Source organism: Fibrobacter sp. UWEL, from assembly GCF_900142535.1.
In the GTDB taxonomy this organism is placed as follows: Bacteria; Fibrobacterota; Fibrobacteria; order Fibrobacterales; family Fibrobacteraceae; genus Fibrobacter.
Window position 1 is genome coordinate 115343 of sequence record NZ_FRBE01000007.1, and the last position, 44847, is coordinate 160189.

At 48.1% G+C, this 44847-nt stretch carries 45 protein-coding genes (1 of these 45 running past the window's edge); 12 read left to right on the top strand and 33 right to left on the bottom strand.

Annotated elements, in window-relative coordinates:
- The 3 genes in view from BUB59_RS06405 to bioD are tightly spaced (each overlapping or abutting the next) and all read left to right on the top strand, a layout consistent with a single transcriptional unit that may run on beyond the window.
- A protein-coding gene (locus BUB59_RS06405; RefSeq protein ID WP_200778805.1) for an ATP-binding protein crosses the window boundary here: on the top strand, nt 1–93 show its final stretch. 1332 nt of this gene lie to the left of the window's left edge; 93 of the gene's 1425 nt are visible here — the last part of the coding sequence; its start codon lies beyond the left edge, outside the window; its stop codon occupies nt 91–93.
- Nucleotides 80–1375: an aminotransferase class I/II-fold pyridoxal phosphate-dependent enzyme gene (locus tag BUB59_RS06410; RefSeq protein ID WP_073227279.1), complete on the top strand. Its 1296-nt coding sequence runs from the start codon at nt 80–82 to the stop codon at nt 1373–1375. Before BUB59_RS06405 ends, BUB59_RS06410 begins: the two co-directional genes overlap by 14 nt.
- The gene (bioD, locus tag BUB59_RS06415; RefSeq protein WP_073227284.1) at nt 1372–2082 is read left to right on the top strand and encodes a dethiobiotin synthase; all 711 of its coding nucleotides are present in this window, start codon (nt 1372–1374) and stop codon (nt 2080–2082) included. Before BUB59_RS06410 ends, bioD begins: the two co-directional genes overlap by 4 nt.
- A 44-nt stretch (nt 2083–2126) precedes the next feature.
- Here the strand turns inward: bioD and mnmA are convergent, their stop codons facing one another.
- The 4 genes from mnmA to pdxS all read right to left on the bottom strand — a co-directional run bounded on the left by mnmA (nt 2127) and on the right by pdxS (nt 5739).
- Complete coding sequence (gene mnmA / locus BUB59_RS06420; RefSeq protein ID WP_143160261.1) at nt 2127–3239, bottom strand: tRNA 2-thiouridine(34) synthase MnmA; 1113 nt, start codon at nt 3237–3239, stop codon at nt 2127–2129.
- 38 nt (nt 3240–3277) lie between these two features.
- A complete protein-coding gene (locus BUB59_RS06425; protein ID WP_073227287.1) occupies nt 3278–4030 on the bottom strand; it encodes a tRNA threonylcarbamoyladenosine dehydratase in 753 nt (250 codons plus the stop codon).
- A 204-nt stretch (nt 4031–4234) separates the two neighbouring features.
- Nucleotides 4235–4849: a pyridoxal 5'-phosphate synthase glutaminase subunit PdxT gene (gene pdxT / locus BUB59_RS06430; RefSeq protein ID WP_073227291.1), complete on the bottom strand. Its 615-nt coding sequence runs from the start codon at nt 4847–4849 to the stop codon at nt 4235–4237.
- Nucleotides 4849–5739 (bottom strand): pyridoxal 5'-phosphate synthase lyase subunit PdxS, encoded by an 891-nt coding sequence (pdxS, locus tag BUB59_RS06435; protein ID WP_073227294.1) that lies wholly within the window; start codon nt 5737–5739, stop codon nt 4849–4851. Before pdxS ends, pdxT begins: the two co-directional genes overlap by 1 nt.
- A 136-nt stretch (nt 5740–5875) precedes the next feature.
- Here pdxS and BUB59_RS06440 point away from each other — a divergent pair, with 136 nt between their 5' ends.
- Together BUB59_RS06440 and BUB59_RS06445 are read left to right on the top strand one after the other, a co-directional pair.
- Nucleotides 5876–7330 carry a MocR-like pyridoxine biosynthesis transcription factor PdxR gene (locus tag BUB59_RS06440; protein WP_073227298.1) on the top strand — a complete coding sequence of 485 codons (1455 nt, stop codon included), beginning with the start codon at nt 5876–5878 and terminating at the stop codon, nt 7328–7330.
- Nucleotides 7331–7389: 59 nt separating this feature from the next.
- Nucleotides 7390–8217: a tyrosine-protein phosphatase gene (locus BUB59_RS06445; RefSeq protein ID WP_073227301.1), complete on the top strand. Its 828-nt coding sequence runs from the start codon at nt 7390–7392 to the stop codon at nt 8215–8217.
- A gap of 33 nt (nt 8218–8250) precedes the next feature.
- Here BUB59_RS06445 and BUB59_RS06450 read toward each other — a convergent pair whose 3' ends face one another.
- Nucleotides 8251–11130, bottom strand: coding sequence for a hypothetical protein (locus BUB59_RS06450; protein ID WP_073227304.1), 2880 nt, complete (start codon nt 11128–11130; stop codon nt 8251–8253).
- 229 nt (nt 11131–11359) lie between these two features.
- Between BUB59_RS06450 and BUB59_RS06455 the strand changes: the two genes are divergently transcribed.
- Both BUB59_RS06455 and BUB59_RS15480 read left to right on the top strand, forming a co-directional pair.
- Nucleotides 11360–12949, top strand: coding sequence for a pectate lyase family protein (locus tag BUB59_RS06455; RefSeq protein WP_073227307.1), 1590 nt, complete (start codon nt 11360–11362; stop codon nt 12947–12949).
- 123 nt (nt 12950–13072) lie between these two features.
- Entirely contained in the window at nt 13073–14917 is a 1845-nt protein-coding gene (locus BUB59_RS15480) for an Ig-like domain-containing protein (RefSeq protein ID WP_234979975.1), read from the top strand.
- A 5-nt stretch (nt 14918–14922) separates the two neighbouring features.
- Here BUB59_RS15480 and BUB59_RS06465 read toward each other — a convergent pair whose 3' ends face one another.
- The 6 genes from BUB59_RS06465 to BUB59_RS06490 are packed head-to-tail and all read right to left on the bottom strand — an operon-like array spanning nt 14923 to nt 18091.
- A complete protein-coding gene (locus BUB59_RS06465; protein ID WP_073227311.1) occupies nt 14923–15516 on the bottom strand; it encodes a LysE family transporter in 594 nt (197 codons plus the stop codon).
- Between the two features lie 25 nt (nt 15517–15541).
- Nucleotides 15542–15952 (bottom strand): M67 family metallopeptidase, encoded by a 411-nt coding sequence (locus tag BUB59_RS06470; RefSeq protein ID WP_073227314.1) that lies wholly within the window; start codon nt 15950–15952, stop codon nt 15542–15544.
- A gap of 17 nt (nt 15953–15969) precedes the next feature.
- On the bottom strand, nt 15970–16779 hold the full coding sequence (gene thiF / locus BUB59_RS06475; protein ID WP_073227322.1) for a thiazole biosynthesis adenylyltransferase ThiF: 810 nt from the start codon (nt 16777–16779) through the stop codon (nt 15970–15972).
- Nucleotides 16779–16985 (bottom strand): sulfur carrier protein ThiS, encoded by a 207-nt coding sequence (gene thiS, locus BUB59_RS06480; RefSeq protein WP_073227326.1) that lies wholly within the window; start codon nt 16983–16985, stop codon nt 16779–16781. The genes thiF and thiS overlap by 1 nt, the downstream gene beginning before the upstream one ends.
- A gap of 1 nt (nt 16986) precedes the next feature.
- Nucleotides 16987–17238 (bottom strand): sulfurtransferase TusA family protein, encoded by a 252-nt coding sequence (locus tag BUB59_RS06485; RefSeq protein WP_073227329.1) that lies wholly within the window; start codon nt 17236–17238, stop codon nt 16987–16989.
- A complete protein-coding gene (locus tag BUB59_RS06490) occupies nt 17231–18091 on the bottom strand; it encodes a 4Fe-4S binding protein (RefSeq protein ID WP_073227332.1) in 861 nt (286 codons plus the stop codon). The genes BUB59_RS06485 and BUB59_RS06490 overlap by 8 nt, the downstream gene beginning before the upstream one ends.
- Before the next feature lie 285 nt (nt 18092–18376).
- Here BUB59_RS06490 and BUB59_RS06495 point away from each other — a divergent pair, with 285 nt between their 5' ends.
- The 5 genes from BUB59_RS06495 (at nt 18377) to epsC (ending at nt 23990) form a co-directional block, all read left to right on the top strand.
- Nucleotides 18377–18793, top strand: a complete 417-nt coding sequence (locus tag BUB59_RS06495; protein ID WP_073227335.1) for a M67 family metallopeptidase — start codon at nt 18377–18379, stop codon at nt 18791–18793.
- Between the two features lie 16 nt (nt 18794–18809).
- Entirely contained in the window at nt 18810–20264 is a 1455-nt protein-coding gene (locus BUB59_RS06500) for a ThiF family adenylyltransferase (protein ID WP_073227338.1), read from the top strand.
- A 55-nt stretch (nt 20265–20319) separates the two neighbouring features.
- The gene (locus tag BUB59_RS06505) at nt 20320–21279 is read left to right on the top strand and encodes a family 2A encapsulin nanocompartment shell protein (protein WP_073227342.1); all 960 of its coding nucleotides are present in this window, start codon (nt 20320–20322) and stop codon (nt 21277–21279) included.
- Nucleotides 21266–22942, top strand: coding sequence for a cysteine desulfurase (locus tag BUB59_RS06510; RefSeq protein WP_073227345.1), 1677 nt, complete (start codon nt 21266–21268; stop codon nt 22940–22942). The genes BUB59_RS06505 and BUB59_RS06510 overlap by 14 nt, the downstream gene beginning before the upstream one ends.
- A gap of 88 nt (nt 22943–23030) precedes the next feature.
- A complete protein-coding gene (epsC, locus tag BUB59_RS06515; protein WP_073227348.1) occupies nt 23031–23990 on the top strand; it encodes a serine O-acetyltransferase EpsC in 960 nt (319 codons plus the stop codon).
- Between the two features lie 6 nt (nt 23991–23996).
- On the opposite strand, the gene BUB59_RS06520 is transcribed toward epsC, so the two are convergent.
- The 22 genes from BUB59_RS06520 to BUB59_RS06630 form a co-directional block, all read right to left on the bottom strand.
- Entirely contained in the window at nt 23997–24620 is a 624-nt protein-coding gene (locus BUB59_RS06520; RefSeq protein ID WP_234979976.1) for a DUF6803 family protein, read from the bottom strand.
- Nucleotides 24621–24637: 17 nt separating this feature from the next.
- Nucleotides 24638–25207 (bottom strand): hydrolase, encoded by a 570-nt coding sequence (locus BUB59_RS06525; RefSeq protein ID WP_073227350.1) that lies wholly within the window; start codon nt 25205–25207, stop codon nt 24638–24640.
- 241 nt (nt 25208–25448) lie between these two features.
- Complete coding sequence (locus tag BUB59_RS06530) at nt 25449–26507, bottom strand: ABC transporter ATP-binding protein (protein WP_073227352.1); 1059 nt, start codon at nt 26505–26507, stop codon at nt 25449–25451.
- Nucleotides 26497–27327, bottom strand: a complete 831-nt coding sequence (cysW, locus tag BUB59_RS06535) for a sulfate ABC transporter permease subunit CysW (RefSeq protein ID WP_073227354.1) — start codon at nt 27325–27327, stop codon at nt 26497–26499. Before cysW ends, BUB59_RS06530 begins: the two co-directional genes overlap by 11 nt.
- On the bottom strand, nt 27327–28160 hold the full coding sequence (gene cysT, locus BUB59_RS06540) for a sulfate ABC transporter permease subunit CysT (RefSeq protein WP_073227357.1): 834 nt from the start codon (nt 28158–28160) through the stop codon (nt 27327–27329). Before cysT ends, cysW begins: the two co-directional genes overlap by 1 nt.
- Before the next feature lie 143 nt (nt 28161–28303).
- Nucleotides 28304–29347: a sulfate ABC transporter substrate-binding protein gene (locus BUB59_RS06545; protein WP_073227360.1), complete on the bottom strand. Its 1044-nt coding sequence runs from the start codon at nt 29345–29347 to the stop codon at nt 28304–28306.
- 123 nt (nt 29348–29470) lie between these two features.
- On the bottom strand, nt 29471–30715 hold the full coding sequence (locus BUB59_RS06550) for a hypothetical protein (RefSeq protein WP_083540203.1): 1245 nt from the start codon (nt 30713–30715) through the stop codon (nt 29471–29473).
- 275 nt (nt 30716–30990) lie between these two features.
- Nucleotides 30991–32676 (bottom strand): sulfate adenylyltransferase subunit 1, encoded by a 1686-nt coding sequence (locus tag BUB59_RS06560; protein ID WP_073227367.1) that lies wholly within the window; start codon nt 32674–32676, stop codon nt 30991–30993.
- Entirely contained in the window at nt 32676–33575 is a 900-nt protein-coding gene (gene cysD, locus BUB59_RS06565) for a sulfate adenylyltransferase subunit CysD (RefSeq protein WP_073227370.1), read from the bottom strand. The genes BUB59_RS06560 and cysD overlap by 1 nt, the downstream gene beginning before the upstream one ends.
- A 10-nt stretch (nt 33576–33585) precedes the next feature.
- Complete coding sequence (locus tag BUB59_RS06570; protein WP_073227373.1) at nt 33586–33900, bottom strand: 4Fe-4S dicluster domain-containing protein; 315 nt, start codon at nt 33898–33900, stop codon at nt 33586–33588.
- A complete protein-coding gene (locus BUB59_RS06575; RefSeq protein WP_073227430.1) occupies nt 33884–35587 on the bottom strand; it encodes an adenylyl-sulfate reductase subunit alpha in 1704 nt (567 codons plus the stop codon). Before BUB59_RS06575 ends, BUB59_RS06570 begins: the two co-directional genes overlap by 17 nt.
- A gap of 37 nt (nt 35588–35624) precedes the next feature.
- Nucleotides 35625–36827: a MalY/PatB family protein gene (locus BUB59_RS06580; protein WP_073227376.1), complete on the bottom strand. Its 1203-nt coding sequence runs from the start codon at nt 36825–36827 to the stop codon at nt 35625–35627.
- A 102-nt stretch (nt 36828–36929) separates the two neighbouring features.
- Nucleotides 36930–38105, bottom strand: a complete 1176-nt coding sequence (locus BUB59_RS06585) for a trans-sulfuration enzyme family protein (RefSeq protein ID WP_073227379.1) — start codon at nt 38103–38105, stop codon at nt 36930–36932.
- 195 nt (nt 38106–38300) lie between these two features.
- A complete protein-coding gene (locus BUB59_RS06590; protein WP_073227384.1) occupies nt 38301–38717 on the bottom strand; it encodes a DUF4418 family protein in 417 nt (138 codons plus the stop codon).
- Nucleotides 38718–38831: 114 nt separating this feature from the next.
- A complete protein-coding gene (locus tag BUB59_RS06595) occupies nt 38832–39476 on the bottom strand; it encodes an ABC transporter ATP-binding protein (protein WP_073227389.1) in 645 nt (214 codons plus the stop codon).
- Between the two features lie 185 nt (nt 39477–39661).
- Complete coding sequence (gene bioB, locus BUB59_RS06600; RefSeq protein WP_073227392.1) at nt 39662–40735, bottom strand: biotin synthase BioB; 1074 nt, start codon at nt 40733–40735, stop codon at nt 39662–39664.
- A gap of 102 nt (nt 40736–40837) precedes the next feature.
- Nucleotides 40838–41803, bottom strand: a complete 966-nt coding sequence (locus BUB59_RS06605; RefSeq protein ID WP_073227395.1) for a permease — start codon at nt 41801–41803, stop codon at nt 40838–40840.
- Between the two features lie 9 nt (nt 41804–41812).
- Nucleotides 41813–42046 carry a thioredoxin family protein gene (locus tag BUB59_RS06610; RefSeq protein WP_073227398.1) on the bottom strand — a complete coding sequence of 78 codons (234 nt, stop codon included), beginning with the start codon at nt 42044–42046 and terminating at the stop codon, nt 41813–41815.
- Nucleotides 42047–42178: 132 nt separating this feature from the next.
- Nucleotides 42179–42505 carry an ArsR/SmtB family transcription factor gene (locus BUB59_RS06615; RefSeq protein WP_073227401.1) on the bottom strand — a complete coding sequence of 109 codons (327 nt, stop codon included), beginning with the start codon at nt 42503–42505 and terminating at the stop codon, nt 42179–42181.
- 119 nt (nt 42506–42624) lie between these two features.
- Nucleotides 42625–43185, bottom strand: a complete 561-nt coding sequence (locus BUB59_RS06620) for a GNAT family protein (RefSeq protein ID WP_073227404.1) — start codon at nt 43183–43185, stop codon at nt 42625–42627.
- On the bottom strand, nt 43170–43364 hold the full coding sequence (locus BUB59_RS06625) for a hypothetical protein (protein WP_073227407.1): 195 nt from the start codon (nt 43362–43364) through the stop codon (nt 43170–43172). Before BUB59_RS06625 ends, BUB59_RS06620 begins: the two co-directional genes overlap by 16 nt.
- A gap of 204 nt (nt 43365–43568) precedes the next feature.
- A complete protein-coding gene (locus tag BUB59_RS06630; protein WP_083540205.1) occupies nt 43569–44816 on the bottom strand; it encodes a 5-methyltetrahydropteroyltriglutamate--homocysteine S-methyltransferase in 1248 nt (415 codons plus the stop codon).
- Nucleotides 44817–44847: the final 31 nt, after the last annotated feature.

The window sequence follows — 44847 nt, forward strand, 5'->3', positions numbered from 1 at the left end:
AACGAGACTATACGAAATGTATCCATCGTCCCTCTATATTCAATTTCGCAAATAAACAATTTTAATTTTGATAACGAACATGAAAACTTTTGACACATTCATCAAAACAACATTAGAAGAAGCGAAGGCAAACAGCACCTATCGCACTATGCGACTGTTGGAAAGTGCCGAAGCCAGCCGCGTTCAGATTGCAGGGCGCGACACCTTACTTTTGGCTTCCAATTCCTATCTGGACTTGTGCAACGAACCTGAATTGAAGCAGGCTGCGGCTGGCGCTGTTTTACAGTGGGGTACGGGAAGCGGTGGAGCTCGCCTGACCACCGGCAACAAGACTCCCCACGAAGAGCTGGAACGGACCATCGCAAACTTTAAAGGCGAGGAAGCGGCCATCACTTTCGGCACTGGCTACATGGCAAATGTAGGCGTCATTTCTGCATTGTGCAGCAAGCAAATTCGAGCAAACGGCGACGAAAGTTGGTGCTACGTCTTAAGCGATGAATTGAATCACGCCAGCATTATTGACGGCATTAGACTTTCCAAGGCTAGGTGCTTTGTATATAAGCATAATGATATGGCAGATTTGCAGCGCGCCATTGATGAAGCCCGCGCAGAGTTCGCCTATATGGCATCTGAATTTGAACAGACAAACAGCGTCAAATACTCTGCTCGTTATTTAATCGTCACAGACGCAGTCTTCAGCATGGATGGCGACTTGGCCAACTTGCCCGAACTGCAAAAGATCGCCAAGGCAAACAATTGCCTTCTCATGATTGACGAAGCCCACGCCACTGGCGTTATCGGCAAAACAGGCCGCGGTCTTGCAGAGCATTTTAACGACAAGGGTATTCCCTGCGAACACGCGGATGTTACTGTAGGAACCTTAAGCAAAGCTGTTGGCTGCGAGGGCGGTTTTGTGGCAGGCAAGCAACAGCTCATCGACTTCCTGCGAAACAAGGCCCGCAGTTTTATTTTCACCACGGCAATGTCTCCGGCTATGGCCCAGGTAGCCGCGAACAACCTGCGATTCATAGCAAATCATCCGGAACGTGTGCAGCAGCTGCAGGAAAATGTGAGAATTTTCTGCAAGGCTTTGAAGAACGCAGGAGTACGCCTCGGCGGCGACCAACAGGACGCTCACTTCGGCAAGCTCAGTGAACTTGAACCCACTTCCGCCATCGTTCCCATCATCATCGGTGACGAAGCCGCAGCACTCGCAGCATCCGCCGCACTGTTGGAACGAGGCATCCTGATTCCCGCCATCCGCTACCCCACCGTAGCGAAAGGCCAGGCAAGACTTCGCGCCAGTCTCATGGCCACACATACTAAAGAAGAACTGGAATCCGCCGCCAACGCGATTGCAGAGGTTTTGAAATGAAAGGTTATTTTGTAACAGCTACTGGAACTGATGTCGGTAAAACTTTTGTCACCGCGCTTCTCGTAAAAAAATGGCGCGATTCTGGAATTGATGCCGGTTATTACAAAGCAGCTCTCAGCGGAGCCGAATTGCGAAACGGCACATGGGTGGCCGGCGATGCCGACTACGTTAAAACCATAGCCAATCTCCCCGACACTCAAGAAGAACTTGTCAGCTACGTCTACAAGGAAGCCGTCTCCCCCCACCTGGCCGCCCGCAAGGAAGGCAACCCGGTGAAACTTTCCAAGGTCTGCGCAGATTTTGACGCAGCAATCTCCCGACACAAATTCATCTTCGTAGAAGGTAGCGGTGGCATCATTTGCCCCATCCGCTACGACGATCCCGCAGCAGCCCCCACCTGCGACAAGCCCGACGCAAAAGGCAATCCGCAAAAGCTGTTCCTAGCCGACATCATGCAGGAACTGAAACTTCCCCTCCTGATTGTCACTACAGCGGCTCTCGGCAGTATCAACGCCTGCGTTCTGACGGTAGAGTACGCCCGCGCTCGTGGCCTGGATATTCGCGGTATTATCGTGAACCGCTACGGCATGAGTGGCAACTTTCAGATGGAAGACGACAACATCCTCATGATGCAAGAGATGACAGGCCTTCCCATCTTGGCAAAAATTAAAGAAGGCGATACCGACCTCGGCACCGCCCCATTTTAACACCCGACGTCATCCTGAGCCCGCAGGGGCGAAGGATCTAGCATTTATTTCGTAATAATACCCGATGCCACAATGCCCTGGCCGGCGTACAGAACCAGAATCTGTCCCGGAGCAGAAGCAAACTGAGGTTCGTCAAAATGCACGCTGATCTTACCTGCGGACACATCCAATTCAGTAATGTGCGCGGTAGCGCCCTTGTGGCCTAAGCGAATGTGAGCTGTCAAGGGTTCCTTCAGCAGCGGGGAATCCTCGTCCACCATCAGGTTCAAATCCGTGGCAGAAACATCCACGCAGCTCATAACGCTACGGGGCCCAAGAATCACCTGGTTCTTCTTGACGTCAATACTTACAACAAAGTAAGGTTCTGGCAGACCGCCAATGTTCAGGCCCTTGCGCTGGCCGATGGTGTAATGAATAATGCCCTTGTGCTTACCCAGAACCTTGCCGTTCATGTCCACAAAGTCACCGGGAACGTTATCCGACTCATCAAAGAGAACCGTGTAGTCACCGCATTCCAAAAAATCCTGGCTTTCCTTCTTGGTGGCAAAATCCACCCAGCCGATTTCTGCAGCCAAGGCCTTCACATCGGTCTTTTTCATTCCGCCCAAAGGGAAGATCACCGTAGACAATTGTTCCGCACTCAGGCGAGAAAGGAAGTAGGTCTGGTCCTTGGAATCATCCAGAGCAGCGTAAAGGAAAGGCTTCTTGGGATCCGTAAATTCCACGCGGGCGTAATGACCGGTGGCAAAATAATCAAAGTCCACACCCATGCGGCGGGTTGCGGAATGGAGGGCGCCAAACTTGATATTCTGATTGCAACGGACGCAAGGATTGGGAGTGCGGCCGGCACGATATTCGGCACGGAAATAATCCAGAACCTGGCGCTTGTATTCTTCGGAAACGCTGACAGTGTAGTGCGGGATGCCGAGACGTTCTGCAACGGTCTTTGCCTGGGCGATATTCTCGTCTTCACCAGGGCCAAAGCAGCCTTCGCGACCTTCCACATGGGGCATGTTCTTGATGGAGCCATCCCAGGTGGCCATAGTAACGCCAATGACTTCGTAACCTTGCTGTTTCAAGAGATATGCAGCAAGAGCGGAATCAACACCACCAGAAAGGCCAACGGCCACACGCTTCTTAGAAGAATCCATATTCATACCTAAAATATAGGAATTTTCCTGCAGATCTAAAAGCCCTATTGTTGGGCCTTGTCGTAAATGTCTTTCATTACCAAGCCCGCAATAGTAAACCCGAAAATGGCTACGGCGTGGGCCATGGTTCCGTTGTAGGCCACCTTGCGAAATTCTGCAGGGCTTCCATCGTCGTTCGCTACAGGGCCCTTATTCACCAGCAGTTCTTCGCTGTACACCACCTTGATTTTCTTGGCGGGGCGCAGCTGCTTTTTCTTGAACTTGTCACGAAGAGCGCGGGCCAGCGGGCAACCCTTTGCATCCCAAAATTCCGCAACCTTGATTTTTGTGGGGTCTATTTTAAGTGCTGCGCCCATGGAGGCGAAAACCTTGGCCTTGGTGCGGGATGCATTCATCAGCAAATTCATCTTGGGGTCAAGACTGTCGATGGCGTCGATGATATAGTCATAATTACCCAGATGGAAACTAGCGCTAGTTTGTTCTGAATACAGCTCTGCGCGGGCTTCAATTTCCGCATCCGGATTTATCTCCAGCAATCGTTGCTTCAAAACATCTACTTTCACTTGGCCCACCGTCTTCGTTGTGGCCATCAGCTGTCGATTCACGTTGGTCACATTCACCACATCGGAATCTACGATAGTCAAGTATTTTATACCGGAGCGAACTAGACTTTCGGCACACCAGCTACCCACTCCCCCCACGCCAAAAATAATGACGCGTTTGGAGGAAATAACATCCATGGTTTCGTTACCCACGAGACGGATAGTACGATTAAAAATAGCTGGATTTGCAGACATGGTTCAAAAATAAAAAAAGGAGCTCCCAGGTGGATTTCGATTCCCCAGGAGCTCCCGGTTTGTACGGATCTCTAATGAAACGCAACAAGATTTCCTACAATTTCTATAGGATAATATAGGAATCCACCCGTCCCTTTCAAGGGGTTCTGATTATACTATTTTCCTAAAGTCAATCATAAGTTTTCGCTATAACAAAGAGCTGATTCACTTTTTGCCTAGGCAAATGTCCACGAAATATTGATGAATACGGGTATCATCATTGAGTTCCGGATGGAAGGACACGCCTAGCTGATTCTTGTAACGGACAGCATAAATCTGCTTGGTTTCAGAATTCTGAGCAAGAACATCCACACCTTCACCAGCGCTTTCGATCAGGGGCGCACGAATGAAAGTCATAGGAACCGTTTCGGGTTGATCCACCACGGAGTTATTGACCCCGCGGAAGGGCTGTTCAGTAAAGAAACTACCAAGCTGTCTTCCGTAAGCGTTGCGTTGCACCGTCACTGGCAAAGTACCAAAATAGGTGTTGCCATCGTTGCTCAATCGGGACGCCAGGAGAATCAAGCCCGCGCAAGTTCCAAATACCGGAAGGCCTTTCTGAATCTTTTCCAACAGCAAGTCAAAAAGATCCAGTTCCCTCAGGAGTTTTCCTTGCACCGTACTTTCGCCACCAGGGAGAATAAGTCCATCCAACGGATTATTCAGCAAGTCGGCCTTCTGTCGAATCTCGAAAGTCTCGACGCCAAGCTTTGCCAGAATCTGTCGGTGTTCAATGAATGCACCCTGTACGGCGAGAACGCCAATTACAGGTTTGTTCATTACTTACCTCTTTCAGCCATGAGCAGGGCGATTTCCTGTTCGTTAATACCCACCATGGCTTCGCCAAGGTCTTCGGAAAGTTCAGCAATGAGCTTTGCGTCGGTGTAGTTGGTTACAGCCTTTACGATTGCCTGAGCGCGCTTTTCAGGATTGCCGGACTTGAAGATACCGGAACCTACGAACACGCCTTCGGCACCCAGTTGCATCATGAGAGCTGCGTCGGCAGGCGTTGCCACGCCACCGGCAGCAAAGTTCACCACAGGCAGCTTGCCATTGTCATGGACGTAACGAACCAGAGCGTAAGAAACCTGGAGTTCCTTGGCGCGGTTGTACAGTTCGTCTTCACGCATGCTAGTGAGGCGAGCGATTTCCTGTTGCATCAAGCGCATGTGGCGAACAGCCTGCACCACGTCACCAGTACCCGGTTCGCCCTTGGTACGGATCATGGAAGCACCTTCTTCAATGCGGCGGAGGGCTTCGCCCAAATCCTTGGCACCGCAAACAAAAGGAACCTTGAAGTCACGCTTATTAATGTGGTAGATATCATCTGCAGGAGAAAGAACTTCACTTTCGTCGATGTAGTCAATTTCAATAGCCTGAAGAATCTGGGCTTCGGCAAAGTGACCGATACGGCACTTGGCCATGACCGGGATAGAAACTGCGTCCTGGATGCCCTTGATCATCTTGGGGTCGCTCATGCGGCTTACGCCACCAGCGGCACGGATGTCAGCAGGAATGCGTTCCAAAGCCATGACGGCGCAAGCACCGGCAGCTTCTGCAATCTTTGCCTGTTCCGGAGTGGTCACGTCCATAATCACGCCGCCCTTCAGCATCTGGGCAAGATTCTTGTTCAATTCGTAACGTTCAGCAATGTAATTCTGTTCAGACATTTTGATGCTCCTTTTCTTGATTGTCATCCCCGCGTAGGCGGGGATCTCGTTTTCGGTGTGTAAATTAGGTATTCAGCTGACTATTTAAAATGTTCAATTTTCTATTATTTTAATAAGTCCAGAATAAGGTCAGATTATGCTCAGTTACGACATCAAGCTAGCGGATTCCGATTCCCTCTACCACTTCATCTACAAGTGCATCAAGAAGGATATCCTGTCGGGAGCTCTTCCCGCCGATGAAAAGCTCCCTTCCAAGCGCCCTTTCGCTACCCAGCTTGGGGTCAGTGTCATTACAGTGGAAAACGCCTACGCCCAGCTTTTGACTGAGGGGTTTATCTACACCAAGCCTCGCATGGGATTTTTCGTATCTGCCATCGACACTAGCAAGGTTCCTGGCGCAAACGCAGGCCTAAACAATATCGCAAGTCAAAAACAATCCCGAGAAGCTCAAAAAAGCACGCCCGACGCCTTCAATCAAGAACCGCGCCGCGCTCCGAAAAAATATCTGGCAGACTTCATCAACAACCAAGCCAATCCGGAATCTTTCCCCTTTTCCACCTGGGCAAAAATCACCCGCAAGGTTCTCTGCGAAAATCAGAACGAACTTCTAGTTCGACCTCCTTATGGTGGCACCTTGGCGGTCCGCAAGTCCATCGCAAAACTGCTCCGCGAATTCCGCAATATGAACGTGGATCCAGACCAGATTATTATGGGCGCGGGAACAGAATACTTGTACGGCTTGATTGTGCAGCTTTTAGGATTTGACAAAAAGTACGGCGTAGAAGATCCAGGCTACAGCAACATCTCTAAAATCTATCGCAAGATGAATGTGGTCTGCAATTTCATCCCCATGGATGAAAGCGGCGTCATCGTAGACCAGCTGGAAGAAACCTGCACCGACGTGATCCACATTTCTCCCTCACACCATTTCCCCACAGGAATCGTGACTCCCGTAAGTCGCCGTTACGAACTTTTAAGCTGGGCGTCAAAATCCAGCAACCGCTTTATTGTAGAAGATGACTACGACAGCGAATTCCGCATGGTGGGCAGTCCCATTCCCGCCATGAAGAACATCGACGTTATGGACAAGGTTATTTACATCAACACCTTCTCCAAGACACTTACGTCTTCTGCCCGCTTCAGCTACATGGTTCTGCCCAAACCGCTGGCGAAAAGGTTTCGCGATGAATTTTCATTTTATGCCTGCACCATATCTACTCTGGAACAGCTGACCCTTTCAAGATTCATTGACGAAGGATCCTTCGAAAAGCACATCAATCGCATGCGCAATGCCTACCGCAGCCGCCGCGACGTACTGCTCCAAGCCATTAGCAAAAGCAAGTTAGGCAAGCTGGTAGAAATCCACGAAGAGAACGCCGGCCTCCACTTTATTATGGAAGTGCAGACAACCCTTACCGACGAAGAGTTCTGCAAGCGGGCCGAAGAAAAAGGCGTCCGCATCGGAGCCCTTTCGGATTACTACACCGAAGCCACCCCCAGCGAGCATCAGTTTATCATCAACTATTCAGGACTTTCTGAAAAGATATTAAGCAAGGCCCTGAGCATTCTGTACGAAGTAGCGGTTTCCTAAATCCGCCCGCTCAACCATTCCATAATTTTTATACATTGGACTTACCTGGAGGAATATGTATGAAACTTGAAGGCGTTGCAAACCTGCGAGACCTTGGCGGCATCAAGACCATGGACGGAAGGACCATTAAAAGCGATTTGCTTTTTCGTTCCGCAAACTTATCCAAAGCCACCGAAAAAGACATCCAGCAACTTCAAGGAAAGAACCTGAAATTGGTTTGCGATCTGCGTACAGAAACCGAGCGCAACAGCGCCCTGGACGTACAGATTCCCGGCGCAGAAAACATCTGGTTCAACGTTCTCGGCACTCTTCCCCAAAAATCAGACGGCTCCAGCAAGGCGGAAGTAGGCCTCAACATGGTGAAAGTCATGAGCCCCAACACCTTCAGCCCGGAAGTAGCCGCAAAGATGATCGAAGTGGTCAAGAGCGGAATCTTTGACGGTATGATGGAAAACGCCTACTTGGGCCTAGTGGCCAGAGAACATCCGCAGAATGAATATGCACGAATGTTTGAGGAAATCCTGAAAACTCAGGGCGGAACCATCCTTTGGCACTGTTCTCAGGGAAAGGACCGCGCAGGCCTCGCTGCAGCCTTTATCCTGGCAGCCCTGGGCGTTGACGAAGCCTCCATTATGGAAGACTTCAAAAAGTCCAATGAATCTTACCAGTCCATGATTGACGCAGGGTTGAAACTTGCAGCAGCCCACAACCTTTCCGAAAAGCACCAAGGCGTTATCAAGGCAATTCTGGGTGTGAATCCCGATTACCTAAAGAAGGCTCTGGACTTCATCAAGGGCAACTTCGGTTCCATTCAAAAATATCTGGAGCTGAAGTTAAACCTTACAGAAGACAGAATAAAAAAACTGCAGGCTTACTACCTGCAGTAACGTGACGCCGTTTTAGTCTCGTTTTGTAGAAAATTATCGATCCGTGCGGTTCACTTTCGCAGTCTTGTTCATCATTCGGCCATTGTTCATTCCGCGAACATTCACCAGATAAACGCCATTGCCGAAAGATTCAAGATTTACCATGGCGTTTCCGCTAGCAGAAACAACGGATTTCTGAGTCATCAAGTGTTTGCCGCTAAGATCTGTAACCGTAATAGTCGCGTTTTGCGGAATGCCCGCTAAATGTACCATATTGTTCTGGATGGAAATGCGGAAGTTTCCTACGGAGGGATGCTGAACAAAGCCCGCGGGAGTTTCCGGTTCAGGATTATCGTTTACTTCCTCAGAAGAACTTGAAGACACTTCGGCGGGCTCAGTGACCTGAGAAGATGTTGTGACGGCAAGGCCCTGAGTCACGCCGATCATGCGGCTGAAGGAATCTCCAGCATTGTCCTTCATAGTAAAGGTGATGTAGCCTGCGCCAGCAAAGTTGTCGGACAGCTTTACAGTCAGCTTGGAGCCGCTTACAGTTGCAGTGACGCCGCTGGGAACGTTAGAAACGCTGTAGGTTCCGTTGTCGTAGCCCTTGGTAAACTGAGAAAGATCGATGGTCTGGGTTTCGCCCTTTTCAAAAGTAAAGTGGGCACGGGCCATCCATTCCAAATAGCGTTCCAGTTCCGTCCAGCCGTCGCCAAGACGATCCTTGTTAGCGTCGCTAAAGTCACCGCTCTTGGATTTTGCGTTGTAGCCGTACATATTCTCCCACCAATCCGGAAGGCCATCCAAGTCAGAATCGTAATCATCCGCCCAGCTGGTAGAAGGATAATTCTCGTAGCCGCCCACATCAGATTCGCGGTCAGGAATTCCCGGCAGATTGCCCACGGAACCTGTATACTTGTAGGTACCGGTCTTTACTTCATTAATCACGCGAGCGTCATGATCATCCAGCACAGGCATGCGCTGGCCCACATCGCTAAGCACATCCTTATAGGCGGCCTTTGCACTCTGGATATTTGCGTAAGAAGCGAAGAAGGGCTTAGAATTCCAAACGTCCCAATCTAGGGTCTGGCCATTGCTCAATGTGTAGCGACGACCGCAGTTATCGTTGGTACCATCGCAGGTGAAAGAACCATTCTTTGCCTGAAGAATATTGTTGTGATAGTAATAAGCCTGAGAGCCTTTACCCGTGCCTTCCAAATCTGCGCTGAGGGTAATATCCGTAAGCTTTGTTGCAGGACCAATCTTATAGTAATTGCCGACGAAGTTCACTTCGTGAGCGCCGCCATCTGTAACGCGGGAATACCAGTTATAGACAACGTTGTTGAAAATGTCAAGGCGACCTGCGTAATAGCCATTGCCGTCAAGGCCACCGCCCATACTCCAGTTACGGCCAGCATTATGGGCCAGCAAGTTGTGGTGGAAGCTGCCAATGTCACCGCCGATAGTTGCAGCGTATCCATGGCCTGTACCAGTAGGATAATTCTGATGGTCGGCGATGTTCAATGCTTCAGAAATCAGGGCGCGTTGCAAAGTCAAATTCTTACCACCGCGGCTGCTGAAGGATTCATCGATAGTCCAGCTGATACTTGCATGATCAAGAATGCTGTGGTCACCGCCGGTTAGGCCCATGCCATCGTTGGTAGGTCCGTAACCCAAACGCAAACGCAGGAATCGAGCCACAAGATCATGGCCGGTAAAACCAATGGGGTATCCCTTGAAGGTAATGCCCTTGCCGGGAGCCGTCTGGCCCGCAATTGTGGTATAAGGATTATTGCAGAACAACTTTGATTTTAACGTAATAACGCCAGACACCTTAAACACGATTGTACGAGGGCCAATATCTGCAGTACATGCCTCACGGAAAGAGCCTGCACCGTCATCATTCAGGTTGGTCACATACACCACCTTGCCGCCGCGGCCACCAACAGCTGTACGGCCGTAGCCTTCAGCATCAGCAAAAGCCAGACGGCCAATACGGAATTTCCACACATCACCCTTGGTTACAGTACCATTGGCGTCCACTTCGTCAACGCGCCAGTAGTAGCTAGAAAGAGCGTAGGCATCCTTCAGGTTGTAAGTTGTTGCAGTCTGTTCGCCCTTGTATTCTGCGCTCTTAGACGTTGCAGAAAGAACGGATGCGGAATCCGTGCCCAAATAAACCTGATGTTTCTTGGCATTGCTGGCGGCCGTCCAGGAGAGAGTCAAGTTGCCGTTATCGTGTGCGGCATGATCATCCAAATCAGAGGGAGAAGGGCTAGATGCCTGCGCGGCGGAGTTTGCCACATTCAAGGCGAAGCCGTTCAGAGTCACATTGCGGAAAGTTGCAGAAGATGTGCTGGGCACGAACTTCACCGTAGCAGTACCTGCGCTGCCCACCGTGAAGGTCACATAAGCTGTAGTCGCAGCCTCTGTAGAAAGGGCACGATTAGAAGGCTTTACCGTGGTGACCTTGGTGCCATTTGCATAGACATCTACATCGCTGTAGGTGTAAGCTTCCGGGGCATCCACATTGTTCAAGTATGCGAGAAGAGAGTGAGTTCCTGCGGACAAGCCGGAGAAAGTCAAACTGATTTCGCCACCGGAATTGCCACCATCCACTATAATGCCATCGCCAACCAGCTTTGCATAGTTAGGCGACTGTACAGAAACCTTGTACCAGTTAGTTTTAAGTGCAGAACCAGCGCTGCCCTTTGCCACAGTAATCTTGACGCCACTTAAAGTGGTATCCTTGGAAGAAACACCCGTTACCACCCAAGGCACATAATTCGCTTCAGAAACTTCGGCGCTGCTTCGACCGCTCTGGTCAAAATCCACTTTAATTGTAGGCGATGCGGCAAAAGCGGAAATCGCCCCGCAAGCCAAAGCGGCAACCGCCAACTGAACCTTTTTATACTGACTTTCCAAACCATACATATCTCATTCCTTTGAACGATTCTTCACCAAACGAACCTTTCATCCATAAAGATATCTCCGATAGGGGCTTTATCGCACCCCTCACAGACACAAAGAGTTGTCCGCAGACTACGTTGTCCATAGACTACAAGGATTTATGGAGGATATGTGAAAAACGGGATTTTTCGCTTAAATTTTGGACATCAAACGGTTTGAGTACCGAAAAATGTTTGGATAAAAGGATTGGATTATGGATTTCAAAAAAATCATCTTCGTTTTGGGATGTACGGCAGCCGGCCTCTTCGCCGCCACAAACTACGACATCCACGGCACCGTAAAATCCGCTAAAGACAACAAGCCCATTCAAGGGGCCATCGCCACATTACTCCAGCACCATGTAGCCGACACCACCGATGCAGACGGCACTTTCCTTTTGCAAAGCCTTGATTTTGACCCCGCAGATTCAAGCGCTAGTGTTATAGACACAGCCAAGACAGACACGTCAACCGCAGTCGACACATCCACATCGGCGATCAGAACATCCCTAAACAATCAGTATTCTTATAAAAATGGCTTAGAAAATCCCAAATTTTTCAGCCTCAACGGACGTCAAATTTCTGGCAATCTTTTTACCCGAAATACAAACATTTATTACACCCGCAATTTCGGCGCAAGCGTTCAGTTGTCCGCAAAATCCACTCGCAGTTTGAAAAAGGAATCCGCTGAAATTTTCGACACCCTGCAAGTAGAAGCAGCCGGACACATCACCCAGAAAATTGCATTGTCCAGCAACACTCAAGAATTGAACATCAAGCTAGACACCATTCCCGCAGAACCTTCTAAGGAAACAAAGCCCGCGCTCATCGCCGATGGTTACGCCAGTCTTAACGGCGGCACCACAGGCGGTGCCGGGGGTGACACGGTCACCGTCACCACATACGCACAGTTCAAGGCAGCCATCCAGACAGACGATCCTAAAGTTGTAATTGTCAAAGGCACCATCAAGACTACCGACGGCGACGGCTACGGTTTACCCATCTACAGCAACACCACCATTATGGGGGCAGACAGTTCCGCCACTATTTACGGCGGCCTCGTTGTAAACGGCAAGAAGAACGTAATCATCTACAACATCAACATTCAGGGGACCTACCCCAATCCCGGTCCTAGCGACGGTATCGCCGTTAGCCACGGAGCCACCAACGTGTGGATCCATCACGTAAACATCTGGGACGCCGAAGACGGCAACCTGGACATTACCACCCAGGCAAGCTATGTGACCGTTAGCTATGTTCACTTCTGGTACACAGACCCCAATCACCCTCACCGTCTGAACGCTCTTATTGGCAGCGGCGCCAGCAACCATCCAGAAGACTTCAACACATTGAAAGTCACCTATCATCATTGCTGGTTCGGAACTCTTGTAAACGAAAGAATGCCCCGCGTCATGTACGGCAACGCCCACGTTTACAACAACTACTACACCGCTTCTGACAATCTCTATTGCGTGGGCGTAGGCTCTTACGGATCCGCCCTCATCGAGAATAATTACTTCTATAAGGTGAACAACCCCGTCATCTTCATGTACAATGTGTACGCTTATGTCAACACGAAAAACAACGTCTACGATAACGTAAAGACCAGCAGCAACAGCAGTACCACACCCATCGAAGCAAATAATGGCGGCAAGATTTACGGCGAACGTTACATCACCACGGATCCGTACACATTACTTGAAGACCCCGCCAAGCTGGACAAGGCCCCTTACGAATACACCACGGACAAGGCCGCAGACGTGCCTAACATCGTGAAAAAGCAAGCCGGCCCCCACAACTTGTAAAAATTCATGGGGTTATTAAGCCCGGAGTTGTCTATAGACTACGCTAACGACAATCCGGGCATTTCATTTTGAGTTATTTGAGTATATCTTTAAGATTGGGATAAAAAAAGGATGCATGGGATTATGAGAAAGTCTTTTCTTTCTGTATTTTGCGCAGGTCTGTGCAGTTTTGCAATGGCAGAACCGCTTGCATTTCCTGAAGCACTAGGTTTTGGAGCCAATGTTACAGGCGGCCGCGGCGGCACCGTCTATCACGTTACCAATCTGAACGATTCCGGTACAGGATCTTTCCGCGACGCAGTCAGTGCGTCCAACAGAATCGTGGTATTTGACGTTGGCGGCATCATCAATATTAAATCCGCAGTTTCCGTCAAGAGCAACATTACCATCGCAGGGCAGACAGCTCCCGGCGAAGGCATAGCCATTCACGGCGGAAAGGTTTCTACAGGCAAACAATCTAACATCATTATTCGTTACCTGCGAATCCGCCCCGGCGAAAACACAGCCTCGGAAAAAGATGACGCACTGAACCTTTACGATTCCAAGAACATTATCGTGGACCACTGTTCCATTGAACTTGCTCCTTGGAATAATTTCGGAGGATCTTCGGATAACGCTAGCTATCGCATTACCGGCGTTACCGTGCAGAATACCCTTGTGGCAAACCCCATCGGCCAGCAGTTCGGCGCACACATTGAATCGGTGGATGGAACCTGGGCTTGGTATTACAACGCCTTCATCAACACCCACAACAGAAACCCGCTGGACAAAATTAATGACGTTTTCGTAAACAACGTCCACTACAATTTCGAAGCGGGCTACACCACTCATACCAGCACCCACTTTAATCATGATATCGTGAACAACTATTTCGTTTACGGCCCAACAGGTAAGAACGAATGGTTCCAGGTGGATAAGAACCAGAGCATTTACGCCAGCGGAAACATGATTGACTCCAACCGCGACGGCGTTTTGAATGGCGGAGCTTCTAACATCTACTATTACCAGGGTGAAGGCGAAGTTTTGAGCAAGCCCTGGAGCGAAGAAACCACCAAGAATCCTATTTACAGCGCAGCTACCGCCTGGCGTTACGTCAACTCTCAAAGCGGCGTATTGCCTTACGACGACATCGATTCCCTCATTTGGTACCAGGCAAGCACCTTAGGGAAAGCAGGTGGATTAGTAAAAGCCGTAAGCGACATGAAGCTTTCCAAAAATGACGGCTGGGGCGAAGTATTGGCAGGCGAAGCTCCCAAGGATTCCGACAAGGACGGCATTCCCGATTACTTCGAAGAAGCCATGGGCTACAATCTCTCAAAGGATGACGCCACCACCAAAGCTAGCGATGGCTACCTGTACATCGAAAAGTATTTCAACTGGCTTGGCGCCATGCATTTGACCGCAACACAGAACAAGGCAGTGACCTACGATCTGAAAAAAATCACCTCGGGATTCCAGGACGTGTCCCCCACTTATACCGTGAAGGCTTTGGACGAAGGAACCGTCAGCGTTAACGGCAGCAAGGTCACTTACACTCCTGCCAAGAATTTCAAGGGGCTTACCGCATTCCAGTACACCGTCAAGGGAACCGACGGCACAGAATATACAGGCCGCGTAGAAGTTCTAGTGCTGAAAGGCGAAGAAGTGCAAGACGTGCCGGCAAGTTCTTCTTCATCAGAGACTGTTGCAGAATCATCGTCCAGCCAAGTCGCACCGGAATCTTCTTCTAGCGAAAGTACCGACGCAATCGCATACAACGCAAACTTTAGCACACCCTCCTCCTACGATTTCAACAGTGGCTACCTTTACGCAGCCCGCGCGGGCTTTGCAAGAATCGCCGTCTTTGACATCACAGGAAAGCTAGTTGCAAAATTTGCAGGCAATGTCCCCGCAGGATACACCCACCTGAATCTAAACAAGTGGAGCCTCCCTCAAGGACATTACAAGAGTGTCGTGGTAATCAAGTAAAAGCCTTACCCAATAGTCAAAATACTAACAGCGCACGCCACCAGAGAAATGGCCATGGCAATGCCGATGGGCTTCTGGTATTTGGAGAAAATGTCGCGGAGCTTAACGCCTGTCAAAAGCCACACCATATTGCAGCTGGGCCCCGTAACAGAAAGGGCCAAGGAAAACAACATTACCGCCACAATGCTGCGATTATAAGGCAGCATAAAGGTGGTCTGGGCCGTAATGCCAAAGATCATAATCTTTACGTTAGTAAGCTGAATGAACAGCCCCGAAACAAAACCCTTGAAAGGCCGGGATTCTACCGCATCGTCACAGGATTCACGGAGCATCTTATAGGCTAGCCAAAGAATGTAGGCCGCACCCACGAAAGAAAGCTTTGCAACATGTTCGTTCAAGGCCTGTCCCACAAAAAAGGCAAGCAATCCTGAACACAACATCACAATAGTATAGCCCACAAGAATGCCATACCATTGGCGAATGGCAGGAGACCTGCCGCGGCGTACAGCGGTGGCAAGGCTACTTAAATTTGCAGGTCCCGGGGTAATCCCCGAGACCAGGCAGTACAATAAAAAGGATGGAATAATTTCTACAGGCATTTACGTCCTGGAAAAAGCCAACTTTTTAAATAATAGTCAGACCTTCGTCTGTTGCAACATCACCTTCCACATGGAAGGAACGGAACACCGGATTCTCGCGATCCATCAAGGAAAGAATCAGATAGCTTGCCTTGCTGTCGTAAGCAAGGCGCTTATCTTCGTCAGAGGGGCGAGATGGTGTTTCCGGATGAGAATGCCAGTTTCCCAGAGGAGTAAGACCGTTTGCGCGCATATCCTTGATTGCACCCAAGTGTTCCTTAGGATCCAAGGAGAAATGTTCATTGGAATGATCGATATTGGTAAGCAAGTAAACCTTTTCGATATGCTTGTCATTACCTTCGATACGTCCGGCAATCAGTCCGCATGCTTCTTCGGGCAGATTCTTACGGGCGTGTTCCAGAACTTTCTCATATTCAGCGTTGGGCAAAGTAATCATTTCACCTCCAAGGGAAATTAGTGCTTCATGTCGCAGACAGCCTGTTCGTAGTCAATGAGCTGAGTAATGGTGGGATGTTCACCGCAAACAGCGCAGTTCTCGGTATGAGAAGGCAGCTTCACCTTGCGGAATTCCATGGTCAGCGCATTGTAGGTCAGCAAGTAACCGGTCAACAGGTTGCCAGTACCCAGAATGTACTTCACAGCTTCCATAGCCTGGAGGCTACCGATTACACCGCCCATAGCGCCGATCACGCCAGCCTGCTTACAGGTCGGCACAGCATCCTTCGGAGGGGGTTCCTTAAAGACGCAGCGGTAGCAAGGACCCTGGCCCGGCACATAAGTCATGAGCTGGCCCTGGAAGCGGATAATACCTGCATGGGAGAAAGGCTTCTTTGCCATGACGCAAGCATCGTTGATCAGGAACTTGGCAGGGAAATTGTCAGTACCGTCGATGATAAAATCGTAGTCCTTAATCAGGTCCATGATGTTATCGCTAGTCACGAAGGTGTGATAGGTAATGACGTTTACATCCGGGTTCATTTCCTGCATAGTTTCCTTAGCAGACTGAACCTTGGGCTTGCCCACATCCTTAGTGGCGTGAATAATCTGACGCTGCAGATTGGAAAGATCCACCACGTCGGCGTCAGCGATACCGATAGTACCCACGCCAGCGGCAGCAAGATACATAGCCACAGGAGCGCCAAGGCCGCCAGCACCGATCACCAGCACCTTTGCGTTCAGAAGTTTCTTCTGCCCCTTTGCGCCCACTTCCTTCAGGATAATGTGGCGAGAATAGCGTTCAAGTTGTTCGTTAGTAAAAGCCATTAGCAGCCACCGCCCATGAAGTAGAGGAATTCAACGGAGTCGCCATCCTTAAGGACGGTAGTATCGAAGTCAGCATTCTTGATGAATTCGTCGTTCAGAGAAACAGTCACGTAAAGCGGAGTTTCAACCTTTTCTGCTTCGATCAGCTGAGCGACGGTAAGGCCGTCATTATATTCTTTCTTGTTTCCTGCAATGGTAAGAATCATATTAGTCACCTACCTTTTTAACAATCAGGGTATAGGTTTTGTCTTCGTTATCAATCAAGTCCAGAATTTCGTGGCCTTCGTCCTTAATGCTGCGAGGCACATTCTGCACCGGTTCACCATCGTTCATGCGCACTGCGAGAATCTGACCTTCGTCAAGTTCTTCCAGGGCAACCTTTGCCTTCACAAAAGTCGTGGGGCACACAACGTCAGTGATATCAATTTCGTCATCAATCTTAAAATCTTCCTTAGCCATTCTTGTATGCCTCCAAAATCTTCAGTTTAAAGTCTTCGCGACCGATACGGTCAATTACGAACTTGAAACGTTCGCTGGGTTTTGCGTGTTCTGCAAAGAAATTGATTGCAGCGTCGCAAACTGCAAAGAGCTTCTTTTCGTCTTCAATGAAGGGGATAATGGTTTCGCCCTTGTTGATGGTGTTGCCGAAAAGGCCACCGAAGGAAACGGAATAACCGTGTTCGTGTTCCCAGGAATCCTTGGGGCAAGCCTTATAGCAACGACCGCAATAAGTACACTTATCAGCGTCAAAGACCACCTTCTTATTTTCCATATGGATAGCGCCGTGACGGCAGGACTTTGCGCAAAGACCGCAACCGATGCAGGAATCTTCGATCCACTTCACGCGAATTGCGCCCTTGATACCCACGTCGTTTTCTTCGGACTTCAAGCAGTTATTCTGACAGCCGGTAATACCGAACTTGAACTTATGGGGAAGTTCACGACCGAAATAACGTTCGTCAATCTTCTGAGCCAAACCGTAAGTATCGATACAGCCACTGGGGCAAACTTCGGAGCCCTGGCAAGCAGTAATTGTACGTACGCGAGGACCGCAAACGCCCGGATGAACGTCACCTGCAGCAAGTTCTGCAAGAACGGTATCAACATCATCCAGCTTGATGAACGGAATTTCAACGCTCTGACGGGAAGTCAAGTGAGCATAACCCTGGCCAAACTTTTCAGATACTTCTGCAATGCGAGCCAACTGCTTTGCAGTCAAATTTCCACCAACAACACGTACGCGCAGAGAGAAGTTATTCTTCTGCTTCTGGCGCATAAATCCGCCTTTCTTGAGGGTCGCGAGGTCTGCCATAAAATCGTCTCCTTGTGTAAAAGGTTGTGTTCTTTCTTAAGTCGACGCCAAATATAAAACCGCTTTTTCAACTTGTCCAATACTAAATAAGTATGGCGTTTTATAGAAATTTCCTATAGAAAAAGAGTCCCTTTTAATAAGCTAATTTGTACGTAATAGAAGAAATAATAAATTCCTACCATTGTTATAGGAAATAGTGATAACCGAGTATAAAAACATAGTATTGGACAAACAAAAAACGCCAATCTATCTTTTGCCCCGTAAAAAAGGAGCAAGATTTTTGTTATGGAAATTGACATCAAAGAAGAAATTTCAGAGCAAATCAATCTTGTTGCGGAGAGTGTCTATCCAAGCGAATGCTGCGGATTTCTGATCGGCACGAAAGATGAAAACGTCATAAAGGTTCTTGAAATTCGAGAAGCCCTGAATGAAACGAAAGGAGACTTAAAAGCAAGCCAATTCGAGATTGATCCCCTGACCCTCTATAAAGTAGAGCAGGAACTGGATGATAATGGACTAGAAATTGTCGGATTTTATCACTCTCACCCCGATTGCAAAGCAATTCCCTCAGATGATGATGCAGAAAATATGGTGCCAGGTTTAGCATACATTATTTTATCTGTAATTAAGGGTTGCGTTAAGGATACGAGATGCTATGTAAAGGATCCGGCGGAAACCCACGCCTTTGAAACCACTTTTTAAATGTACGGAGTTAAAAGTGAAAGTTTATATATCGGCAACACTGAGAAATTTCTTTGGGAAAAATGCCCAAATTGAATCCAACGCGGAAACAGTAAATCAGGCTTTGAAATCCCTGATTGAAACTTATCCTGACGCACAGAAAATCCTTTACGATGAAACAGGAAAAGTCAGAAGTTTCATTCGCATCTACGTCAATGGGGATAGCGAAACCATTAACGCCCTTTGGGATAGCCCCCTTCCTGCAGAAACAGAAATCTTGCTTTTGCCCGCCATTGCCGGCGGCGCACCTGTAGAAAGCCTGATTTCCGATGACAGAAGAAAAGCAGTTTCTCTGGACGATTCTGAAGTGGAACGTTTTGGCAAGCACTTGATGCTGCGCGAAATTAGCGTGAAGGGACAAAAGCGCATCAAGGCCGCCAAGGTTGTAGTGGCAGGTGCAGGTGCATTAGGTTCTCCCGTCATTCAGTACTTGGCTGCAGCAGGCGTAGGCACCATCAAGGTGGTGGATTTTGACGAAGTCAAGCTGGACAACTTGCAGAATCAGGTTCTCTACGGTCTTCGCGATTTGAAGCGCCCCAAGGTGGCCGCCGCAAAAGACAAGGTAAAGAGCCTGAACAGAAGCATTATCTTCGAAGATCTGAAAGTCAAATTGGATCCCGACACCATCGAAGAAGTGATTGAAGGTTACGATCTGGTGGTGGACTGCACCGATAATTTCAAGGCTCGCTATTTGATTAATGACGCTTGCGCCTTGCATGGGATTCCGGTTGTATTCGGCGCCATTTACCAGTACGAAGGTCAGGTTGGCATTTTCAATTTGGATGGCGGTCCCTGCCTCCGCTGCCAATACCCCTCCCCTCCTCCTTCCGGACTGATTCCCTCCTGCTCCGAAGGCGGAGCCATCAGCCCTCTTCCCGGCATTGTAGGAAGCATCCAGGCTAACGAAGCCTTGAAATTGATTTTGGGTATTGGAGAACATCTGAATGGAAAATTGCTCCATGTGGATAGCCTTTACCTGACTTCTAGAGTTTTGAAGGTGAACAAGAATCGCGCTTGCCCCATTTGCGGAGCCGTTCCCACCATCACCAAGATTGAAGAAATCGACTACGAAGATTTATGCGGGCTCAAGGTCAACGAGGAAGTTCCTGTGGAAGGATTCACTCCCGAAGAACTGGCCCAGAGAATTGAAAACGGGGAAGACATCACAGTCATCGACGTGCGTGAGCCCCATGAACGAGCCATCTTCCGCTTCCCCAATGCTGTGGCAATTCCCATTGGGCAGCTGGCAAGAAGACAAAAGGAACTGGACCCCAACAAGGATACGGTTATCATCTGTAAGGAAGGTAAGCGCAGTATCCTTGCCGTCAACACCTTGCGTGAAGCGGGTTACACGGGTCCGCTGTATAACCTGAAGGGCGGTCTGGACGCCATGAAGGGAATCATGTTCTCTCACGAGGGAGCATGGCTGTAAAATTTCAAATGAACAATTTGAATTAACGAAACAAACAAAACAAAGAGGTTCAATAATGGCCAATGATACCGAAAAGAATGGCATTAACGCACTTGGTGCGAAAGCCGCATACAATCTTGCTAACGTCACCAAGACCAAGCCGCAATATGGCGCACTGACTCCTAAGTGGGTGACCAAGTTCCTGGAATTCAAGGGCCTTGAATCCGGCATCTTCCGCGTCAACAAGGTCAAGGAAGGCGAAACTCCGCTGGACGTTCTTTGCAGCGCAACCAAGAAGTCCGATATTATCCCCGAAGGTTACGTTGAATACGAAACTGAACCTCGCGAATATCGTCTGAATTCTATTTCCACCATCATCAACGTCAACACCGCTATCGAAGACGTTTACAGCTCTCCCTACGATCAGGTTCAGGAACAGCTGGGTCTCGCCATCGAATCCCTCCGCGAACGTCAGGAAAGCCAGCTCATCAATAACGATGACTACGGTCTGTTGAAGAACATCGCCGACTCTCAGCGCATTCAGCCTCTCCGCGCTGACGGCCGCCCCACCCCGGACGATCTGGACGAATTGATTTCCAAGGTTTGGAAGGAACCTTCCTTCTTCCTGGCTCATCCTCGTGCAATCGCAGCTTTCGAACGTGAATGCACCCGCCGTGGCGTTCCTCCCGTTGTTGTAAACATCGCTGGTGGCAACTTCCTCACCTGGCGCGGCATTCCTCTGATCCCCACCGACAAGCTCCTTGTAGATGGCGTGAAGAATCCCCAGTCTCAGGGCGGCAAGACCAACATTCTCCTGGTCCGTACCGGCGAAGCAAAGCGCGGCGTTATCGGTCTGTTCCAGGCTGGCCTCAAGAACGAACACTCTCGTGGTCTCTCTGTTCGCTTCCGCGGCATTGACAACAAGGGTGTCGCATCTTACCTGCTCTCTCTGTACTGCTCTGCAGCAATTCTCGCAGACGACGCTATCGCCGTCTTAGAAGATGTTGAGGTTGGCGAATACTATGACTATAACTAATCCAGAAGCAAAAACGCTGGAGGAACTCGCAGGAGTCCCGAATGCGGCTGAGCTGGAGAGTTTGGCAAACGCTTACTTCCCGGACTTGACGGATAGCGCCTACGCAGCACCTGCTGCCGCACCCGCTCCCGCCGACGAGAAGCAGACTGCAGCACAGGGCCATGGCTACGTTCCTGCCCAGGGTTATGTCCCTGAGCCGTCCCATAGCTTTGACTGGGAACATCCCTTCGCCTACGGCGGAACCTCTACCGATACCTGGCTGAAGAACGTCGAAGAAGATGCGGCTCCCACTCCTACTGCAGCAAGCACTTCCTACGCTCCCGTAGTCCTGTCCAAGAATCAGGCTGCAGAAGGCTCCCGCAAGGTGGACGCTCCCACTTCTTTGGGCGGCGATTCTACAAGCAAGGCTTCTGCTTCCAGCAATTCCAACTCCAGGGATGAATCTATCCGTATCGGCAGCAAGACTCTTGCCCAGATCCGTGCAGATTTCCCCATTCTTTCAAAGAAGATCAACGGCAATCCCCTGGTCTGGCTGGACAATGGTGCCACCACCCAGAGACCTAAGCAGGTCATCGATCGTCTAAAGTACTACTACGAAAACGAAAACTCCAACGTCCATCGTGGCGCTCATACTCTTGCGGCCGCCTCTACCGACGCTTACGAGAACGCTCGCGGTATTGTACGTGACTTTATCGGCGCACCTTCTTCTGAAGAAATCGTCTTCGTTCGCGGTACTACCGAAGGTATCAACCTGGTAGCAAATGCTTACGTGAAGCCCACCCTGAAACCCGGTGACGAAATCATCGTCTCCATCCTGGAACACCACGCCAACATCGTTCCTTGGCAGCTCATCTGCGAAGAAACCGGTGCCGTGATCAAGGTGATTCCCTGCGATTCTACCGGTCAGCTGAAGCTCCACGACTACGAAGCACTCTTTACAAACCGCACCAAGTTCGTGGCATGTACCCACGTTTCTAACGTGCTGGGCACCGTGACCCCCATCGAAGAAATCATTGCCATCGCTCACCGTCATGGCGTACGCGTCTTGATGGATGCCGCTCAGTCCATCGCGCACATTCCTATTAACGTCTCCGCCCTGGATGCAGACTTTTTGGTGTTCTCCGGACACAAGATTTTTGCTCCCACAGGTATCGGCGCCGTTTACGGAAAGAAGGAACTGTTGGAAGCCGCAAGGCCTTACCACGGTGGCGGTAACATGATTGCCGACGTAACCTTCGAACGCACCATTTACAATGGCATTCCTAATAAGTTCGAAGCTGGTACCGGAAGCATCGCCGACGCTGTTGGCCTGGGTGCAGCACTGCAGTACCTTACCGAAATCGGCATGCCCTGCGTATTCCGTTGGGAACATGAACTGCTTCAGTACGCCCTCACCGAAATGAAGAAAATCAAGGGTCTCCATCTCGTAGGCACCGCACTGAACAAGGCTTCTGCATTGGCATTCAAGCTGGATGGCTATTCCGACGAAGAAGTTGGAAAGCGCCTGGACAGCTACGGAATCGCCGTGCGTACCGGTCATCATTGTGCTCAGCCTGTGCTGCGCCACTTCGGTTACGAAAGTACCGTGCGCCCCACCTTGGCTCTGTACAACTCTCCGGACGATATCGACGCACTCATCCGTGCATTGAGAACGTTCGCCTAAAAACTCGGGAAGGGGGCGGGATTTTCCCGTTCCCTTTTCCCTGTTTTTAATCATTAAAGTTTTTTTAAAGACACCCCCAAGAGCGATTATGAAAGGCTTAGTCAAACTGGAAGATATTGAAGCAATAGAAAAAGCCATTTTCGATTCCTACGAAGAAGGCAAGAAAATCGACACTATTGACATTTACAACAAGCCCGACCAGGCAGAAATTCACGAATTGCTGGATAACCTCATTCGCGTTTTCTACCCCACCTACTTTAGGGATCGCTCTTACAAGATTTACAGCCACAAACACAGCTTTGGCGTCATTATTGAAGACGTCTTTTTCCATTTGCACAAGCAGGTGGCATTGGCACTAGACTACGGTAAACTTCGCGGCACCATGAGTTCAGAAGTCCGCAAGATCCAAAGCTACATCATCTGTAAGGAATTCTTCTTCCAGGTTCCCTCTATTCGCGAATACCTAGAAACCGACTTGGAAGCAGCCTTTGACGGCGACCCTGCCGCCAGCTGCTACGAAGAAATCATCCTGGCTTATCCCGGACTTTGGGCCATTACCATTTACCGCATTGCTCACGAACTTTACAAGTTGCACGTTCCTGTTCTGCCTCGCCTCATGACGGAATACGCACACGCCAACACAGGAATCGACATTCACCCCGGCGCAACCATCGGCAAGAATTTCTTCATTGATCACGGCACCGGAATTGTCATTGGCGAAACCGCAGTTATCGGCGATAACGTAAAGATTTATCAGGGAGTTACCCTGGGCGCACTTTCTACAAGAGGGGGCCAGAAGCTCTCCGGCAAGAGACGCCACCCCACCATCGGAAACAACGTCACCATTTACGCAGGAGCCTCCATTCTAGGCGGCGATACTGTCATCGGTGAAAACGCCATTATCGGCGGCAACACGTTCATTACCAGCTCCGTGGAAGCCAATACACGCGTCAGCATGAAGAACCTGGAAATGGATTACCACACCACCGACAAAAAGCACATGACCGAAGATTTCAAGCAAAGCGAAGACTGGTATTACGAAATCTAAGGCATCTTACTGATGGTGATGACAATCTTCGGCAGCTTCATCCATTTGAAGAGGCTGCGCAGGAGTTTGTTGAATTTGTACAGAATGATGTTCAGCGGGTTGGTGTTCAGCGGGATGATTCTGGGTCGGCGGGACAGCGTGATGATGCATGCTTGCTGCCGCAGGGTCCTTAGGGACATATCCTGCGATGCCCGGATCCACCATGCCGAAAATCATGGCCACATGAGAAAGAGCCAAGAAGGATGCCAGCAGAATAATGGATGCAATAGCGGAGCTCTTACGGAACACAAGATTCAGATTTACCAGAGCAAGCAAAATCATGGGAATACCCGCCAGAACATAAGAGAAGATAGCTACAGCATCTACCCAAGTTCTAAATTCGCCAGCGGCAGCCAAAGGCACAATCACCTTGGGAATGAAGTAAGCGATGATGGCAACAAAAGCCAGACCCGCAAGAATTGCAGCAATGCGATTTACCTTCGCCAATGTGGGATGGGCGCCGGGAGATTTCAACAGAAACAAGTCTGTTACAGCAATAGTTTCCGCCAGGATAACTGGAATTGCCATGAAGACAATCAGATTCCAGGGAGAGTTCTGCATCAGCAGATCCATGTAGTGGGTTGAGAACATAGTGATTCCTTTTTGAGTTAAGAGTTAGAAAGTTGCGGTTCGATTTCGCGCATGGCAAGGATGGTTCTAGAAATCAGGTCATCCAATTCCCAGCCCAACATTTCTGCGCCACGCTCAATGACTTCGCGAGAACAGCCTGTAGCAAAGCCCTTGCTCTTGTACTTTTTCTTTACCGATTTCAGTTCCAAATCCTGAACACTTTTAGAAGGGCGCATCAACGCAACCGCACCAATCAAGCCCGAAAGTTCATCGGTTGCGAACAGAACTTTTTCCATTTCATGTTCCGGCTTAATATCTACGGTAATGCCATAGCCATGGCTTGCCACCGCATGAATCAAGGCTTCAGGGGCTCCGAAGTCTTTTAAAATCTGCTGTTCGCGAATGCAATGCTCTTCTGGATATTTTTCAAAATCCAGATCATGTAGCAAACCAACAAGTCCCCAGAATTCTTCTTCGGCACCATAGCCCAATTCGCGGGCGAAATATTTCATAATTCCTTCCACAACCTTTGCGTGGTATAGATGAAACTGATCCTGATTGTATTCAGTTAAAAGATTCCATGCCTGTTCTCTATTTAATTCCGACATAAACTCTCCTTGTTTTTCTGCGGCTAAAATACAAAACAAGAATGGCTTTGTGTCATACAAAATTTCAATCGTTCGTAATCAAGTTTTAGTATTGGACAGAGGCCCTTGAGGGTTCTATTTTTCATTTAAAACGATTCTTAACAAAAACCACTTCTTGCGAAAAGAAGTCTTTTTTAAGTCAAAAAATCCTCCTGTCGCTAGACAGGAGGATTCTTTCTCTCTCTTCTTGTATAAATTACAATTAAATCACAACCACAGGTTCGCGGAGGGACTGGTTTTCCAAGGGATAGACCTTGTCGCCAGCAGTCGCGAAGATGCGATAGATGAACACGTCCACCTTTTCACCCACTTCAATGGGTGCCTGGTCGAAGCGGCGGCGAGCGGTAATATTTTCACCATTCACCAAAATGGTAAGTTCCAGACCAGTGCCACGGAAAGCCACATCGGTAACCACGCCTTCTTCTGCAGAATTCTGGTACTTCTGAGTTTCGGTCTTCTTCGTGACCTTCACGAATTCCGGACGGACAATCACCTGATCCACTTCCCCAACGGGGTCGAAACGGCGGAACTTGTTGTAGTCCTTGAAGATGGAAGGCTGGCCAAAGAAGGAGGCCACGAAAGCAGTCTTGGGATTGCTATAGACTTCCAGAGGTTTGCCAATCTGGTCGATACCGCCCTTGTTCATGATGATAATCTCATCAGCCACTTCAATAGCTTCATCCTGATCATGAGTCACGAAAATGCTGGTAACGCCAAGCTTTGCAATCATCTCCTTAAGCCAATGGCGAAGTTCCTGACGGACCTTGGCATCGATGGCGGCAAAGGGTTCATCCAAAAGCAAAAGCTTAGGATTCGGGGCAAGTGCGCGGGCAAAAGCCACACGCTGGCGCTGACCACCAGAAAGCTGGCTGGGGTAACGGTTTTCAAGTCCAGAAAGACCTGTCAACTTCACCAGTTCCAAAACGCGTTCCTTGATTTCATTTTCAGGAACCTTCTGGATTTTAAGACCAAAGGCGATGTTGTCAAACACGGTCATGTAGCGGAACAGAGCATAGCTCTGGAACACGAAACCGATGCCGCGCTTGCTGGCGGGAACATTGTTCACCACCTTATCGTTCACAATAATATCGCCGCTATCAGGAGTTTCGAGGCCTGCAATCATGCGGAGAATTGTAGTCTTGCCGCTACCGCTGGGACCCAGAAGACCAATAAGCTTACCTTTCTCGATGCCGAAGGATACATCGTTAGAGGCCTTGAAATTTCCGAAACTTTTATTGATGTTTTTTAATTCAACGTACATTAGATTTCCTCATTCCGGTGTATTCGATGACACTGCGCAAAATCAAGATGATAATGGCCATCACCACCAATATGGACGCCACCGCAAAAGCGGGAACATACTGGAATTCGTTAAACAAGATTTCCACATGGAGGGGCAAGGTATTGGTCTTTCCGCGGAGATGTCCCGATAGAACAGACACGGCACCGAATTCGCCCATGGCGCGAGCTGTACAAAGAACGACGCCATAAAGGAATGCCCACTTAATGTGAGGGAAAGTGACTTTTCTAAAGATGGTGAATCCGCCAGCGCCCATGAGAGCCGCAGCCTCTTCTTCGTCGTTTCCGCGAGATTCCAGAACCGGGATCAGTTCACGAGAAATAAAGGGGAAAGTCACGAAGATTGTGGCAAGCACAATGCCAGGCACAGCAAACACAATCTTAATATCAAGATCTTGCAAAATGGGGAACAGCGGGCTCTGTCGACCAAAAGTCAGCAAGAAAATAAGACCAGCAATAATCGGAGAAACCGTAACCGGCAAGTCAATCAGAGTGGTCAGAATTTTCTTTCCTTTAAAATTAAACTTGGTCAAAGACCAAGCGGCGCTCAAGCCGAATACAGTATTGATGATCACCGCAAAAACGGTAGCTTCAACGGTCAGCAACACGGCATGCACGGTATAGTCATCAACAACAGCCTGCTTATAAACTTCCCAGCCCTGCTTGAACGCTTCAACAATCACCGTAATCAACGGCAGCAGAAGCATGAGAGCGATAAAGATAAAGCTAATGCTAATGAGAACCCATTTGGTCACTTTTGAAGACGTAGTTTCTTTATTCATTAAACGCCTCCCTTCAGGATTTTAGTATTTCTTGACTGCACGAGATTCACAAGGAACAACGTTACGAAGGATGCAATCAACATGACCAAGGCAATTGTTGTTGCGCTAGCATAATCGTATTCCTGCAATTCACTCATGATAATCAGCGGAGTAATTTCTGTTTCGAAAGGCTTGTTGCCCGCAATAAAGACAACGCTTCCGTATTCACCCAGGCAGCGACCGAATGCAAGGCCAAAGCCAGTCAATGCCGCAGGTACAATTTCCGGGAAAATAATCTTCCAGAAAATGCGAGTCCTGGATGCACCCAAAACACTGGCGGCTTCTTCATAGGACGGGTCCAATTTTTCAAGCACAGGCTGTACAGCGCGCACCACAAAAGGAATCCCAATAAAGATCAATGCCACAATAATGCCAAGCTGGGTAAACGCAATCTTGATTCCGAACTTCGCAAAGAATCCGCCAATAAGCCCCGTGTCCGCAGTAAGTGCGGTAAGGGCGATGCCCGCCACAGCCGTAGGCAAAGCAAACGGCAATTCAATCATACCGTCAACAAGACGCTTCAAGGGGAACGTATACTTCACAAGAACCCAGGCGAGAATAATGCCCATCACCAAGTTCACAGAGGAAGCCACAAAGGCCGTCAAAAAGCTCACGCGAAAACTTGCCAACACTCGGTCGCGAGTAATGGTCGCTACAATTTCATCCCAGCTCAGGTGAGACGTAAACACCACAAGGGATGCAAGGGGAATCAACACCACCACGCTCAAAATGGCGAGGGTTATTCCCGTAGTAAGGCCAAAGCCAGGTATAACACTTCTATTAGTTCTTTTCATAATCGAGCCCAAATATAGAACGGGGTTATTGCCTTGTCCAATACTTAATTAGTATGGTGGGATATAGGTTTTTCTTATGAAAAATCCCCCGCAGGGCGAGGGACTTTGGTATAAAATGGGCAAGAGGATTTAGCCCAATTACATTACTTCTTTTCGTAGATCTGGTCGAACACACCGCCGTTGGAGAAGTGGGTTCCCTGAGCCTTTGCCCAGCCACCGAAATCTTCAACAGTTACCAGGTTTACGTTCTGATCGAATTCCTTGTACTGATCCAGAATTGCCTTGTTGGAAGGACGATAGTGGTTCTGGGCAGCAAGATGCTGTGCTTCATCGGAGTAGAGGAAGTTCAGGTATTCGGTAGCCACGTCACGAGTGCCGCGCTTGTCAACGATTTTGTCGACGATTGCAACGGAAGGCTGAGCCAGAATGCTAACGCTGGGGACAACGATTTCGTAATCATCCGGGTGATCCTTCTTAGAAAGGAATGCTTCATTTTCCCAAGCGAGGAGAACGTCTCCCTGACCGTTTTCCACGAAGGCAGTCGTAGCGCCGCGAGCACCGGAAGAAAGTACGAGAACATTCTGGAACAGCTTCTTGATGAAGTCCTTGATCTTGGCTTCGTCACCGTTGTAGAGTTTCTTAGCATAAGCCCATGCAGCAAGATAGTTCCAGCGAGCACCACCAGAAGTTTTCGGGTTCGGAGTGATCACGCCAATGCCCGGCTTTACAATATCGCCCCAGTCCTTCAGATTCTTGGGGTTGCCCTTACGAACCAGGAACACGATGGTAGAAGTATAAGGAGCGCTGCTCAGGGGGAATTCATTGACCCAGCCGTCTTCAATAAGACCAGCGGCACGAACGGCGTCCACATCGAATTCCAGAGCGAGAGTCACCACGTCTGCTTCCAGGCCGTTAGCCACTTCAAGGGCCTGCTTGCCGGAACCGCCGTGAGACTGGGTGATTTCAACGTCCTTGCCAGACTTTTCCTTCCAATGCTTTGCGAAAACCTTGTTGTAGTTTGCGTAAAGTTCGCGGGTCGGGTCGTAAGAAACGTTAACGATGGTCTGCTTTTCAACCTTGGCTTCGCCAGCCTTGTTTTCGGACTTATTTTCGTCGCAAGCGGTGAAAAGGACAGAGGAGAGTGCAATAGAAGCAACAGCTGCAAACTTGAAAATATTCTGATTCATTATAAAAATTCCTTTTTGATTTTGCCCCAGGGGGCCATTTCAGTATGTATTTAGGCCTATTTTAGGCGTTTTCGCGTTATTTTTTACGCGTTTTTCGTTTGTTTCGTTATGTAAGGAGCGTTATTACTGGATTGTAGCTGTGACTCGAGCAGCGAGCGCAACATCAGAGACCTCCTTTTCGCTATATGCGGTAACCTGGAACTTAGTGCGGGAACCGACTTTCTTGATGAAGGTGACAGCCCATGCCAACTCATCAGCACCTGCCTGGAAATCTTCACGATCGCCAACATATTCAAGTTCTGCGTAGACATTATTGAAGATGCCTCCCGTCGGAATTTCTACACCTACGAAGAAGGGAAGATAGGACGTACCCTGACCATATTCAGATTTGATTGCATTGGCCGCACTAAGGTTTTCATCGTCACCAGTGGTGATGTATGCAATTTCACCATAGAGGCCGAAGTTCTTTGCAAAGTGGTAATCTGCACGGCCTGCAATACGGTGAGTCACTTCAGCAGTATGCTGGAAGGGATCAAAAACATTACCGTGGTAGGCAACAGCCAGCTTTGCATCACCAAGCTTCAAAGCTTCTTCTGCACGGAAGTAACCGGTGTTGAGGTTGGCGTCATCAGCAGCTACGAATGCAGTGAAGGTAGAAATGCCAGATTCCAAGCCTACCTGCCATGCGCTATGCTGGTAATCGCGAGCCAGGAAGCCACGCTTGTTCAGATCAACATCGACGTAAGTACCGAAGTTACCGCCAACGCTCCAGTCCGTACGGAAGCGACCGAACTGAGTGCTCAGAGTACCAAAGCCAAGATCCCACTTATATTTTGCGTAGTAGGTATCAGCGCTAAACTTATCGTAGGACTTACCATCGATGGTGTTGCCAAATACGGGGCTGAAAAGACGAATGTTAATTACAGCTTCGAAGTCACCGGAAGTAAACTTACCACCAATGTTTGCACGAAGGAAGGAACCATCCAAAGTGTTATCCTTTTCGTTATCGTAGAGAGCCTTGATAGCCTGAGTCTGAACGTTACCAGTCAGCTTAAAGGTAGGTTCCTTGGCGGCAGGCTTTTCTGCAGAAGCGGCCGGAGCAACTTCTGCGACAGGGGCCGGAGCAGGTTCGGCAACCTGAACAGGAGCCGGTTCTGCAGCGGGTGCCGGGGCAGCAACTTCAGCAGCAGCGGGAGCAGGTGCTTCAGCGGCAGGTGCTTCAGCCACAGGGGCTGCAGCAGGGGCAACAGCCACAGCTTCTGCGGCAGGAGCCTGAGCAGCTTCATTGTTAACGGTTGCATCCTGAGCAAAGGATACGGAAGCGATAAGTGCAGTAGAAATCAAAACCTTCTTAAAATTCTTATTCATTATTAAACTCTCCTTGATTATGGTTAACTTGTTATTTGTTTTTATTCTTTTCTTTCTGTCTTGTTTTTCAACGGGGCAAAATATAGAAGCCGTTTTTCGGTTTGTCCAATACTATCTTTTTATGCTGAGTTATCAGTTTTTTCAATTAGACTTTTCGTTTTATAACAAAACAATATACTTTAAGAATAAAGTAATTCAAGCAAATAATTTGTACATAAAAAGCCTTCGGCATTAACGCCGAAGGCTTATATTTATTGGGTTCAATAAGTCTGCTATTACTGAATCTTAACCTTACGATAGGTATCGAATGCAGTCCACTTCTGGAAGAATTCTTCACGGCGATCAACACCGGCTTCAGCAAACTCCTTCAAAAGCTGAGAAACTTCTTCATCGGACTTGACCTTGATTTCAAAGCCACGACCGTTGATTACCGGAAGGCCATCATACAGATACTTATCTGCAGTCAGGATTTCAGCAACCTTCTTGTCGCGAACCTTTACGGCAACGCCATCGCGAAGGATGATGATGTCGAAGCTATCCGGATAAGCGTAAGTCTCGCCAACAGTGGGGATTTCGTCACCCACAGTGTAGCTCTGGCTTACAGGCTGTTTCTTGACCACAGAAAGGGTTGCGGTATCGTAGAAGAATTCTTCGAAGATTTCACCGCGGCCATGACGTTCACCCTGCACGAAGGCAGCCTTTTCGCCAGCAGCAACTTGCTTTTCAGAAACACTCTGCACAACGCCGCAAGCAGAAGTAGCATGGCTTACACGATCAATGAGAATCAATTCACCCAAAGTCTTATGGTTTTCAAACAAGTCAACCACAATAGCTTCGGTAAAGAGAATTTCCACCAGAGCCAAGCCGTTCTTGGTCAGGGTTTCTGTTTCCAGATGGGCGCCGGAGTTTACGTCAATGGCGTAATCAATCTTGGTCAACACACCAGGAATCGTCTTGGTTCCAAGTTTGATCAGGTAATCCTTACCGATGGAAAGGGGTTCATCATCCATCCACAGGAGAGAGGCAGTCACCTTCTTGTAGCTAGCCACATTGGCGTCCTTGATGAGAACGTTACCACGGGAAACATCCACTTCACGGTCCAGAGAAATAGTGACAGGCTGGCCAGCGAAAGCTTCTTCCACTTCCTTATCGCCACGAAGGATTCCCTTGACGGAAGCCTTTTCGTTGCTAGGCAAGGTAGTGATGATATCGCCAACGCGTACAGAACCGGCTTCAATCTGACCCTGGAAACCACGGAAGGTTCTATCGGGGCGGCAAACGCGCTGAACCGGCAGATAGAAACCCTTTTCCTTCTGGGAATCGTCAATATCAACAGTTTCCAGATGATCCAGGAGAGCCTTGCCAGTGTACCAAGGAATGTTCTTGGATTTGACAGTGACGTTATCGCCTTCCGTTGCAGACAGCGGAATCACCACCACATTTTCCAAAGCGAGTTCGCTCGTAAGTTCCTTAATCTGTGTCTGAATCTCGTTAAAGCGCTGTTCATCATAGCCAACAAGGTCCATCTTGTTTACAGCAAAGACAAAGTAACGAATACCCATCAGCTTGCAGATACGGGCATGGCGACGAGTCTGAACAAGTACGCCCTGGGAAGCATCCACCAGAATCACGGAGAGGTCTGCAAAGGAGGCACCCACAGCCATGTTACGGGTATATTCTTCGTGCCCCGGAGTATCGGCAACGATGAAGCTTCTGTTATCTGTCGTGAAATAACGATAAGCAACGTCAATGGTAATGCCCTGTTCGCGTTCTGCCATCAGGCCGTCCAGCAAAAGGGAATAGTCAATCTTACCGCTACGGCTACCTACCTTACTATCCAATTCAAGAGCCTTTTCCTGGTCGGCGTAAAGCAGCTTGGAGTCGTAAAGGATGTGACCAATCAAAGTCGATTTACCGTCATCGACGCTACCGCAAGTAATAAACTTAAGCAATCCTTTCATTAGAAATATCCTTCGCGCTTGCGGCGTTCCATGCTGCCAGCGGCTTCGTTATCGATGACACGGGACGTTCTTTCAGAAGAAACAGAACTGAGGGTTTCTTCGATGATTTCGTCCAAAGTTGCGGCGGTAGATTCAATGCCGCCAGTGAGGGGGTAGCAGCCCAAGGTTCTGAAACGTACAGACTTGATTTCAGGAACTTCGCCTTCCTTCAAGGGGAAACGCTCATCGTCCACCATGATCAGGTTTCCGTCACGTTCCACAACCGGGCGGGGGGCAGAAAAATACAGCGGAACAATGTCAATCTTTTCACGCTGAATATACTGCCAAATGTCCTTTTCAGTCCAGTTGGAAATGGGGAACACGCGGACACTTTCGCCCTTGTTGATCTTGGTGTTGAACAGCTTCCACATTTCCGGACGCTGGTTCTTAGGGTCCCAAGCGTGGGCAGAATTGCGGAAAGAGAAGATACGTTCCTTAGCGCGGGACTTTTCTTCGTCACGGCGGCCACCACCAAATGCAGCAGTGAAGCCATACTTGTTCAAAGCCTGCTTCAGAGCCTGGGTCTTCATAATGTCGGTGTAGGCGGAACCATGTTCAAAAGGATTGATGCCCTTTTCAACGCCTTCCGGGTTGATGTATTCCAGCATTTCGATGCCGAGATCCTTTGCAACTTTATCGCGGAAGGAAATCATTTCCTTGAACTTCCAGGTGGTATTCACGTGAAGGAACGGGAAAGGGGGCTTTTCCGGATAAAATGCCTTCATGGCCAAATGAAGCATCACCGAACTGTCCTTGCCGATGGAGTACAGCATCACGGGCTTTTCGCACTCGGCAGCGACTTCGCGGATGATATAGATGGCCTCGGCTTCCAATTCGTCGAGGTGTGATAATTCGCTCACTGTATAACTCCTAGTATTTATTTGATTCCTTTGGGTTTATATCGATGGTTGTGGTGGTTCCATCAGGGCGTTCCACAATCCAATGAACCAAGCCTTCAGATTTTTCGGTATGCACCAGGCTGCCTTTGCCGCCAATGTCTGCACCCAAATAGAAGCGGATGGCATTAGCCGGGCATTCCTTGAGGCAAGAGGTACATCCCCAACAATCCTTGGGATACTTGATGTATGCTTTCTTGTTTTCGTTAAGCTTGATCAACGTACCGGGGCAGACTTCATGACATCTTCCGCAGCCGATACATTTCTTTTCGTCAATGTAGATGCTCATAAATCTTTTGTCCTTCTTCGGTAAGTTCTCGGGTAAAGGTCTTGATGACCCCATTTTCCAGCTTGGAATTCACGTACTTTTTCCAGTTTACGTTATCCTTTTCAGGGTAATCCAGATTTTCTGCGAAGCTGTGCCAGCGGGTTTCCTTACGGGCTCTGAGATGAGCGATAACGCTTAAGCAAACCACCAGACGTTCACGCAGCTCGTAGATATACATGACTTCCTGCAAGTCGTTTGCAGACAGATTATCAGTCAATTCCTGCAGTTTACGGATTTTCTTTTCGGCTACATCCAGGCCCGTTTCGTTAAAGCGGTAGTTGGTACGGATGCCGCCTGCATAATTATCCATAATGGTTTGCATGGCTTCTTCCAACTGTTCCACCGTGTAGAGGCCCTTTTTAGGCTGGAGGAAATTGGAAACCTGATCAAAGTGTGCGGCGACTTCATTTTCAGGAAGTTCGTTCACGGAGTTTGCGGAACCATTCGCGGAGCCTGCGCCGGCGATAAATTCCACGGCAGCATTTGCAGCAATTTCACCTTCAGCCAAAGCGCCAGTCACGTATTTCTGAGGACAACCACCAGCCACGTCACCAGCGGCGTAAAGGCCTTCAATTGTGGTAGCGCGCTTGGTATCCACCCAGTAACCGCTCGCCGTATGGCCGCCCACGATGTAAGGTTCCGTTCCTTCGATTTCCACATTCTCATGAGCAGGAGTGGAATTCTCAATCCAGCGAATCGTCTGGGATGGAGCCATATTCAGGTAAGCCTTCAGCAAGGATTCTTCCTGAGCGTCAGAAATACCTTCGGTGTGCAAGAAGCAAGGACCGCGACCTTCCAGATTTTCGGTGACGGTTCCGTAAACGCGTTCAGAAGTGGTGAGGCCGTACTTGGTTTCATACACTTCACCAAGAGAGTTCACCTGCTTAGCCTGAACACCCTGTGCCAAAGTTCCTGTAGGAGCAATGGTATCCTTGCAGCGTAATGCAATAAAGCGCATTTCGAAAGTGGTCATTTCTGCACCATGGAGAATACCCATGGCAAAGCCAGCGCCAGTGTTAAAAGGCGGGTACCACATCTTATGGCGAGAGAATCCCGGATTGTTGGGACGGTAAAGTCCAGCGGCACCACCCGTTGCAACAATCACAGCCTTGGCTTCGATAGCATAGAAAGTATCGTTTTCAATGCCAATACCGTAGGCACCATCAATGCGGTTATTATGAACGGAGAAGTCGATGATGTTGACGCGATTCAAAACCTTCACATTCTTGGTCTGCTTTACAGCATTAGCAAGAATGGGCTTGATGTTTTCGCCATTGATCTTGATGTTGCGATTACCGCGGGTAACATACTTACCGTTTTCATCTTTCAGGATCACCAGGCCCAACTTTTCCAGATGAGCGGTCACTTCGTTGAATCGTTCAGAAATGGTGTACAGCAAATCGTCACGTACAATACCATCGGCATCTTTCTTTGCGTAATCCACGTAATCCTGAGGCGTGCGACCTTCAGTGATGTAGGCGTTCAAGGCGTTTACGCCTGCAGCAAGACATCCGCTGCGCTTGATATTCGCCTTTTCGCAAATCAAAATCTGCAAGTCATTATTCTTGGCAGCCGTAAGGGCTGCGTAACAACCCGCGGCACCACCGCCAATAATGAGCAAGTCTGTTTTTATCTTTTCTGTTTTCAATTTGACCTCATTAGTCAAAAGTTTTTCCCAAACTTCTTTAGCCAAAGACTGTTTTCAAACGGTTCATCGCTTCCACCAAAATAGAACGGGGGCAAGCCACGTTAAAGCGCTGGAATCCGGCAGCGATTCTTCCGAATTTATAACCACTGTTAATCCAAAGTTTAGCCTTTCTCAAAATCAATTCATCTTGCTCTGCAACAGTCTTTCCCGTGCCTCTAAAATCAAGCCACATCAAGTACGTACAATCCGTGGGAACCACCTTAATTTGAGGCAAGTTTTCCTTCACAAATTTTTCCACGTAATCAATGTTACCCTTGATGTACTTGTTTACGGCATCGAGCCACTCTTCGCCATGTTCGTAAGCCGCCTGGGTTGCCACAAGGCCCATCACATTCAGCTGGCTATAACCAACCGCATCTATTTCGTGAATAATGGCCTGACGAATTTCGGGATTCTTGATGAAAGCATTGGAAAGCTGCAAACCCGCAATATTAAAAGTCTTGGTAGGCGAAGTCACTGTAATGGAATTCTGGGCAAATTCTTCGCTTAAGGAAGCGAAAACAATATGCTTTCCTTGGTAAACGAAGTCGCTATGGATTTCATCGCTAACCACAAGCACATGATGCTTCATGCAAATTTCGCCAATGCGAAGCAGCTCTTCACGAGTCCACACGCGGCAAACAGGATTGTGGGGGCTGCAAAGCAGGAACACCTTGATATCATTCTCCACAATCTTCTTTTCGAAATCTTCAAAGTCAATATAATAGCGACCGTCTTCGCCCTGAATCAGGTCGTTGCTGACAACGCGACGTTCCGTATCCTTGATGAGGCCAGCAAAATGCATATATACCGGCTTCTGGATCAGCACCGCATCGCCCTTGCGGGTAAAGGCCTTAATGGCCATAGCCAGCACGAACACAACACCGGGAGTCTTCACGATCCAGGAAGCGTCTTCAATTTCATAGTTATGATAGCGGCGGTAAAAGCTCTGCACCACCTTGAAATATTCATCCTTGACTTCGCTGTAGCCAAAGACGCCATGTTCAGCCTGCTTAATAAGAGCATCCTGAATAAAGGAAGAACTCCTGAAATCCATATCTGCAACCCACAGGGAGAGCAGATCATCCTGACTTTCACCAGGCTTAACAGCGCCACGTTCCACCGCAAAGTCATATTTCAGACAATGAGATCCGCGACGATCAATAACTTCATCAAAGTTTAAATTTCTTTCTTTCGACATTTTGAAATCCTTTTTTCCGTACAAGGGGATCCTTCGACTACGCCCTTACGGGCTTCGCTCAGGATGACACATTAAAAACTTCGCTCAGGATGACATGTTAAATCAAACGTAAGCGCCGTCGTTTCCAGAGTGAAGTTCCACAATTGCATTTTCGAAATCCGCAATCAAATCCTTCACGTTCTCTGTACCCACAGACAATCGCAACACGCTGGGAGTAATTCCGTTCTTTTCCAGAATGTCACGAGGCACATCCGCATGGGTCTGGGTAATGGGATAGGTAATCAAGGATTCTACACCGCCCAAACTTTCGGCAAACTGCACCAGCTTCACATTTTCCAAAATGTACAAAGCCAGTTCACGGGATTCCACTTCGAAAGTGATCATACTGCCAAAACCAGAAGCTTCGTCCTTCAAGATATCGTGACCTGGATAATCTTCAAAGCCGGGGTAATAAACTTTCTTCACATGCTTATTGTTGCGCAACCACTTGGCAATTTCAAAAGCGTTCTGAGACTGACGTTCCATGCGGATAGGCAAAGTCTTGATGCCACGAAGCAAAAGCCAGGAATCAAAGGGAGCCAGGCCCGAGCCCACCGTCTTGATAGTAAAGCGGAACTTTTCGGCAAGATCCTGACGGCTAGTGGCAAGGAAGCCTGCCAAGGTATCGTTATGACCGCAAAGGAACTTTGTACCGCTTTCCACCACAATATCTGCGCCCAAATTCAAAGGCTGCTGATAGTAGGGAGAAAGGAAGGTGTTATCTACAATGCACAACAGTCCGTGAGTCTTTGCAATCCCTGCAACGCGTCGAATGGAAACCACATTCATCATGGGATTGGTGGGAGTTTCAAAATACAGGGCCTTGGTATTGGGCTTAATAAAATCTTCAATCTTATCCTGAACAAAATTTACGCGAGTAATTTCCAGGCCGTTTTTCTTGCTGATGGTATCGAAAAGACGAATGCTGCCGCCATAAAGGTCGGAGTCAATAATAATGTTGTCGCCCGGTTCAAAAATTTCAAAAAGTGCGGTAATTGCAGCCATGCCCGTAGAATAAGCGAGAGCATCAACTGCACCTTCCAGGGAAGCGATAATCTTTTCCAACTGTTCTCTGGTAGGATTTTGCAAACGGCTATAATCAAAGCCAGTAGACTTGCCAACGCCTCGATGGGCAAAAGTTGCAGTCTGATAAATGGGGAAGCTAATAGTTCCTGTAGCATCCTTGTCAAAACGTTTCAAATTACCGTGTATACATCGGGTTTCAATTTCTAAACTCATTTCCGCGCACTCCTTTTTCGAATGGCATTTTTCTTTTTCACATTCCCTATTAATTCAATAGGTTTAATTCCGACGCCAAATATAGATGCTGTTTATAACCTTGTCCAATACTTAATTTTTAGCACATTTAATAGGATTTTTGTATACCAAAAAGCCCGCCTCAATCGAGACGGGCTTTTACGGAGACACATTCAATTAAACCGTTTCAACATCGTTCCTGATTTCATTCCAGAATTCCGGAATAACATCGCTTGCAAAACCAGCAAGAGCAATCGCTACACCAACCACAACAAGAGCCGGAGCAGCAATTTCACTGCAGTGCATGTGGCCATTAGCACAGACACCCACAATCAAGTTAGGCACCAAGGCAATAGCCAACCCCAGAAGCGCAGTAACATAAGACAGAATACCGCGAGCCTTGGGTTCAAGCACAAATACAGCCCCCACGGCCACAACAACCAAGCCCAAAAGCACATCTACGTGAGAAGAGCTATTGCAACGCATCACCACTTCACCAGCAGAATGGCAGAACGGAAGAACAACCAAAGAAAGCAATGCTTCAATTGCACCCAATGCCACGATCACAATTCCAAAAACATTCAGCTTTTTCATTTATGATTCTCCTTATTACTAGCGATACTTAATTACGGGCTCAAATATAGATGTGGTTTATGCCCTTGGCTAATACTTAATTTCTAGCGGATTCAATAAGAATTTTTTATACCACTAGAGATTTGCATACTCCCCCGTTTCCAGAGAAAGAACGCCCGACTTCATATGATAAATACGATCCCCATATTGAGACGCAAATCGATTATGGGTGGCAACGATTACGGCAGCGCCTTTTCTAGACAGACGATAAAGCAAGGAGAAAATCTTCAAGCCATTAAGTTCATCAAGATTACTGGTGGGCTCGTCAGCCACAATCAAGGACGGCTTATGAATCAGCGCTCTCGCCAGAGCCACACGACCCGATTCGCCTCTGGATAAATTGGCAGGATATTCATCCACAAGATGGGCAATTCCCAAAGTATCCAGCAATTCCTGAAGCCATTCTTCGTCAAGTTGAGAGCCATTCAAGCCAGCTGCGGATTTAATATTTTCAATGACCGTATAATGAGGCAAAACGGGCTCACTTTGTGGTACATATCCAATACGTTTTTTCTGCAGAATATCCGTCGTTACAGTTCCCGACGTAGGTTCAGTTATCCCAGCGAGAATATTGAGTAACGTACTTTTGCCACTTCCGGATTCACCATAGATTACAATAAAATCTCCGGACCAGGCGAAAATTTCTGCATTGTTTACCGCATTTATAGTTTTTCCGCCACGAACATATTCTTTATTTAAATCAATACCATTTAATATCATTCAAACCACCTCCAAGTTTTAAAAAGGGAACAACATTACCTAACACTTTTAACTTTTTCATAAGATCCCTCGCTTGTTATAGGTGGTACTTTAATTTGGGCACAAATATAAACCACAATTTTATAATTGTCCAATACTTAATTTCTAGCAGAATTTATAGATAAAATTTATATAGTGTAGATAAACTAATTGCCGCGAGTCCCGCAACAATCCGAGGGACCGCAACAAGTGTTGTCGCAGGAACTATCACCAGAGCAGTCACAAGCGCAGTCGTGATTTCCGCAGGTGGTTCCGTACACAGGATGCACATCGCGGCCCATGGCAGAAAGCATTTCGCGGTCCCCCTGGATGGTAGAACCAGAAGTAGTCAGCATGTTTCCTGTAATGGTAGCGCTAGCACCAGACTTAAACACCTTTTCGCCATTGTTCTGCATGGTCAAGCGACCTGCAGCCAAGCGGATGTTTGCGGTAGGATTGATGTAACGGAAGAAGGCGAATGTACGCAGAGCGTCTTCTTCGGGAAGCTGAGGCATGTGTTCCAGAGGAGAGCCCGGAATCGGCATCAGCACGTTAATAGGAATGGAACGTACGCCAGCCTCAAAAAGACTAATAGCCATATCCAGGCGGTCTTCCCAAGTTTCGCCCATGCCGATAATGCCACCAGAACAAACGCAGAAACCTTCGCTCTGGGCCACCTTAATGGTGTCGATCTTCATCTGGTATGTATGGGTAGTACAGATGTTGGGGAAGTTTCTCTGGGAAGTCTCAATATTGTGATGATAGCTGGTCACGCCAGATTCACGCAATCTCTTGAATTGTTCCCGAGTCAAGAAACCCATGGAAGCGCAAAGGTTCAACTTGGTTTCTTTCTTCAAGCGCTTGTAAATCTCAAGAGCCTTGTCAAACTCTTCCCCAGAAAGGGAACGGCCCGAAGTCACCATGGCAAAACGATCAACGCCTTCAGCCTCATTAGCCTTGGCTTCTGCAATCACTTTGTCAGCATCCAGCAAGGAATAGACTTCGCAATTAGTGTGGTTATGAATGGACTGGGCGCAATATTTGCAGTTTTCTGGACAGCGGCCACTGCGAGCGTTAATGATAGTGCACAAGTCCACCTTCTCGCCACAAAGCTTACTTCGAATGTAATCCGCCCCTTCGCACAATTGCTGCAAATCGCAGGTCAAAAATGCATTCAGGTCATCACTACGGGTCAAACGACGACCCGCTACAATTTCTTTCGCAAGGGCAAGAGCATCCATAAAAACTTCCTGGATATAATATGGTCTGCCCAAATTTAAAAAGCAAAGATCCTACCGTCCAATACAATAAAGTTAGAACTAGAGATTGAAATTTTCTATTACCTACAATATTGTATTAAACAAAAGGCCCAGAAAAACGATGCTTAAGGCAACCGTCCCAAAGAAAATCAACAGCAGTTTTATACTCATGACTTTCTTGAGCATCATGGCTTCGGGAAGAGACAATCCCACAACAGCCATCATAAAGGAAAGTGCGGTTCCAATGGCGACGCCCTTGGATACGAGCACTTCAATCACAGGCACAACGCCAGCCGCATTGGAATACATAGGCACCGCTAATATTACAGCCAATGGCACTGCATACCAATGTTCCGAAGAAAGGTAATCCTGGAAAAATCCCGTAGGTACATAGCCGTGCATCACGGCACCAATGGCGATACCGATGACCACATACAAAATTACGCCGCGAACAATATTCACGGAACTGCGAGCAATCCCGGGCAAACGCTGTGCAAAACTCTTTCGCGAAGAATCGTCAGCAACCGCGTCAACAGAGGTTTGTTGAATTTGCCGAACCCAGTCGCTTAATAGACGTTCCAACTTAAAGCGTCCAAGAATAGCTCCCAGCACAGCGCCAAGCAATATGCCGCTTGCCACATAAATCACTGTCACTTTCCAGCCAAAGGTTGCCGCAAGCATAGCTACCGCCACTTCGTTCACCAAGGGCGATGTAATCAAAAATGCGAACGTTACGCCTAAAGGAATGCCACCCTTCACAAAGCCAATAAACAGCGGAATGCTGGAGCAAGAACAGAAAGGCGTTACCGCGCCAAACACTGCCGCAAGCAAATACTGCAAACCGAACAGTTTATGTTTCGTCAAAAAATTTCGGAGGCGTTCCACCGGAAAATAATCGTTCACAATTCCCATCAAGAAGCTGATGGCGAAAAGTAGCAGCACAATCTTTATGGAATCGTAAACGAAAAAGTTCAGTGCAGCCCCCAGGCGAGAGGCCGCATCCAAACCGCATGTATCATAAATCAAGAAATCTGCAAACTGCTGGATCATAGGCGCCACTTATTTCGAAAGGAGCCGACGAATTTCATCATCGCTGATCTTTCCCTTAGCCACAACTTTTTCATCAATGACCAAAGCGGGTAAGGACATTACATTGTACGGAAGCATTTGCAGGACATTATCGATGCGGGTCACATTCGCTTCGATGCCCATTTCTTTTACAATGCGTTCCACAGATTCTGCGAAAGCCTGGTTGCATTTGCATTCGCTAATCAAGATTTTAATGTTTTTCATTCTTTTTCCTTTGTGCAGCTCGCGCGATGTTTCATTATTTGTAATAACCATCGTTTTCATTCGTAGTTCGTAGAACTACGAATAATAAAGACAATTAAAAATCCCTACACAATAGGGATTTATAAAGTGGAACTACTTGCAGCAAGAATTTTTCTTGCAAAGTTTCATGTTGAAGAAATCCTTAAAAAGTACCTGAGCCTTTTTCCAGTTTTCAGGTTCAATGCAATACTTGACCTTGGGAGCCTCAATTTCACCTTGAATCAGTCCGGCGGCTTTCAGCTCTTTCAAATGCTGGCTAACGGTAGCCTTCGCAATGGGCAATTCCTCATGAATATCCCCGAAATAACAAGTATCCTGCTTGGCAAGAAACTGCATAATGGCAATCCTCGCCGGATGAGCAAGAGCCTTGGCGATCCGAGCCAAATTTTCAGTTTCTTCGCAATATTTTTTCTGTGCCATAAAAGCCTCGTTCGTAAATATACGAACAACAAGACAAAAAAGCAAGTATAAAAAAGAAATTCCAGAGAAGAAATCTCTGGAATTCTGGGAAGAACCATCGCGATTTATTCAGAAATCTACTAGGCAGCAACCACATTCAAGTCGCAGAATAACAATCTAGTATGCGGGTCACCTTCGTTCTTTTCTCGTAATTTGCGAAAGCCATTCTTTTCATAAAACGGAATGGCATCAATATACGCGTCTACAGTCATAAACCTACAACCAGACTTGTTATCATCTGTAAAGTAGCCTCGCATAAAGTTCAGAAGAAATGAGCCCAAATGCAGATAGCGATATTTTACATCAACGCCAAGGCGGCAAAGTTTTACAGCTGGATAACTTTTCAACCGTTTTGACTGAGGAAATCCACGCTTTTTTCTAAAGCGGTTAAATTCAGTATTATTAGCAAAATCACCCAAAGCAACCTTATCGTTGGCCATGCTGCAGAAGGCCAGAATCTCCGAAGGACGGTTCTTATCAACGACGACATAACTCACCGCCAATAAATGAGTCTTGTATAAAGAAGATTCTTTTTTCAAGAAGTCGTTCAAATCCAAATCACCACAATCAAAATTCATGATCGCGTCATCTTCGCGAAGTCTTCTTATGTTAAGGCTAGAAAAATCTATTTTATGAGACATTCCCCCACCTTTGGAAATTGCATTTCTTCTCCGCGCTTGAGCATTTCCAGCCCAATCTTGTAAGCCTCCATTACGCGAGCACGTAATACAGGATCTTTCTTACAGTTTTTCATTTGCGCTTCAAAGCGCCGAGCATCTTCTCCAAAAAGAATTGGGGTTTCCTTAATCGGTCTTGCCATAGCCCTCTCCTTATTTTAATTACCCGGCAACGCATCTCAACAAAAGGTGGATGGTGACTAAAATATACTCAATCCATTTTTCACATGCAAGGGGTCAAACTTTTTACCCGTACGAATGCAACCATTGTTTGCAAAAATAAAACAGCCGTCCCTTTTCAGGAACGGCCGTCTTTAACCAAACAGAGATTCAATTTTTTCGGGAAATTATTTACCCCAGACTTCTTCGGCGATTTCCTTCACCAGGGCGACCTTTGCCCACTGTTCTTCATCCGTGAGCTTGTTGCCCACTTCGCAAGAGGCAAAGCCGCACTGGGGGCTAAGAGAAAGTCTTTCCAGAGGAATGTATTTTGCAGCTTCCTTGATTCTTTCAATAATCACAGACTTATCTTCCAACTGCGGGGTCTTGGAAGTAATCACGCCAAGAACAACCTTCTTGTCTGCGCTAACCCTTGCCAAGGGTTCAAAACCACCAGAGCGTTCGTCATCGTATTCCAGGTAGAGCGTGTCCACATTTTCGCGAGCAAATACGTAATCCGCAACAGAGTCATAAGGACCGCTGGTGAAATAAGTAGAGTGGTAGTTACCGCGGCAAATGTGGGTATTGATAATCAGGTCTTCCGGCTTGCCTTCAATAGCCAGGTTGTTCACATGGAGCAACTGATTCTTCACCACGTCCAGATTCAAGCCCAGGGACTTGTAACGCTGAGCGGCAGCATCACCCACAATTGCGCCCCAAGTACAGTCATCCAGCTGGATCACTCGACAGCCTGCATCATAAAGCTGGCGGATCACGGCGCGATAAGCGTAAGCGATATCCTGAATCAGCTCTTCATTGGTTGCGTAGAACTTGCGGGTAGTCTCGATGTTCTGAGGAACGATGAGCTGCTGGAACAGCTGAGCGGGAGCAGGAAGGGTCTGCTTTGCAACGTGACCATCAGATTCCAGAGACTTCACGAATCTAAAGCTTTCCACAAAAGGATGGAGCTTAGCCTTGATTTTGCCCACCAGGAATGTTGCGTCCAGATCGGCAACTTCACCGGCGAACTGAACGCCGCCACCCACACGTTCATGGGCAACGCCTTCAAAGCCCCAGAAGAAATCCAAATGCCAGAACTTGCGATTGTATTCACCGTCGGTGATGTAATGGAGACCGGCCTTCTTCTGCTTTTCAACAAGCTTTACGATTTCCGGATTTACAATTTCATTGAATTGCGTGAGGGTAATCTTACCAGCGTTCAAATCTGCACGGGCCTGCTTTACTGCGGCAGGACGGAGGAAACTACCAACTACGTCAAAGTGTGTAATAAGGGTATTGTTCTGAGCCCGAATTCTATTTGCAAATGCATAATCCGAGCGGAATCTGAAGGATGCAAAAAAGGCCCCCAGATGGGAGCCAGCTAGGATAACTAAATTGCAACCTTCTCTTACCACAAAGAGGTTGCATTGAGTCATCTTAACCGAGAGCAAAGATACAAAATTCTTG

What these genes read in the sequence shown, in the direction of transcription:
- BUB59_RS06410 (WP_073227279.1), top strand. Translation starts at nt 80, where the DNA reads ATGAAAACTTTTGACACATTCATCAAAACAACATTAGAAGAAGCGAAG.
- bioD (WP_073227284.1), top strand. Translation starts at nt 1,372, where the DNA reads ATGAAAGGTTATTTTGTAACAGCTACTGGAACTGATGTCGGTAAAACT.
- mnmA (WP_143160261.1), bottom strand. Translation starts at nt 3,239, where the DNA reads ATGAATATGGATTCTTCTAAGAAGCGTGTGGCCGTTGGCCTTTCTGGT.
- BUB59_RS06425 (WP_073227287.1), bottom strand. Translation starts at nt 4,030, where the DNA reads ATGTCTGCAAATCCAGCTATTTTTAATCGTACTATCCGTCTCGTGGGT.
- pdxT (WP_073227291.1), bottom strand. Translation starts at nt 4,849, where the DNA reads ATGAACAAACCTGTAATTGGCGTTCTCGCCGTACAGGGTGCATTCATT.
- pdxS (WP_073227294.1), bottom strand. Translation starts at nt 5,739, where the DNA reads ATGTCTGAACAGAATTACATTGCTGAACGTTACGAATTGAACAAGAAT.
- BUB59_RS06440 (WP_073227298.1), top strand. Translation starts at nt 5,876, where the DNA reads ATGCTCAGTTACGACATCAAGCTAGCGGATTCCGATTCCCTCTACCAC.
- BUB59_RS06445 (WP_073227301.1), top strand. Translation starts at nt 7,390, where the DNA reads ATGAAACTTGAAGGCGTTGCAAACCTGCGAGACCTTGGCGGCATCAAG.
- BUB59_RS06450 (WP_073227304.1), bottom strand. Translation starts at nt 11,130, where the DNA reads ATGTATGGTTTGGAAAGTCAGTATAAAAAGGTTCAGTTGGCGGTTGCC.
- BUB59_RS06455 (WP_073227307.1), top strand. Translation starts at nt 11,360, where the DNA reads ATGGATTTCAAAAAAATCATCTTCGTTTTGGGATGTACGGCAGCCGGC.
- BUB59_RS15480 (WP_234979975.1), top strand. Translation starts at nt 13,073, where the DNA reads ATGAGAAAGTCTTTTCTTTCTGTATTTTGCGCAGGTCTGTGCAGTTTT.
- BUB59_RS06465 (WP_073227311.1), bottom strand. Translation starts at nt 15,516, where the DNA reads ATGCCTGTAGAAATTATTCCATCCTTTTTATTGTACTGCCTGGTCTCG.
- BUB59_RS06470 (WP_073227314.1), bottom strand. Translation starts at nt 15,952, where the DNA reads ATGATTACTTTGCCCAACGCTGAATATGAGAAAGTTCTGGAACACGCC.
- thiF (WP_073227322.1), bottom strand. Translation starts at nt 16,779, where the DNA reads ATGGCTTTTACTAACGAACAACTTGAACGCTATTCTCGCCACATTATC.
- thiS (WP_073227326.1), bottom strand. Translation starts at nt 16,985, where the DNA reads ATGATTCTTACCATTGCAGGAAACAAGAAAGAATATAATGACGGCCTT.
- BUB59_RS06485 (WP_073227329.1), bottom strand. Translation starts at nt 17,238, where the DNA reads ATGGCTAAGGAAGATTTTAAGATTGATGACGAAATTGATATCACTGAC.
- BUB59_RS06490 (WP_073227332.1), bottom strand. Translation starts at nt 18,091, where the DNA reads ATGGCAGACCTCGCGACCCTCAAGAAAGGCGGATTTATGCGCCAGAAG.
- BUB59_RS06495 (WP_073227335.1), top strand. Translation starts at nt 18,377, where the DNA reads ATGGAAATTGACATCAAAGAAGAAATTTCAGAGCAAATCAATCTTGTT.
- BUB59_RS06505 (WP_073227342.1), top strand. Translation starts at nt 20,320, where the DNA reads ATGGCCAATGATACCGAAAAGAATGGCATTAACGCACTTGGTGCGAAA.
- BUB59_RS06510 (WP_073227345.1), top strand. Translation starts at nt 21,266, where the DNA reads ATGACTATAACTAATCCAGAAGCAAAAACGCTGGAGGAACTCGCAGGA.
- epsC (WP_073227348.1), top strand. Translation starts at nt 23,031, where the DNA reads ATGAAAGGCTTAGTCAAACTGGAAGATATTGAAGCAATAGAAAAAGCC.
- BUB59_RS06520 (WP_234979976.1), bottom strand. Translation starts at nt 24,620, where the DNA reads ATGTTCTCAACCCACTACATGGATCTGCTGATGCAGAACTCTCCCTGG.
- BUB59_RS06525 (WP_073227350.1), bottom strand. Translation starts at nt 25,207, where the DNA reads ATGTCGGAATTAAATAGAGAACAGGCATGGAATCTTTTAACTGAATAC.
- BUB59_RS06530 (WP_073227352.1), bottom strand. Translation starts at nt 26,507, where the DNA reads ATGTACGTTGAATTAAAAAACATCAATAAAAGTTTCGGAAATTTCAAG.
- cysW (WP_073227354.1), bottom strand. Translation starts at nt 27,327, where the DNA reads ATGAATAAAGAAACTACGTCTTCAAAAGTGACCAAATGGGTTCTCATT.
- cysT (WP_073227357.1), bottom strand. Translation starts at nt 28,160, where the DNA reads ATGAAAAGAACTAATAGAAGTGTTATACCTGGCTTTGGCCTTACTACG.
- BUB59_RS06545 (WP_073227360.1), bottom strand. Translation starts at nt 29,347, where the DNA reads ATGAATCAGAATATTTTCAAGTTTGCAGCTGTTGCTTCTATTGCACTC.
- BUB59_RS06550 (WP_083540203.1), bottom strand. Translation starts at nt 30,715, where the DNA reads ATGAATAAGAATTTTAAGAAGGTTTTGATTTCTACTGCACTTATCGCT.
- BUB59_RS06560 (WP_073227367.1), bottom strand. Translation starts at nt 32,676, where the DNA reads ATGAAAGGATTGCTTAAGTTTATTACTTGCGGTAGCGTCGATGACGGT.
- BUB59_RS06570 (WP_073227373.1), bottom strand. Translation starts at nt 33,900, where the DNA reads ATGAGCATCTACATTGACGAAAAGAAATGTATCGGCTGCGGAAGATGT.
- BUB59_RS06580 (WP_073227376.1), bottom strand. Translation starts at nt 36,827, where the DNA reads ATGTCGAAAGAAAGAAATTTAAACTTTGATGAAGTTATTGATCGTCGC.
- BUB59_RS06585 (WP_073227379.1), bottom strand. Translation starts at nt 38,105, where the DNA reads ATGAGTTTAGAAATTGAAACCCGATGTATACACGGTAATTTGAAACGT.
- BUB59_RS06590 (WP_073227384.1), bottom strand. Translation starts at nt 38,717, where the DNA reads ATGAAAAAGCTGAATGTTTTTGGAATTGTGATCGTGGCATTGGGTGCA.
- BUB59_RS06595 (WP_073227389.1), bottom strand. Translation starts at nt 39,476, where the DNA reads ATGATATTAAATGGTATTGATTTAAATAAAGAATATGTTCGTGGCGGA.
- bioB (WP_073227392.1), bottom strand. Translation starts at nt 40,735, where the DNA reads ATGGATGCTCTTGCCCTTGCGAAAGAAATTGTAGCGGGTCGTCGTTTG.
- BUB59_RS06605 (WP_073227395.1), bottom strand. Translation starts at nt 41,803, where the DNA reads ATGATCCAGCAGTTTGCAGATTTCTTGATTTATGATACATGCGGTTTG.
- BUB59_RS06610 (WP_073227398.1), bottom strand. Translation starts at nt 42,046, where the DNA reads ATGAAAAACATTAAAATCTTGATTAGCGAATGCAAATGCAACCAGGCT.
- BUB59_RS06615 (WP_073227401.1), bottom strand. Translation starts at nt 42,505, where the DNA reads ATGGCACAGAAAAAATATTGCGAAGAAACTGAAAATTTGGCTCGGATC.
- BUB59_RS06620 (WP_073227404.1), bottom strand. Translation starts at nt 43,185, where the DNA reads ATGTCTCATAAAATAGATTTTTCTAGCCTTAACATAAGAAGACTTCGC.
- BUB59_RS06625 (WP_073227407.1), bottom strand. Translation starts at nt 43,364, where the DNA reads ATGGCAAGACCGATTAAGGAAACCCCAATTCTTTTTGGAGAAGATGCT.
- BUB59_RS06630 (WP_083540205.1), bottom strand. Translation starts at nt 44,816, where the DNA reads ATGACTCAATGCAACCTCTTTGTGGTAAGAGAAGGTTGCAATTTAGTT.